The organism is Stenotrophomonas sp. (genome assembly GCF_032099025.1).
Lineage (GTDB): Bacteria > Pseudomonadota > Gammaproteobacteria > Xanthomonadales > Xanthomonadaceae > Stenotrophomonas.
Genome location: NZ_DAMCID010000010.1, coordinates 113,342 through 161,321 on the forward strand (window position 1 = coordinate 113,342; position 47,980 = coordinate 161,321).

Genomic DNA, 47,980 nt, shown 5'->3' on the forward strand with positions numbered 1-47,980 from the left:
TAGCCGTCGTTGGGCAGGATCCAGCCACCGGGCATGTCGTGGTCGCGGTACTGCTTCGCCACGCTGTTCACCACGTCCGGCGTGGTGCCGGTGGGGCCATCGCTCCAGCCTTCGGGCACGCTGCCGGGTTTCTTGATGTTGTCGCCGTCGTTGTAGCAGTCGGCATCACCGTACGAGAACGCCCAGCGCGGCAGCAGCGCGGCGCGCCCGGTCAATGCGGTGTAGCGGTCCAGCAGGGCGGGCAGGCCGGCGCCGACGAAGTAATAGGCGTCGAAGCGGTCTTCGCGGTGCAGCAGCGTGGCCTGGTCGGCCTGGCGCAGGTCATAGCTGCCATCGCTCCAGGTGTTGCGCAGCATGCCCCAGCCACGCGAGCTGAGCAGCATCGGTGCAGGGTTGGGGCGGTCGCCCTCTTCCCAGCCGCCGGAGTAGGACACCTCCAGCTCACGCCCCTTGAAGGCGAAGCGTCCGTTCTGCTGGCCACCGCCGACGAACTGCTCATCGGCCGTGCTGCTCAGCACCTGCACGCTCTGCGCGGTATCCAGGTCCAGCGGCTGCAGTTCGCGCCACAGGGCGGTGTCGCCATCGGCGTCGCGGCGATCCAATGCCAGCCGCAGCGGCTGGCGCTGGATGTGCAGCACCAGGGCACCGGTACGGATGCGCAGCTCAGCGGCATCTTCGTCCAGCTGGAAGGGCACTGCGGCGGGGGGTTGCGGCAGCACGATCGGGGCCGCCTTGTCGCCCGCCGGCAGCAGCGCGCCGGCACGCCCCGCCTGCACGCGCAGCAGGTCTTCGCGCAGCAGGTCCACACGCACGGTCATGCCGTTGTCGGTCGCCAGCGTCCACGCGGTTCCGGTGCCGTCGGGCAGCGCGCGGATGGACTGCAGGTTTCCCAGCGGCTCGGCCTGGACCGGCCTGGCCAGCAACAGCGGCGCCAGCAGCGAAAGGCAGAGTACGGTGCGTCGACAGCGGGTAACCACGTTGCCCCCAAAGCCCGCGTTCGGCGGGTGTCCGAAACCATTGCGGCGGACTATGGGGCAGTGTCTCGAAAGATGTCAACAAATTGAAAAGAAAAAAGAATAATAAATCGCGTTAAACGAAAGATGATGCAAAGCACCACTTTCTTTCTGCACGCTGAACGCGCCAAAATTCCCTTGCGCTGCGTGAAGATAGGCAAGCTCAATAGCGCAGGGCGCGACATTTCGATTGAAAACTGTGATCGAGCAAACTTATTTTAATCTTTCGATAATTGACATTTCGAAAGAAAACATTGAAGGTGCGGTCGCCCAACAGGAATTGCGAATGGACGTCACTCTGCTCCCCGACTTGACCGCCTGGCAGCGCCTTGGCGGCGCGCACACCGCTGAAGAAATCGCACAGCAACCCGCGCTGTGGTCGGCGCTGGCCGATGTGCTGGACGCGGCCCATGCGCGCATCGACGGGTTCCTGGCCGACGCGCTGCGCCAGCCGGGGCAGCGGGTGATCTTCACCGGCGCCGGCAGCTCCGGATTCATTGCCGAGATGGTGGCCGACCAGATCAACGCGCAGTGGCCTGCCGAGGTCCGCGCGCTCCACACCACCAGCCTGCTGACCCATCCCGAGCTGTACCTGCAGCGCGACCGGCCGACCCTGCTGGTGTCGTTCGGCCGCAGCGGCTCCAGCCCGGAAAGCGTGGCGGCCGTAGAGCTTGTGCGCGCGCAGGTGGATGACACGCGCTTCCTGGACATCACCTGCAATGCCGACGGCGCCCTGGCCCAGCGTGGCCACGGCCGCAGCGACACGCTGTCGCTGCTGATGCCGCCCGCGAGCTGTGACCGTGCCTTCGCCATGACCAGCAGCCTGAGCTGCATGCTGCTGGCCGCACTCAGCGTGTTCGACAGCGCGCCGTGGCCGCAGCGCATCGCACGCCTGCGCGCGCTGGCCGTGGGCGGCGAACAGGCCCTGCGCGAGTGGGATGCGCCGGTGGCGGCGCTGGCGCAGGCCAACGTCGCGCGGGTGATCTACCTGGGCAGTGGCCCGCTGGAAGCGGCGGCCCGCGAAGCCGCGCTGAAAGTGCTGGAGCTCACCGCCGGGCGCGTGCTGGCGCTGGCCAACACGCCGCTGGGTTTCCGCCACGGCCCCAAGTCCACGCTCAATGCCGACACCCTGGTGGTGATGTTGCGCAGTGCGCAGCCGCTGGCCCGGCGCTATGAGCAGGATCTGCTGGACGAGCTTCGCCGCGACGGCATTGCCGGGCGCGTCATTTCGGTCGGCCCGTCCGACCCGGATGCCGCCACGGGCGACTTCGTGCTGGATGCTCCGGCCCTGCCGGATGCGTGGCTGGCACCGCTGTGGCTGGTGATGGCGCAGTGCTACGCGCTGCAGCGTTCGGCCGCACTGCGCCTGACCCCGGACAACCCCTTCCCCGACGGCACGGTCAACCGTGTGGTGCAGGGTGTGACGATTCACGCCCATGGCTGAGCATCGCGCCCCCCTGCAGACCTGGTACGGCATCGACATTGGCGGCACCAAGGTTGAACTGGTGGCGTGCGACGCGGCATTGCAGGTGCACCACCGGCAGCGCGTGGCCACGCCTACCGACGACTACCCGGCGTTCGTGCAGGCGATCGGCCAGTTGGTGGATGCCGCCGACGCTGCATTGGGAACGCGTGCGCATGCGGTGGGCATCGGCCTGCCGGGCGTACGTGACCGCGAGAGTGGCCGCCAGCTCAGCGCCAACGTGCCCGCGCTGAGCGGGCGCACGGTCGGCCACGACCTGCAGACGCGGCTGCAACGCCCGCTGGCGCTGGGCAACGACCTGCACTGCTTCGCCTTGTCCGAAGCCCACGGCGGGGCCGCCGCCGGCTACCCGAGCATGTTCGGAGTGATTCTGGGCACCGGTGCCGGCGGCGGTTACTGCCTGGACGGCCAGCTGGTGGCTGGCAACAACGGCATCGCCGGCGAGTGGGGGCACTGGAGCCTGCCCGCTACCCTGCAGCTGCGCCATGACCTGCCGCTGCTGGAGTGCGGTTGCGGCCTGCGCGGTTGCCTGGAGCGCTATGTCTCCGGCAGCGGCCTGGCGATGATCCACGAACGCGGGGGCGGCCCCGCGCTGGATGCTTCCGCCGTCGTCGCACGGGCAAACGAGGGCGATGCAATCGCGCAGCAGGCGCTGGCGATCCATCGCGACCTGCTGGGCTACAGCTTCGCCGGTGTGATCCTCGCCCTGGACCCGCACGTGATCGTGCTGGGCGGCGGCCTCTCCAAGCTGGAGCAGCTGTACCGCGACCTGCCCGCCGCGATCGCGCCGTATCTGTTCAACGGTGCCCGGGTGCCGCCGATCCTGCCGCCGGCCTTCGGCGATGCCGGCGGCGCACGCGGCGCCGCGCTGCTGGCGCGCCAGCACCACCCCGCGTCCTGACGTCACTCTTTCCTTTCGCTGTTGCTGGAGCGCTGCCATGTCTGCCGTCCAATCGTTGATCGCCGCCCACCGCCAGGGCCAGCCCGTTGGCCTGTACAGCGTGTGCTGCAGCAACGAACAGGTGCTGCTGGCCGCCATGCAGGTCGCGCGGCGGTATGACACCGTGCTGCTGATCGAAGCCACCTCCAACCAGGTGGACCAGTTCGGCGGCTACACCGGCATGACCCCGCCGCAGTACCGCGACTACGTGCTGGACCTGGCGCGCAGCCAGGACTTCCCGGCAGATCGCCTCGTTCTGGGCGGCGACCACCTGGGTCCGAATGCATGGCAGAAGGGACCGGCCGAGATCGCAATGACCAACGCGCGCGACCTGATCGCCGCCTACGTGGCTGCCGGCTTCCACAAGATTCATCTCGATTGCAGCGTGTCCTGCGCCGACGACCCCACCCCGCTGCCGGACGCCACGGTGGCCGCGCGCTCGGCCGAGCTGGCGCGCATTGCCGAACGCACCGCCGCCGAGCACGGGTTGCCTCCGCCGGTGTACGTGATCGGCACCGAAGTGCCGGTGCCGGGCGGTGAGGCGTCGCTGGATGTCGGCCTGGCGGTGACCACGCCGACGGCGGCAGCCACCACGCTCGCGATCCACCGCGAAGCGTTTTCGACGCCGGACCTGCTGCCGGCCTGGGAACGGGTGATCGCCATGGTGGTACAGCCGGGCGTGGATTTCGACCACAGCAGCGTGCACCACTACGACCCGGCCGCCGCGCAGGCGCTGTCGGCCTTCGTGCAGACCCAGCCGCGCATCGTGTTCGAAGCGCACTCCACCGACTACCAGACCGAAGCCGGCCTGCACGCGCTGGTGCGCGACCACTTCGCCATCCTCAAGGTGGGCCCGGCGGCCACGTATGCGTTCCGCGAGGCAGTGTTCGCCTTGGCGATGATCGAGCGCGAGCTCCTGCCCGCCAGTGACTGCTCGCAGATCATCGACGTGCTCGACCGCTGCATGCTCGATAAGCCGGGCAGCTGGCGCAGCTACTACCAGGGCGACGCGCATGCGCTGCGCCTGCTGCGTGCCTACTCGCTGAGCGACCGCAGCCGCTATTACTGGGGCGAGCCGCCGGTGCAGGCGGCGCTGGCCCGGCTGGTGGACAACCTCACCCGCCACACGCCGCCGCTGATGCTGCTCAGCCAGTTCATGCCCGAACAGCTCAAGGCGGTGGAGGCCGGCGAGCTGCGCGCGGAGCCGCTCGCGCTCATCCAGCACAAGGTGGCCCTGCGCTTGGCCGAATACGCCCGCGCTTGCGCTCGTAACGCTTTTGGCCGGGATAACGAAACTTTTCCCGCCACGGAGGTTTCGGAACGGTAAGCTTTGGCTTTCCTTCTGAACGGACTCGCCTCCATGCGAAACACACGGCAGCGCCGCCAACAGATCCTGCAGTTGCTGGTGGAACACGGCAACGCACAGGTCAGCGACCTGGTGGAACGCTTCGGCGTTTCGGCCGTCACCATCCGGGCCGACCTGACCCACATCGAGTCGCAGGGCCTGGCCACGCGCACCCACGGTGGCGCGACGCTGGTGCGCAAGCCGCCGCTGGAGCAGGACATCCATGAAAAGGACACGCTGAACCTGCCGCTGAAGGACTGCATCGGCGCGCACGCCGCGCGGCTGGTGCGGTCGGGCGACAACATCATCATCGATTCCGGGTCCACCACCATGACCCTGGCGCGTCATCTGCGCGCGCACCGCGACGTCACGGTGATGACCAACGGCTTGAACATTGCCTGGGAACTGGCGAATGCGCCGGGCGTTGAACTGCTGTTGACCGGCGGACTGCTGCGCAAGCAGTCGCTGTCGCTGCAGGGCAGCCAGGCCGAGGCAAGCCTCAACACGTACAGCTTCGACACCCTGTTCCTGGGCGTGGACGGCCTGGACCTGCAGTTCGGGCTGACCACCCATCACGAGGCCGAAGCCAGCCTCAACCACCGCATGGTCGAGCGCGCGCGGCGCGTGGTGGTACTGACCGACGCCTCCAAGTTCGGCCACGTCAGCCTGCACCGCATCGCCCGCCTCGAGCAGGTCCATACCATCATCACCGACGCCAGCATCGACCCCGAATACCTGGAAGGGCTGCAGAAGCTGGGCATCGAAGTGATCATCGCCGAGTCGCCGCCTTGACCCCAACCCCGTTCCTGCATGGCCGCATCCTCACCCCTGGCGGTTGGGTCCGTGGCGACATCACGTTCGACCAGCGCATCGTCTCGATCAGCCGCACACCTGCCGATCCGCACGATGACAATGACGTTCCACTGATCCTGCCGGGCTTCATCGACCTGCATGTGCATGGCGGCGCCGGGGTGGACATCATGCAGGGCGGGGACACCGCCACGACCGTGGCGCGCGCGCATGCGCGGCATGGCACCACGGCGATGCTGGGCACCACCATGACCGCGCACGACGACGACATCGTGCGCGCGCTGCGTGGGCTGTCGCCGGCCATCGCACAGCGCACGCCGGGTACGGCGCGCGTGCTTGGTGTGCACCTGGAAGGGCCCTTCATCAGCGCTGAGCGCCTGGGCGCGCAACCGCCGCTGGTGGTGGAAGCGACGCTGGAGGATGTGCGCCGCCTGCACGCCATCGCCCCCATCAAGGTGCTGACCCTGGCGCCGGAGATCGGCCAGCACCTGGCCCTCATTCCTGCCCTGAGCGCACTCGGCATCCGCGTGCAGCTCGGCCACAGCGCCGGCACCTACGAGGAGGGTTTGGCCGCACTGGAGGCCGGCGCCGCCGGCTTCACCCACCTGTTCAACGGCATGACCGGCGTGGACCACTACCACCCCGGCATTGCCACGGCCGCGCTGGCCCACGCGCAGTACGCCGAGCTCATTCCCGACCTGCAGCATGTGCACCCCGGCGCGATCCGCACCGCGCTGCGCGCCATTCCGCGCCTGTACTGCGTGACCGACGCCACGGCCGCCACCGGCATGCCCGACGGCGAGTACGCGCTGGGTTCGCAGCGCGTGCACAAATGCCTGGGCTGTGTGCGCCTGGACAGCGGCTCGCTGGCCGGCAGCGCGCTGACCATGGACCAGGCGCTGCGCAATCTGGTTGCGCTGGGAGTGGCGCTGGATGACGCCTCTGACCGGGTTTCACGCTTCCCTGCCGATTATCTCGGCCTCGAGGATCGAGGCCGCCTGCAACCAGGCGCGTGGGCCGACCTGGTGGTGCTCGACCGCGACCTGCGTGTGCAGCAGGTGGTGGTGGAAGGCGAACGCATCGCGCTTGACTGAGTGATTCCGCGCCGCGTGTGGCGCGTTCCAACGTAGACAGGACCGCACCATGAACGACGTTTCCGCCGTTATGCCCGTGCCCGCTTCCGCCCCCGCGCCGCGCTGGCCGGTGCGCTATCTGTTGTTCATCGGCGGCATGGGCGGCCTGCTCTACGGCATCGACATCGGCATCATCGCCGGTGCGCTGCCCTATCTGGAAGCCACGGCCACCGCCAGCTGGCACCTCACCACCCAGCAACTGGGGTTCGTGGTGGCGGCGGTGCTTCTCGGCAGCGTGCTGTCCTCGCTGTTCGCCGGCGCCATCGCCGACCTGATCGGGCGGCGCGGCGCGATGGTGCTGGCGGGGCTGCTGTTCACCGCCAGCATTCCGGTGATGGCACTCTCCGAAGGCTATGGCCCGCTGTTGATGGGCCGCCTGCTGCAGGGCATCAGCGGCGGCCTGATCGGCGTGGTGGTGCCGCTGTACCTGGCCGAGGTACTCAGCCCTGAAAAGCGCGGGCGCGGCGCGGCGATGTTCCAGCTGCTGCTGACCATCGGGCTGGTGCTGGCGGCGGTGATCGGGCTGTATCACGCGCACAGCGTGGACGCGGCCACCGCGGCCGTCGCGCATCTTCCGGGCGAGGAGCAGCAGCGCCTGCTTTACACGGTGAAGGACCACGCGTGGCGCACCATCTTCTGGAGCTGCCTGCTGCCCGGACTGGTATTCACCGCTGGCGCGCTGCTCATCAGCGAGTCGCCGCGCTGGCTGGTGCGGCGCGGTCGCATTGCCAAGGCGCGGGTCGCCCTGCAGCGCACCGTGGCGCCGGCCGACGTGGAGGCCACGCTGGCGCGCATGCAAGCACCCGACGCACCGGCCAGCGATGGCACACCCGCCACGCGCGATCCCCTGCTCAGTCGCCGCTATGTATGGCCGTTCGTGCTGGCCTGCCTGGTGCTGGCGTTTACCCAGGCGACCGGCATCAACTCGGTGCTGGCCTATGCGGTGAACATCCTGCACCAGGCCGGGTTGCCCGGTGCGGTGGCCAACTGGGCCGACGTGTCGATCAAGCTCCTCAACGCGTTGATGACCGTGGTGGCGCTGGTGCTGGTGGACCGCAAAGGACGCAGGTTCCTGCTGATGCTGGGCACCGGCGGCATCACCATCGCCCTGCTCGGCGCGGCGCTGCTGTTCCTGCGCAGCGAGCATGGGCGGCTGGATGTCCAGTCCGCACTGCAGCAGCAGGTGACGGGGCATACGCTGTCGTTGCCGATGGATGCCGCGCAATGGCAGCGCCTGGATACCAACGCCGGCGCGCAGCCGCAGCAGCTAACCGTGTCCTACGCGTACGGCGGTTTCAGCAACGTGCGCTCGCTGCGCAGCGACAACCCGATCGACGCCACGCTGCAGATCCGCCGCGAAGATGCGGTATCGGCCGACAGCGTCATCGGCGCATTCTTCCGCCGCGTGCATCTCAACCCGTTCCCGGATCCCGCCGCAGCCGCACAGGCGCCGCTGGTGATCGAACGCGCCGTGATCGGCCCGGTGCCCTCGCCCACCCACGGCTGGCTGGTGGCCGGCTGCATCCTGCTGTTCGTGGCCTTCTTCGCGGTCGGCCCGGGCGTATGCGTGTGGCTGGCGCTGTCGGAGCTGATGCCCACCCGCATCCGCTCCAACGGCATGAGCATCGCGCTGCTGATCAACCAGTTCGTCTCCACCGTGATCGCCGCGATCTTCCTGCCCACCGTCGGCCACCACGGCTATGCCAGCATGTTCTTCTTCTGGGCAGGCTGCACGCTGCTGTACTTCCTGGTCGCCGCGTTCCTGCTGCCGGAGACCAAGGGCAGGACGCTGGAGGAGATCGAGGCCAAGTTCAGGTGACGTTGACCGGGCGGGCGTTCATGGCTCGCCCGTCATCCGCACGACAAGCGCTTTCGCCTCGTCGGGATCCACTCCCGCTGTCACCATGCTTTTCCCGAACGGTCCGCTGATCACTGCCTGGCTGATCGGCGCACCGTCGACGGTCATCACCACCGCGCGGCCGACCAGCGCGTCGGTGGCCTTCTGGATGCGCGTTTCGGAGGCCTCGGTGAAGGTGTAGTAGATGCTGGCCATTCCATCCTCACCCACTTCCTGGCGCACACTCGCAATCGCCGAGGTAGTGATGATGGGGGGACCCACGAGTTTGACCGGCGTGCCGTTCGGCAGTCGAGCGGTTACCCCCGATGCGTCGCGGGAGACCAGCCGCATCTCGATACGTGCGTCGCTGCGCGGCGGATTGCCGCTGGGAACTTCTGCGGGTTCGGCCGTGCTGTGCTTGTTGCAGGCAGCAAGCAGCAGCATGCCCGCTGCCAGCAGGCTCCGTCGCCATCCTTTGCGCATCGTGGTGCTCTCCGTTTGGTTCAGGCATTGTTATCCTGAAGCATGCCGGAAGGGAACGGGGAATATCCGATGGACAGCTGGGCCAAGGCGGTCATCAAGGCGCTTGCGATTCTGCTGTCCTGCATCTCCGCTTTCGGAATCGGCTTCGTTGCCGTGTTCTTCCTGCTGTGGTGGGTCTTCACCCCATCCGTTGGGTGCGAGGCGCCCTGCGACGGCGGTGGCTACCTGGCCATGGGCTACACGCTGCTGATCGGACCCGTTGTAGGCATCGCATTCTCCTGGGGAGCCCTGCGTGCCCTCAGGAAGATTCAGCGCAACTTCCGCAACCGGAAGGCCACCACGATCTGAAGCACCCCGTAGACCAGGCTGCCGATACCGATCCACAGCGTGGTCACCGCCACCCCGCCCAACGGGTTGGCCACCATCATCGCGCCCAGCACGATCGCCAGCAGCCCGCTGACGATCAGCAGCCATTCGCCTTCGATCTGTTTGCGCACCCGAATGGCGAACACGATGCGGTACACGCCGGCCATGATCAGCCAGATCGCCAGCAGCAGGACCAGCACCTTGGCGGTCACCAGGGGGTTGATCACCGCCAGTGCGCCGAAGCCGATCGAGGCCAGCGCGTACACCAGCGCCCAGCCACGTGGCGTGCCGCTGTTGCCGCTTAACACCGCGAACAGGCTGATCAGGCCCTCGACCAGCGCCATGATCCCGATCGCCCAGGCCAGCCCGGCCGCGGCGGACAGCGGCCGGGTGATGGCGATCAGGCCGAAGCCCACCGCCAGCAGGCCATACAGCAGCACCACCCACCAGCTGCGGCCGACCAGCGACAACAGCGGGGTGCTTCGCAGTTCCGGAGCCTGGCTCATGACGGTGGTCCTGGAAGGAGGGTCAACCGCGATGCTAGGCCCGGGCCCTGTGCACGCCGCGACAAGGGTTCAGGGCGCCCTGGCGCAGACCCACAGCGTGGCCTCGGCGAGGCCGGAGCGCCGCAGCGCGCGGACGGCGGCGTCCAGGGTCGCGCCGGTGGTCATCACGTCGTCTACCAGGGTCAGCCGCGGCGGCGGCGTGGCCTGCACGGCAAAGGCGCCCCGCAGGTTCTGGCGACGGGCATCGGCATCCAGCGTGGACTGCGCCACGGTGGCGCGGCTGCGGCATAGCCCGGACCACAGCGGCAGGCCCAGCTCGCGGGCGAGCGGACGGGCCAGCTCCCGCGCCTGGTCGTAGCCACGCTCACGTAGCCGGCGCCCATGCAGGGGCATAGGCAGCAACGGCACCGCTGCGAAGGGCGGCACCGCCTGCAACATCAGCTGTGACAGCAGCCGCCCGGCGGCCAGATCCTGGTGGAACTTGAAGCGCAGCACCAGCCGGTCGATCGGCGGCGCGTACACGAAGGTGGCTGCCGCCCCGACCTGCCGCGGCGGTTCGCGCAGACAGGCGCCACAGGCAGCGGCCGGCTCACCGGGCGGCAGCGGCAAGGCACACAGCGGGCAGGCGTGGTCGTTCCACGGCAGCTCGGCATGGCAGGCCGCACAGAGGTCCAGGCCGTCGTTGCCGGGATTGGAGCAGACCAGGCAGCGCAGGGGAAGAAATTGATGGCCGAGCCGAAGCAAGGCGTTGCGGAGGCTAACCATTGCCAGACAGCCCGATCCAATTTCACAAGAGACCAGACTGCCGCGCTGTCAGCCCAGCAACTATCAGCGGATGTCTGACGCTTTTGTAGCGCTTGCGGACAGGACGGGTGCCATTGGATCAGGTATCACCGTTTGGTGCGTGGCTGGCGGGTACCTGCGGGGCCCGCATCGATTGGAGGCGGCCTGCGCGTTGACCGTAGCGCATAGCGTTCTTGTTCGGGAACGACCGTGCTTGCACGGCTGTTGTCGCGCGGCTGTCCCTCTCCGCTTGTCGGTTGATGCGGGTCTACTTTTCGTGGAGAGGGGCGCCGTAGGCGGCTAGCCATTAGCTGCGCTCCCACGGTATCGACAGCAGCAAGGCCATCGATATCCCGGCCCAGTCCCAGTGCGGACAAGACGCGTAGAACTGTGGCCAAACCGTAAACTTATTGCAAATCAATTCAGTTGACAGCGGCCCACAACCTCACCAGACTGCCGCCCTTTCGTTGCCCAATCTGTCAGGACACTCCCATGGCCTCTGTTATCCGCCACGACTGGCACCACGAGGAGCTGCTGGCGCTGTTCGACCTGCCCTTCCCCGAGCTGCTGCACCGGGCGACAGAGGTGCACCGGGCGCACTTCGACCCGGCCGAGGTGCAGGTCTCGACCCTGCTCTCGGTCAAGACCGGTGGCTGCCCGGAGGACTGCGCGTACTGCCCGCAGGCCCAGCGCTACGACACCGGGGTAGCCGCCCAGAAGTTGATGGCCACCGAAGACGTGGTCGCCAAGGCCCGCCAGGCCAAGGCGGCCGGCGCCTCCCGGTTCTGCATGGGCGCGGCGTGGCGCTCGCCCAAGGACCGCGATATCCCGAAGGTGGCGGCGATGATCCGCGAGGTGAAGGCGCTGGGGCTGGAAACCTGCGCCACGCTGGGCATGCTCGATGGCGCGCAGGCCGTGGCGCTGCGCGAGGCCGGGCTGGATTACTACAACCACAACCTGGACACTGCGCCGGAGTACTACGACTCCATCATCCACACCCGCCGGTACCAGGACCGGCTGGATACGTTGGAACACGTGCGCGAGGCCGGGCTGAAGACCTGTTGCGGCGGCATCGTCGGCATGGGGGAGACGCGCGCGCACCGCGCCGGGCTGCTGCTGGCGCTGGCCAATCTGCCGGCGCACCCCGATTCGGTGCCGATCAACCGGCTGGTGCAGGTGGCCGGCACGCCGCTGCACGGCAGCGCCGCACTGGACCCGTTCGAGTTCGTGCGCATGATCGCGGTGGCGCGCATCGTGATGCCGCGGGCCATGGTGCGGCTGTCGGCCGGGCGCGAGGCGATGAGCGATGAGCTGCAGGCGCTGTGCTTCCTGGCCGGCGCCAACTCCATCTTTTATGGGGAAACGCTGCTGACCACGGGCAATCCGGACACCGAACGCGACCTGGCCCTGTTCAGCCGGCTCGGGCTGCGCCCGATGGCGGTGCAGGTGGATGCGGTGGAGCACGACCACCCGGGCACCGTGCATGCCGGCATTACCTGCGATGACCAACGGTCATCGCCTACCGGCGGACCAGCGGCCTGAGCCTTCCCCTGGGCGGTGCAGCGCTACGCCCGGCAAGCGAGTACGCTAGCTGCCCTGCCCGCCCATGACATTGACGACCATGGCCCGTCCTGACCTGCACGACCGCATCCAGTCCCAGCGCAAGCTTCGCGACGCGCAGGGCCGCATCCGTGTGAGACGCACCGTGACCCGGCGCGATGGCGTGCGCCTGGAGGTCAACGGCCAGTGGCTCACCGGCTTCTGCAGCAACGACTACCTGGGCCTGTCCCAGCAGTTCGGCGTGGTCAGTGCATTGCAGGACGCCGCCGCGCGCGAAGGTGCCGGTGCCACCGCGTCGCACCTGATCTGCGGCCACCACGCGCTGCATGAGGCGCTTGAGCAGGAAGTGGCCGATTGGCTGGGCTACCCGCGTGCACTGCTGTTCGGCAGCGGGTTTGCCGCCAACCTGGCGGTGCAGCAGGCGCTGCTCAGCGAAGAAGACGATGTGTGCGTGCAGGACCGGCTCAACCACGCCAGCCTGCTCGATGCCACGCGCCTGGCCGGCTGCCGCCTGCGCCGCTACCCGCACCTGGACACCGAAGGCGCGCTGCGCCAGCTCAAGCACGCGCCGGAGGGCGCGGCGATGCTGGTCACCGACGGCGTCTTCAGCATGGATGGCGACATCGCCCCGCTGCGCTCGCTGTCGCTGGTGGCGCGCATGCAGGAAGCACTGCTGTACGTGGACGACGCGCATGGCATCGGCGTGGTCGGTGAACACGGCCGCGGCTGCGTGGCCGATGCCGGCCTGGGCGTGGCCGATGTGCCGCTGCAGCTGGTCACGCTGGGCAAGGCACTGGGTTGCAGTGGTGCCGTGGTGGTTGGCGATGACGCGCTGATCCAGCACCTGGCTGAAACCGCACGTCCTTACATCTACACCACCGCCGTGCCACCGGCACAGGCGGCTGCCGCGCTGGCCGCGGTAAAGCTGGCGCGCCGCGATGACTGGCGCCGCGAGAAACTGGCCGAACTGGTCGGCGTCTTCCGCGCCGGTGCACGCCAGCACGGCCTGGAACTGATGCCGTCGGACACGCCGATCCAGCCGTTGCTGTGCAGTGCCGAGTCGACGGTGATGGCACTGTCGGCGGCGCTGGAAGCGGCCGGTTTCCTGGTCAGTGCGATCCGTCCGCCGACCGTACCGGAAGGCAAGGCGCGCCTGCGCGTGACCCTGTCCGCGCTGCACACCGTGCCGCAGGTACGCGCGCTGACCGACGCCATCGCGCATGCGCGTGACCAGGTGCTGCGCCAGCAGTCGCTGGATGCGCTGAGCGCGTGATGCACGGCGGTTGGCGGTGAGCATGCATATCGAGGTCGTCGGCACCGGTCCCGCGCTGGTACTGATCCACGGCTGGGCGCTGCATGGCGGCGTGTTCGCGCCGCTGGTCGAACGCCTTTCCGCGCAGTTCCAGCTGCACCTGGTCGACCTGCCCGGGCACGGTGCGAGCCGCGATGACCCCACGCCACTGCGCCTGCCCTTCGTGGTCAGTGCCATTGCCGCCGCCACGCCACCGGCCGTGTGGTGCGGGTGGTCGTTGGGCGGCCTGTTCGCACTGCACGCGGCGGCGACGCTGCCCAAGGTGCGCGGGCTGGCGATGATCGCGGCCGCGCCGCGTTTCGTGCGGGGCGACGACTGGCCGCACGCCGTGGAGCCTGCGGTCTTTGAGCAGTTCGGGCAGGACCTGGCCCAGGACTACCGCGGCACGCTGGAACGCTTCCTGGCGCTGGACGCCATGGGCTCCGAACACGCCCGACAGGAACTGCGCACGCTGCGGGCCGCACTGGTGGCGCGCGGTGAACCGGCTCCGCGCGCCCTGCAGGAAGGCCTGCACCTGCTCGAGAACACCGACCTGCGCGGTGCACTGCCCAGTCTGCGCCCCCCCAGCCTGTGGCTGGCCGGCCAGCGCGACCGGCTGGTGTCGGCACGGGCGATGCAGGCGGCGGCCGCACTGACGCCGCAGGCCACCGCCCATGTGGTGGCCCACGGTGGCCATGCGCCCTTCCTGGGCCATACCGACGAGGTGGCCGCGCACCTGCAACACTTCGTTGCCGCACTCGGCTGACCCATCCCGCACGTGCATCACCGATCATGTACGCCTGCCCTCGCTTACGGAACTGACGCATGGATCTTGGAATCGCCGGCCGCTGGGCCCTCGTCTGCGCTGCCAGTAAAGGCCTGGGACTGGGCTGTGCCCGGGCCCTGGTGCGTGAAGGCGTCAACGTGGTGATCGCCGCGCGCGGCGAGGACGCGCTGGTGCGCGCCGGGCTGGACCTGCAGGCATTGCCCGGTGCAGGCAAGGTGGTCACGGTGGTCGCCGATGTCACCACCGACGCCGGCCGCGCCGCCGCGCTGGCGGCCTGCCCGCAGGTGGACATCCTGATCAACAACGCGGGTGGCCCGCCGGCGGGTGATTTCCGCCAGTTCGACCGCGACGACTGGATCGCCGCGCTGGACGCGAACATGCTGGCGCCGATCGCACTCATCCGGGCCACCGTGGACGGCATGATCGAACGCGGCTTCGGTCGCGTGGTCAACATCACCTCGTCGTCGGTGAAGGCGCCCATCGACATCCTGGGGCTGTCCAACGGCGCGCGCTCGGGCCTGACCGGTTTCGTGGCCGGGCTGGCGCGCAGGACCGTGGCCCACAACGTCACCCTCAACAACCTGCTGCCGGGCCAGTTCGATACGGACCGCCTGCGGGGCAACTTCGCGTACATGGCCCAGCAGCAGGGCGTGGATGCGGGCCAGATCGCCGAGCGCAAGCGCACCCACATTCCCGCCGGGCGTTTCGGCACCGCCGACGAGTTCGGCGCGGCCTGCGCGTTCCTGTGCAGCGCACAGGCCGGCTACATCACCGGGCAGAACCTGCTGATCGACGGCGGGGCTTACCCGGGTACGTTCTGAGTACCGGCGCGCGGCCCACGGTCGTGCGCTACCTGCCGGGGGTTGCCCGGAATGATGTCCGTTTTCCGCAGTGAGCCTTCCATGACGTCCAGCTTCGATCCCCATCATGTCCGCCGCGCGTTCTCGCGTGCCGCCAGCAGTTATGACGCCGCCGCCGCCCTGCAGCGCGAAGTGGAAAAGCGCCTGCTGGAATCGCTGGAATACCTGGAAAGCCGGCAGCCGGACGTGGTGCTGGACGTGGGCAGCGGCACCGGGCACGCCAGCGCGGCGATGAAGAAGCGTTGGCCGAAGGCGCAGGTGATCGCGCTGGACCTGGCCGAGCCCATGCTGCGCGAGGCGAAGAAGCAGGCCGGCTGGTGGAAGCCGTTTTCCCGCGTCTGTGGCAACGCGCAGGCCCTGCCGGTGCTGGACCAGAGCGTGGACGTGATCTACAGCAACCTGTGCCTGCAGTGGGTGGAAGACCTGCCGGCGGTGTTTGCCGGGTTCCGTCGCGCGCTGAAGCCCGGTGGGCTGCTGCTGTGTTCCACGTTCGGCCCGGAAACACTGATCGAACTGCGCGATGCGTTTGCCAGCGCCGACACCACCCCGCACGTGAGCCGCTTCCCGCCCATCGCCCAGTTTGGCGACGCGCTGATGATGTCCGGGTTCCGCGACCCGGTGCTGGACCGCGACCTGTTCACGCTGACCTACAGCGACCTGGATGCGTTGATGCGTGAACTACGCGCGATCGGGGCGACGAACGCGCGCCAGGATCGCCGCCACACGCTGACCGGGCGCGGACGCTTCGCCGCGGCGCGGGCCGCCTACGAACCGTTGCGCCGCGAGGATGGCAAGCTGCCCAGCAGCTGGGAAGTGATCTATGCCCACGCATGGGCGCCGGACGCCGGTGCGCCGATCCGGGAACGCGGCCAGGATGTGGCCAGCGTGCCGGTGTCGGCGATACCGATCCGGCGCAAGACCCCGTAAGAAATCGCAGGGACACGCCATGCGTGTCCAGCGGGGTCAGGAACCGTTCGCCGCGGGGAACATGTCGCGGTGGAAGAAATAGATTTCCTGCGCCAGGAACTTCCAGCTGGTGTGGAAGCTGCGGAAGCGTGTGCTCGGCGTTGAAGACGCCAGCGCGTCGATGCCCAGTTCCTGGGCCAGGCGCAGCGCGCGGGCCATGTGCAGCGGGTCGCTGACGATGATCACCCGGTGCAGCGCGTGCTGGTCCATCAGCCGGCGCGCCTCCACCAGGTTCTGGCGGGTGGTGCGCGAGGCGGTTTCGATCAGGATCGCGTCTTCGGGCACGCCCTGCTTGAGCGCGTAACGGCGCGCCACCTGCGATTCGGAGAAGCGCGCGCCCGTACCGCCGTAGCCGCCGGTGAAGATCAGCAGCGGCGCGTAGCCCTGGTTGTACAGATCCAGGCCGTGGCGGATGCGCTCCTCGAACACCGGAGACGGCTTGGCGTCGTACGCGGCGGCGCCCAGCACGATGATGGCGTCGGCCTTCGCGGCCTGGTCGCGCTCGCCGACCCAGACGATCCATGCGGTCACGCACAGCAGCCAAGCGGCCAGCAGGATGCACAGCCGCCACAACCAGCCGATCAGGCCCACACGCGCACGCCGGGTCATGCGCCGGTCCAGGGCAGCGCGTCCAGATCGACGTTGCCGCCAGACAGCACCACGCCCACCCGCTGCCCGGCAAAGCGCGCCGGGTCGGACAGAATGGCCGCCAGCGCGATCGCCGAGGACGGCTCCACCACCTGCTTCAGGACCTGCCAGAGCAGGCGCATGGCGGCGAGGGTGTCCGCATCGTCCACGGTGATCACCTCGGCCGCGCCATGCAGCAGGGTGAAGTTGGGCGCACCGAGCGTGCCGCGCAGGCCGTCGCAGATCGTATCGGGGGTGAAGTCGACACGGCGCTCGCCCGCGGCCAGCGAGCGCGCGGTATCGGCAGCGCCGGCCGGCTCGGCCAGCACCAGCCGCGTGCCCGGCGCGGTTGCCTGCAACGCCAGGCGGGTGCCTGCCGCCAGCCCGCCGCCGCCCACCGGCACCACCACGATGTCGAACGGGCCGTGGCTGTGCAGCAGCTCCAACGCGGCGGTGCCCTGCCCGGCGATCACCTGGCGGTCGGTATAGGGGTGGACCAGGGTCGCGCCGGTTTCAGCTTCGACCCGGGCGCACAGTGCCTCGCGGGCGGCGATGCTGGGCGCGCACCGCCACAGCGTGGCGCCGTGGCGCACGATGTTGGCCAGCTTGGCCGCCACCGCGCCCTCGGGCACCACCACGTGGCAGGCGATGCCCCGCGTGCGGGCCGCCAGGGCCAGGGCGGCGCCGTGGTTGCCGGACGAATGGGTCACCACCCCGCGCGCGGCCACCGCATCGGACAAGGCCCACACCGCATTGCACGCGCCGCGGAACTTGAACGCGCCGCCGCGCTGCAGGTGCTCGCCTTTGAAGGCCAGGTGCGCCCCGCTGAGCGCGTCCAGGGTGCGCGACTGCAGCACCGGGGTCACGCTGGCGTGGGGCGCGATCCGCGCAGCGGCGGCCAACAGGTCATCGGCGCAGGGCAAGGATGAATCGGTCATGACACAAGATTAACGTAAGCCTTCGGTCCGTACCGACTGCCGCGTCCGTGCCACGATGGCAATCATTCATCCGGATCGCCCAGAGTTAAGGGCCGATTCAATGCAGCGGGCTGAAGCTGGGCCCATACCCTTGGGGGGACCCGATCATGAAGATGCGCCTGATGCTTGCCGGTGGCCTGTTGTTGGCCTTGTCCGGCTGCGCCACCTACGACTACGTCGGCGGCGGTGGCGGCAGTGGCTACTACCACGGTGCGCCGTCGGTGGAGTACCGCTACCCGGCGGGCTATCCGTACGGCTATGGCAACGGCTACGGCAGCGGCTACTACGGTGGCGGCGGTTACTACGGCTACGGCGGGTACGGTGGTTACAGCAACTACCCCATCTACCGGCCGTACCCGAACTATCGCCCGCCGCACAACCATCGCCCGCCACCGCGTCCCGGCAGTGGCAACGGAGGCCAGGTGCGCCCGCCGGATCGTCCGCGTCCGCCCAACTACAACGGTGGGTCGCCGTGGCGGAACATGGATTCGGTGGGGTCGCGCCCGCAGCGCCCGGATCGCCCGCAGCAGCAGCGACCGGTGAGTGCTCCGCAGAGCCGGCCGAGCCCGCCGCCGCGTCCTGCGCAGCAGCGGAGCAACGGTTCGCCTTGGCGGAACATGGATAGGGTGAACCAGCGCACACAAGAAAGATAAAGGCGCTTGATTTTCACGCCCTTGGCAGTTCAATCTAGCCAGGCAGTGACGGCCTCGGTCGAAAAGTGACAAAAGCGACCTGGTGCGTCACATTGAGCTCTATGTCGATATCCGACAGGAACATCTGGATCCCCCCTGTTCCGGCCCTGTCGGATGTCGGCACCCATAAAGCAGAAGGCCCCGCCAATGGCGGGGCCTTTTGTTTTCCGGGCACCCCGCCGGAACGCGCGGGGACCGAAACGCCTTGGCTACCGGGAGACACGACGGGCCGGGTAAAAAAAAACGGGGCCGACAGTCCCCCGACTGTCGGCCCCTCTGCTTCCCCTGGATGCGCATGGACCGGCCCCTGTTCCAATTCCGGTCCGTAGCGCCCGAAGGCACCTGCCATCCTGGGTGCTATTGGGTTATCTGCAGAAAACGTGCCAACTTGAGGGTCAATGTCGGTTTTTTTTTGGCGGCGACGCCCGGCGCCCCGGCGGGCCACGGTTCACGGACCCGGCGCGATCGGCGCTAAAATCATCAGCCGCGCCCTGCCCCAGGGCTGATCCGGGCCGTTCCGGCCCCGCTCCCGAGCTGCCCATGACCGATTCTTTCTACGGCTACGACGTCATCGTGATCGGCGGCGGCCACGCCGGCACCGAAGCCGCGCTGGCCGCCGCCCGCAGTGGCGTGCGTACGCTGCTGCTGACCCACAACGTCGAAACCATCGGCGCGATGAGCTGCAACCCGGCCATCGGCGGGATCGGCAAGGGTCATCTGGTCAAGGAGATCGACGCCCTGGGCGGCGCCATGGCGCATGCCGCCGACCGCGCCGGCATCCAGTGGCGCACGCTCAATGCCTCCAAGGGCCCGGCGGTGCGCGCCACGCGCTGCCAGGCCGACCGCAACCTGTACCGCATGGCGATCCGCGGCAGGGTCGAAGCCCAGCCCAACCTGACCGTGTTCCAGGCGGCCGTGGATGACCTGGTGATCGACGGCGACGCGGTGCGCGGGGTGATTACCCAGACCGGTCTGCAGTTCAATGCACCGGCGGTGGTGCTCACGGCCGGCACCTTCCTGGCCGGCAAGATCCACGTGGGCCAAACCCAGTACGCCGCCGGACGCATGGGCGACCCGCCGGCCACCACCCTGGCCGCGCGCCTGCGCGAGCGCCCGTTCGCGATCGACCGCCTGAAGACCGGCACGCCGCCGCGCATCGACGGCCGCTCGCTGGACTACAGCGTCATGGACGAGCAGCCCGGCGACACCCCGCGCCCGGTGATGTCGTTCCTGGGCAGCGTGGCCGAGCACCCGGCGCAGGTGAGCTGCTGGATCACCCACACCAGCGAGCAGACCCACGAGATCATCCGCGGCGCGCTGCACCGTTCGCCGCTGTACAGCGGCCAGATCGAGGGCATCGGCCCGCGCTACTGCCCGTCCATCGAAGACAAGGTGGTGCGCTTCGCCGAGAAGGCCAGCCACCAGATCTTCGTTGAGCCCGAAGGGCTGGACGTGGTGGAGATCTATCCCAACGGCATCTCCACCTCGCTGCCGTTCGATGTGCAGCTGGCGCTGGTGCGCAGCATCCGCGGCTTCGAGAACGCACACATCACGCGCCCGGGCTACGCCATCGAGTACGACTTCTTCGACCCGCGCGGGCTGAACAACACGCTGGAGACCAAGGCCGTGTCAGGCCTGTTCTTCGCCGGGCAGATCAACGGCACCACCGGGTACGAAGAGGCCGCCGCGCAGGGCCTGCTGGCCGGGCTCAATGCCGCGCGCCATGTGCGCGACGAGGCAGGCTGGTGTCCGCGCCGCGACGAGGCCTACCTCGGGGTGCTGGTCGACGACCTGATCACCCACGGCACCACCGAGCCGTACCGCATGTTCACCAGCCGGGCCGAGTACCGGCTGCAGCTGCGCGAAGACAACGCCGACGTGCGCCTGACCGGTATCGGACGCGAACTCGGCCTGGTCGATGAGCGTCGCTGGGCGGCGTTCCAGACCAAGCAGGACGCGGTGGCGCAGGAATCGGCGCGGCTGCGTGCAGTGTGGGCCACGCCGGCCAACGCACTGGGTCGCGAGGTGGAGGCCACGCTGGGCGTGGCGGTCAGCCGCGAGACCAACGTGCTGGACCTGATCAAGCGCCCGGAGCTGGACTACGCCAAGCTCATGCAGGTGCCCTCGCTGGGCCCGGGCGTGGACGATGCCAAGGTGGCCGAACAGGTCGAGATCGGGGTGAAGTACGCCGGCTACCTGGACCGCCAGCGTGACGAGATCGAGCGCCAGCAGCGCCACGAAAACACCGCCATCGATGCCGCGTTCGATTACGCCACGGTGCGCGGGTTGTCGGCCGAAGTGCAGCAGAAGCTGGAACGCGTGCGCCCGCAGACCATCGGCCAGGCCCAGCGCATTCCCGGCATGACCCCGGCGGCGATCTCGCTGCTGCTGGTGCACCTGGAACGCGCGCGCCGCAGCCGCGTGGCGTAAGGCGTCGACGACACCGTAGCGGTCATGGGGCGCGGCGTGGCTCTACAATCGGGTGGTCTTCCACCACCGCCAAGCATATGGATATCCACCCCATCGCGCCGGAGAAGCGCGCCGCCGTACTGAACGAACTGGACCGGATCGAGCGCGATCACGACGTTCGCATCCTCATGGCCTGCGAGTCGGGCAGTCGCGGCTGGGGATTCTCGTCGCCGGACAGTGACTACGATGCACGCTTCATCTACGTGCACCGCCAGCCGTGGTACCTCACCGTCAATGAGGTCACCGGCCCAGGGCAGGCCCAGCGCGATGTGATCGAGCTACCGATCGACGACGAGCTCGATGTCAGCGGTTGGGACCTGCGCAAGGCCCTGCGGCTGGTGTCCAAGTCGAACCCGACCCTGTCCGAGTGGCTGCGTTCGCCCATCGTGTATCGGCAGGATGATGCGGCGGTGGCGTCGTTGCTGGAAGCCGTGAACAGCTTTCACTCGCCCTTGGGGAGCTGGTGGCACTACTTCAACATGGCCAGCAGCAACTTCCGCGGCTACCTGCGCGGTGAACGCGTGCGGACCAAGAAGTACCTGTACGTACTGAGGCCACTTCTGGCGTGTCGCTGGATCGAATGCGAGCCCGGCCCACCACCAATGGCATTCGAGCTACTGCTCGATCGGTTGCTGCCGAAAGGCGAGCTGCGCGAGGCCATAGACCAGTTGCTGGTGGTCAAGCGGGCCAGTGCCGAGGTGACCGATGGTCCGCGCGTAGCGGCAATCAGCGAGTACATCGAGGCCGAACTGGCGGCAATGACCGCCCGCGCGCCGACGCTGCCGGTCGGAATTGGTGACGCGGCGGCGCTGGACCAGTTGTTCCGTCGGATGCTGGCGGAACACGCACCTCGGTGACTCCGCCAGCCACGCAGGGCGTGGCTCTACGCCGGTGGCAGACATGGCGAACCTTCCGTAGAGCCAGCCACGCAGGGCGTGGCTCTACACGCGGAAGCATCTCGCACACCGTAGAGCCACGCCCTGCGTGGCTGCGGGGCGCATCCGCAGGTCCGGGGACGCCCCGGCGGTATCATTCCCACCTGCCTTACGGAGCTCCCCCATGTCCCCTCTTCGTCCCTTCCTCGACACCTTCCCCGTCGTCGGCGAACGCGCCTACATCGATCCCGCCTGCACGATCATCGGTGACGTGGTGCTGGGCGAAGACGTCTCCGTGTGGCCCGGCACGGTGATCCGTGGCGACGTCAACCACGTGCGCATCGGCGCGCGCAGCAACATCCAGGACGGCACCATCATCCATGTCAGCCACCACAGCCCGTACAACAAGGGCGGCTACCCGACCCTGATCGGCGAAGGCGTCACGGTCGGCCACGGCACCATCATCCACGCCTGCACCATCGGCGATTACAGCCTGATCGGCATGGGCGCCTGCATCCTGGACGGTGCCACGGTCAGCCGGCACAGCTTCATCGGTGCCGGCGCGGTGGTCGGGCCCGGCAAAGTAGTGGGCGAAGGCGAACTGTGGGTGGGTAACCCGGCGCGGCCGGCGCGCACCCTCAGCGAGCAGGAGATCGAGTCGCTGCACTACTCGGCCGACCATTACGTACGGTTGAAAGACAAGTATCTGGGGATGTGACGCCTCGCAGCCATGCACGGCGTGGCTCTACCCGTTGTCCTCTGCACACGGTAAAGTCGGTGTCCGACCCAGGAAGCAGTCGAGAACCGCATGCCGTTGGCAGCCGACCGGAGGGGATTCCGGCGACCCACCTCCCGCGTGCGCGCATGAGCGCGCCGATGCTGGATACCTACCGTGAAGTGATCACGCCCGAAGGCGTGCCGCTGCACCTGCCGGCCGCCGGCCCGGTGCCGCGTGCGCTGGCCTGGGGGATCGACTTCGTCATCCGCGCGGCCGCCCTGATGCTGCTGAGCATTCCGCTGGCCGTCCTCGGTGAGTTCGGCCAGGGTCTCTACCTGGCCCTGATGTTCCTGCTGATGTGGGCCTACACCATCGTGCAGGAAGCCTGCTGGGGCCGCACCCTGGGCAAGCGCGCCCTGCACCTGCGCGTGGTCGCCCAGGACGGTGCGCCGATCGGCTGGATGGCCGCCATCACCCGCAACCTGCTGCGCACCGTGGACATGCTGCCGTTCGGCTATGCGCTGGGCCTGCTGTCGAGCCTGTTCGACCCGCACGGCCGCCGGCTCGGCGACCTCGTCGCCGGCACCGTCGTGGTCCACGACAGTACCCAGCCGCTGTCGGCCAGCGTGGCCATCGACACGGTGCTGGCACCGCCACAGCCGTTGCTGCCGGCCGAGCAGGCCGCAGTGGTCGCCTTCGCCGAGCGCGCGCCACGGCTGTCCGGTCCCCGCCAGCAGGAGCTGGCTGCGGTGGCCGAGCCGATCAGTGGCGGGCACGGTCAGGTGGGCGTGCTGCGTCTGTATGCGATGGCCAACTGGCTGCTGGGGCGTCGATGAGGCAGGAACAGTTCGTCGCCCGTTATCAGTCCGAATGGCAGGCCCTGGAGCGCTGGCTCAGCCTGCGTGGCGACAGTGCGCGGCGCGCGCGGCGCACGCCCGATGCGTCGTCGCTGAACGACGAAGACATTCCGCAGCACTACCGGCGGCTGTGCCAGCAGCTGGCATTGGCGCGCAAGCGTGGCTACAGCCCGCAGCTGGTGGCGCGCCTGCAGCAGCTGATGCAGCAGGGCCATGGCCTGCTCTACCGCACCCCGGCGCCGCGCTGGCGGCGCGCCGCGGAGTTCCTGTTCGCCGATTTCCCGCAACTGGTCCGCAGCCAGGCGCGCAGCATGTGGGTGGCCACCGCGTTGTTCATGCTGCCGCTGGTGGGCAGCTTCGCGCTGATCCAGTGGCACCCCGACATTGTCCACATGCTGATGGACAACAAGGACATCGCGGCGATGGAGCGCATGTACGACCCGGCCTCGCCGCACCTGGGCCGCGACAGCGGCACGGACTGGATGATGTTCGGCCACTACATCATGAACAACATCAGCATCGGCCTGCGCACCTTCGCCAGCGGGCTGCTTGCCGGCGTCGGCACGGTGCTGGTGCTGCTGTTCAACGGGCTCACCATCGGCGCGGTGGCCGGGCACCTGCAGCACATCGGCCACGGCGATCCCTTCTGGCGGTTCGTGGTGGGCCACGGCGCGTTCGAGCTGACCGCGATCGTGATCGCCGGTGGCGCGGGCCTGCAGCTGGGCATGAAGCTGCTGGCACCCGGCCGGCGCAGACGCGTCGATGCGCTGGTCGAAGGCGGCGTGATCGGGGCAAAGCTGTGCCTGGGCGTGGCGGCAATGCTGCTGGTGGCTGCCTTCATCGAAGCGTTCTGGTCGTCCATTGCCGAGGTCCCGGGATGGGGCAAGTACAGCGTGGCCGCCGTGCTGTGGACCCTGGTGTTCGTGTGGCTGTGGCGTGGCGGACGTGGAGACGGCCGTGCGCATTGACCAGCTCAACGTGAACCTGCGCGCCCGGTCGGAATGGGAGGCGATGGAGCTGGGCACCGCACTGGTGCGCCGCCACGCACGCGCGATCTGGCTGCCGCTGGTGTGCATCTCGCTGCCCCTGTTCGCGGTGATCAACGCGGTGGCGTGGTGGGCCGATGCATTCGGCTGGGCATGGCTCGCGGTATGGTGGCTCAAGCCGCTGTCGGACCGGACCGCGCTGTATGTGATCTCGCGCGGGGTGTTCGGCGACGAGCCGCGTCCCCTGCAGACGCTGCGTGCGCAGGGACGGTGGGGTTGGACCGGCTTCTGGGGCTACCTGGGTTGGCGTCGCTTCAGCCCGTTCCGCTCACTGCTGCTGCCGGTCAACCTGCTGGAGGGTAGTGATGCCCAGCAACGCAGCGTGCGCCGCCGCGCCGTGCTTGGCGGTGCATTCGGGCACGCACTGCTGCTGACGGTCACGTGCATGGCCTTCGAGGTGGTCATCGTCACCGGCTGCATCGCGGCGATCTTCCTGTTCGTGCCGTTCGAACTGCTCTCCGACTCCTGGCGCACGGCATGGGAGATGGTCAGCGAGAACATGCCGCTGTGGGCGCAGCTGGGGGTGAACCTCTGCTTCTGGTTGGCCGCTACATTGATCGGTCCCTTCTATGCAGGCGCCGGCTTCGCGCTGTACCTCAACCGCCGCACCGAGATGGAAGCGTGGGACGTGGAGATCGCGTTCCGCCGGCTGCGCGAACGCCTGCAGCAGGCCGCACCGTTGCTGGTGCTTGCGCTGGTGCTGTGCTGGCCGATGGGCGCGCTGCAGGCCGCCGAACCGGGGGCCGCGCCCAGCTGCAGCGCTCCGTCGGGTGTGTCCGGCGAGGATGGCGAGTCGTATGACGACGAGGACGAAGGCGAGGACGGGGACCAACCCGAGGTACCCGCGGACGACCCGTCCAACACGCCGGCGCTGATCTTCGGCGGCGCACCCGATACCGCCGGTTTCCGCCAGGCGGTCCAGCGCGCCTACGAAGATCCGTTGGTGAGCCCCAGCCGCGAGGTCAGCCGCTGGGAGCGCACGCTGACCGACGCGGAGAAGGACGCCGAAAAGAACGAACGGAAGCTGGACAAGGACGGCAAGGGCCGCAAGGGCCCACGCCTGCCGGCGCAGATTGCCGAATGGATCCTGTGGGGCTTCGTCGGGCTGCTGGTGCTGCTGCTGATCGCCACCGCGCCGCGCTGGATGCGGTGGCTGCGCGGCACCGGCGTGCGTCGCCGGAACGCCGCAGACCCGGTGGTCGAGGAGACGGTGGAACTTCCCGAGGTCATCCCGCCGGATCCCGCCGCGCGTGCGCGCGAGCTGTGGCAGCAGGGCCGCCCGCGCCAGGCGCTGGCCCTGTTGTACCGCGCCAGCGTGGAATCGATGAGCGAGCGCGCCGAGGTTGTGCTGCCGCCGGGTGCCACCGAGGCACAGTGCCTGCGCGCGTCGCGGCGCATGCCCCTGGAAGCCGACCGCACCCTGTTCGCGGAGATCGTCCGCATGTGGCAGTACGCCGCGTATGCGGGGCGCCTGCCGGAATACGAGGCGTTCGACAGCTTGGCGAGTACGCTGCAGAGCCAGTTCCGGTGGCGCGCATGAGTGCCCGTCTACGCTGGCTGGTGGTGTTGGCGGTGCTGGTGACGCTGGGCGTGCCGCTGGCGATCCTGTTCCTGCGCAGCCATGAGCGCGTGACCCATACCGAGCACCTGCCACCGCAGGGCGAGGCCAGCTACAACCCGCTGTATGTACTGGGGCAGGCGTTGCGCGCCGATGGCATCACCGCGCATTCCAGTCCCCGTCTCGATCTGCAGCGCATGCCGCTTCAGCCGGGTGACACCGTGGTGCTGCTGCAGGACAGCGCCGATGTTCCCCCGCCCATCGCGCAGTCGCTGCTGCAGTGGGTGGAACGCGGCGGTCATCTGCTGCTGCGCACCCCGCCGCTGGCCGGGGACGACGACACTGTGCAAGGACCGCTGCTGGATGCACTCGGCGTGGACACCGAGTACTACGACAGCGCATGCAAACCGTTCCACATTGCGGATGACCCGGGTCACTCCGAGTTCTGCAGCGGTCGCCGCTTTGGCGTGGATGCGCCCGACGGCATCCGCGTGGAGCGCGAATGGGGCGATGACGAGGGCCTGGTTTTCGCACGCCTGCGAAAGGGCGCCGGCACGGTAGACGTGCTGTCGGACATGGAGTTCCTCAAGGGCACGCCGCGACCGTTCGACGCCGACGATGCCAAGGACAGCCTGGCCGATGGCCTGCATGACACCGCCCACCGCGACCTGACCCGCTACGTGCTGGAACCGAACTATGCCAAGGGCACGATGTGGCTGATCTACGGCTCGCGGCCGCCGACGCTGTGGTCGCGCATCTTCTACCAGGGCTGGCCGGTCTGGGTGCCGCTGCTGCTCGCGCTGCTGGGCTGGCTGTGGCAGCGCGCGCAGCGCTTCGGCAGCCCCTTGCCCGCGCCGGCCAGCGAGCGTCGTTCGCTGCTGGAGCACGTGCGTGCCAGCGGCGAACACCTGCTGCGCTACGGCAAGGCACCGCTGCTGTACGACGCCGTGCGCCGCGCCTTCCTGGCGCGCCTGCGGCGGCGTGCGCCGACCGCCGCTGCCTTGACCGGCGAGGCCCAGGTGCACGCCATCGCCACCCTGCTGCAGTGGCCGCATTCCCGCGTCCAGACCGCCCTGCAGGCGCCGGCATCCCAGGATGTCGCCGGCCTGCGTGACCGCATCCGCCTGCTGATCCAGATGAGAAACCTGCTATGACCGAGCCGACCGTTCCGCCGCCGCTGTCCCCTCCCGCGCTGACCGGCCAGAGCCTGGTTGAACGCGTCGATGCCGTTCGCGACGCCGTGGGCCGCGCCTTCATCGGCCAGCCCGAGGTGCTCGACCAGATCCTGATCGCACTGCTGGCCGGTGGCCACGTGCTGATCGAAGGCGTGCCCGGGCTGGGCAAGACGCTGCTGGTACGCGCCCTGGCGCAGGCACTCGAACTGGACTACGGCCGCGTACAGTTCACGCCGGACCTGATGCCCAGCGACGTCAGCGGCCACGCCGTGTACGACCCGAAGTCGGAAAGCTTCAAGATCCGCCGCGGCCCGGTGTTCACCAACCTGTTGCTGGCCGACGAGATCAACCGGGCGCCGGCCAAGACCCAGTCGGCGCTGCTGGAAGTGATGCAGGAAGGCCAAGTCACCATCGAAGGCAAATCGTTTGCGTTGACCCCGCCGTTCCTGGCCCTGGCCACGCAGAACCCGGTGGAGCAGGAAGGCACCTACCCGCTGCCGGAAGCACAGCTGGATCGTTTCCTGCTCAAGGTGATCATCGATTACCCGGCGCTGGAAGACGAGAAGCGCATGGTCGATGCGATCACCACCGGGCGCAGCGCGGCCGACTTCGACCTGTCGCAGGTGCCGCGCGTACTCAACGCCGCCGAGGTGATTGCCCTGCAGCAGGCCACGGCGGCCATCACCGTGGACCCGGAAGTGGTGGACTATGCGGTACGCATCGTCGCGGCGACCCGCAGCTTCCCCGGCATCGCGCTGGGCGCCGGCCCGCGCGGCAGCATCGCGCTGGTACGTGCGGCACGCGCACAGGCCGTGCTGGCGGGGCGTGACTTCGTGACCCCCGATGACGTGCGCGAGATCGCCCGCCCGGCGCTGCGTCACCGCATCGCGCTGGCCCCGGAGCTGCAGATCGAAGGGCAGTCGGCCGACGATGCACTGACCGCCCTGCTGGCCAAGGTGGAAGCGCCGCGCAAATGAGGCCAGGGCCGCTGCTGCTGGTGCTGCTGGTCGGCTGGGCGCTGCTCGGGCTGCCGGTGGCGTTCGGCCTGCTGCCCGGCTGGGCCTGGCAGGCCACGGGTGCCGGGGTCGTGCTGCTGGCGCTGATCGACCTGCTGCGGCTGCGTGCCCAGCCTTCGCCGACGGTGCAGCGCGAATTGCCCGAGGCGTTGGCCCTGAATGTCGAGCGACGCACCACCCTGCGCATCGAGTCCAGCCGCCGCCAGCGCGTGGACGTGTTCGACCTGGTGCCCGGGGAGTGGTCGCTGCAGGGACTGCCGCGCACGCTGACGCTGAAGCCGTTGGTGGCCAGCAGTTTCGACTACACACTCACACCAACCGCGCGCGGCCGCTTCGTGTTCGACGGCGTGCACCTGCGCCTGCACGCGCCGTGGCGGATGTGGCGGCAGCTACGCCTGCTGCCGCCGGCGCTGACCGTGCGCGTGTACCCCAACTTCGCGCCGCTGACCCGGTTTGCGCTGTTCAGTGCCGAACAGGCATCACGCCTGGTCGGTGCGCACCTCAAGCGCCGCCGGGGTGAAGGCACCGATTTCCACCAGATGCGCGAGTACCGCATCGGCGACAGCCTGCGCCAGATCGACTGGAAGGCCACCTCGCGCGCACGCAAGCTGATTTCGCGCGAGTACCAGGACGAGAAGAACCAGCAGCTGGTGCTGATGATCGACACCGGCCGTCGCATGATGGCCAGCGAAGGCGGCCTGTCGCACTTCGACCACGTGCTCAATGCCGCGCTGGTGGTGTCCTACCTGGCGTTGCGCCAGGGCGACGGCGTGGGCCTGTTCGCCAGCGGCGGCGACAGCCGCTGGGTGGCGCCACAGCGTGGCATGGGCGCGATCGACGCGCTGTTGCGCGCCAGCTACGACCTGCAGGCCCAGCCGGTCGCCACCGACTACCTGGCGGCCGCCACCGAACTGAGCCTGCGCCAGCGCCGGCGTTCGCTGGTGATGCTGGTCACCAATGTGCGCGATGAGGACATCGAGGACCTGCTGGTGGCGGTGCGTTTGCTGCAGCGCCAGCATCTGGTGTGCGTGGCCAGCCTGCGCGAACGCGAGCTGGATGCCGCGCTCGGACAGGAGGTGGAGACCCTGCAGGACGCGGCGCAGGCGGGCGCGATCGCGCGCTACCTGCAGCAGCGCAACGACGCGCATGAAGCGCTGCGCAGCCACCGGGTGATGGTGCTGGATGTCACCGCCGATGCACTGCCGGGTGCGCTGGTGGAGCGGTACCTGGCGGTGAAGCGCGATGGCTTGCTGTAGGGCGTCTCTTTCCGTTTTCCATGGTCGATCAGAACAATCAACCGGTGGGTGACTGCGTCGGTGAACGGGCACACAGTGCAGCGCATCTTCTTCCTCCAGGATGAAGCACCGTCCCTGCTGTGGAGATTGTCATGCGTCGCCTGTTCCTTCCGCTGTTCCTGCTGCTCGGCGGCATTCACACCGCCTCAGCCCATGAGGTCGAAACCGAGGTCCTCGCGCAGGCCGATCGTGCCTGGGATGGATCGGCGTGGTGGGCGTACCCGCATGCCACCCCGCTGGTCAGCCTGCTGCGCCTGCGCATCCCGGCGGAGACCCTGCTGGACTGGCACACGCATCCCATGGTGAACATGGCCTATGTCGAGCGCGGCAGCATTACGGTGGAACGCCGCGACACGGGCCAGGAACGCATGTTCAGGGAAGGCGACGTGATCGCCGAGCTTGTTGACGTTGCGCACCGCGGCCGTACCGGTCCGGAAGAGGTGGCGTTGCTGGTGTTCTACGCGGGTGCAGACGGGATGCCGCTGTCGGTTCCGTCCCGCACCCAGCCGTGAGCCGAGGGCCGTCGGTAGAGCGGACCGGTAGAGCGGACTGTTAGTCCGCTGCTCTACGCCACGGCATCGCGACCCGCGGCCACCCCGTCAACGGCAGCGGACTAACAGTCCGCTCTACCCCGTCGATCTTCCCGGTCTGGAGGGTCAGACGAAGATGCGTGTCGGTGCCGCGTCGATGATCGCGTGCGGCACGAAGCGGGCGCTGTCGCGGGTGATGCGGCTGTTGTCTTCGCGGATACCCATGCCGCAGGCGTGGTCACCGACCACCCAGCTGCCGATGAGCGGGTAGCCGCCGTCGAACGCGGTCAGCGGGTGCGCGGCCTGGCGGATGGCGGGGCCGGTGTACGGGCCTTCGCTTTCCTGCCAGCTGCCATCGGCCAGGTGCATGGCCACGTTGGCGCCTTCGCGTGAGAACAGCGGTTTGCGCACCCAGCCGGCCGGCAGCGCGCTGCCGTCGTCGAACTCGGCCGCCAGCAGGTTGGGATGGCCGCGATGGCGCTGCCACAGCAGCGGCAGCACGCCCTTGTTGCTGAGGATCGCCTTCCACGCCGGCTCCAGCAGCTGCACGCCCGAGCTGGGCAGCGCCTGGCCGAACGATTCGGTCATCAGGTCTTCCAGCGGGTACAGCTTGAACAGGCTGCCGATCACCGTGTCGTCCAGGGCGGTGAAACGCCCGTCTTCAGACAGGCCGATGTCCTCGATGGCGATGGCCTCGCCGCGCAACCCGGCCTGGGCCGCGCAGTCGCGCAGGTAGGCCACGGTGCCCTGGTCTTCTTCGGAACTGCCCACCGCACTGAAGTACAACGGCGGCGGCAACTGCGCAGACAGCTGCGTAAAACGCTCGACCAGCGCCTCATGGATCGCGTTGAACTGGTCGGCGTGGGCCGGCAGGTGATTCTGGTTGCGCTGGTCTTCCAGCCATTGCCACTGGAAGAACGAGGCCTCGAACAGCGAGGTGGGCGTGTCGTAATTGAGCTCGTAAAGCTTGGCCGGGCCTGTACCGTCATAGGCGAAGTCCAACCGCCCGTACAGGTGCGGCTCGCGCCGGCGCCAGCTGTCGGCGATCCAGTCGCGGAACTGGGCCGGGATGGCCAGCTGGTCCATCAGCTGTTGGCTGCCCACCACTTCGTCGACCAGGTCCATGGCCATGGCGTGCAGCTCGGCGCTGGGGTCTTCGATGTCCTGTTCGATCTGGCGCAGGGTGAACGCGTAATACGCGGTTTCGTCCCAGTACGGCAGGCCGTCGATGGTGTGGAAGCGGAAGCCGGATTCCTCGGCCCGAGCGCGCCATTGGCTGCGCTCGGCGATACGCACGCGCTGCATCGGATCAGCCGCCGTAGCTGCTGCGGCTGCTGCTGGTGTTGCCAAAACCGCCACGGCTGGCCGTCACGGCGCGGTTCGGGGTGCTGGTCACCGGGGCCAGGCCCGCTTTCCCGGCGCCGATGCCGCTGGCCGTATTCAGCCCACCGCTGCCACCGGGGGCCGGGCGCGCCCAGCCCTTGGCCTTGTCCTGGTAGGCCGGGCTTGCAGCCGGGGCCTGCGCCAGGCCGGCGCCACGGTTGCTGAGCATCTGCGACATGAAGAAGCCCATCATCATCGGGCCGATGAACGAATGGCCGGTCGAGGTCTTCTGTTCCACGCACTGCTCGGCGTTGTACTCAGCTTCGCATTCGGCACGCGAGGCGTACTTGGGGGCGGCGTCGGCGGACTGCTTCTGCGCATCGGCAAAGGCGGTACGGCAGCTGGACGGGTTGCCCGTTGCTTCGGTACACGCCTGCACCGAGGTGTACAGCCCTTCCTGCACCTGCACCGCCTCATCCTTCTGGCAGGCAGTGAACAGCAGCGGCGCAGCGCTCATCAGCAGCAGTGCGGTAGTCCTGGAACGTTTCATGGCGTCATGCCCCCTTTGTACGGTTATCCCCTCAATCATGCCTGATCCCCGCCAACAACCAAAACCGGCAAAGTCGAAAAGATGAACGGCGTTTCAGGATCCGCCGTCTGGATCGTTGCAAACGCAACCGGAATTTTTCGGCAGAATCGAGTGGCAACGCGCCCCCACGGCCCGCCAGATCCTGCCAGCCCCATGCCTGAATACCGCTCCCGCACCTCCACCGCCGGCCGCAACATGGCCGGCGCACGCGCCTTGTGGCGCGCCACCGGCATGACCGATGCCGACTTCCACAAGCCGATCATCGCCATCGCCAACTCGTTCACCCAGTTCGTGCCCGGCCACGTGCACCTCAAGGATCTTGGCCAGCTGGTGGCGCGCGAGATTGAACAGGTCGGCGGCGTGGCCAAGGAGTTCAACACCATCGCCGTGGACGACGGCATCGCGATGGGCCACGACGGCATGCTGTATTCGCTGCCCAGCCGCGAGATCATCGCCGACTCGGTGGAGTACATGGTCAACGCACACTGCGCCGACGCGCTGGTGTGCATCTCCAATTGCGACAAGATCACTCCCGGCATGCTGATGGCCGCGCTGCGCCTGAACATCCCGGTGGTGTTCGTGTCCGGCGGGCCGATGGAAGCGGGCAAGACCCGCCTGTCCGAGCATAAGCTGGACCTGGTGGATGCGATGGTGATCGCTGCCGATGCCAGCGCAAGCGACGAAAAGGTTGCCGAGTACGAGCGCAGCGCCTGCCCGACGTGCGGGTCGTGTTCGGGCATGTTCACCGCCAACTCGATGAACTGCCTCACCGAGGCGTTGGGGCTGTCGCTGCCGGGCAACGGTTCTACCCTGGCTACCCACGCCGACCGCGAGCAGCTGTTCCGCCGCGCCGGCCGCCTCATCGTCGAACTGTGCCACCGCTGGTATGGCGGCGAGGATGCCAATGCGCTGCCGCGCACCATCGCCAGCGTGGCCGCATTCGAAAATGCGATGACCCTGGACATCGCCATGGGCGGCTCGACCAACACCATCCTGCACCTGCTGGCGGCGGCGCAGGAAGCGGAGGTGGACTTCGACCTGCATGCCATCGACGCGCTGTCGCGGCGCGTGCCGCAGCTGTGCAAGGTGGCGCCGAACACGCCGAAGTACCACATGGAAGACGTGCACCGCGCCGGTGGCGTGTTCGCCATCCTGGGTTCGCTGGCGCGCGGCGGCCTGCTGCACACCGACGTGCCGACCGTGCACAGCCGCACCCTCGCCGACGCGATTGCGCGCTGGGATGTGGCGGTGACCGACGACGCGGGCGTGCATGAGTTCTTCAGCGCCGGCCCGGCCGGCATTCCCACCCAGGTGGCTTTCAGCCAGGCCACGCGCTGGCCTTCGCTGGACCTGGACCGCGCCGAGGGCTGCATCCGCGACGTGGCCAATGCCTACTCGGCCGAAGGCGGGCTGGCGGTGCTGCGCGGCAACCTGGCCGAGGACGGCTGCGTGGTGAAGACCGCGGGCGTGGATGAATCCATCCACGTCTTCGAGGGCCGCGCACGCGTGTTTGAAAGCCAGGATGCCGCGGTGCAGGGCATCCTCGCCGATGAAGTGGTGGCCGGCGACGTGGTGGTCATCCGCTATGAGGGTCCGCGCGGCGGGCCAGGCATGCAGGAAATGCTGTACCCCACCAGTTACCTGAAATCCAAGGGGCTGGGCAAGCAGTGTGCGTTGCTGACCGATGGGCGTTTCTCCGGTGGTACGTCGGGGCTGTCGATCGGTCACGCCTCGCCCGAGGCCGCGGCCGGCGGGGCGATCGGGCTGGTGCGCGATGGCGACCCCATCCGCATCGACATTCCGGCCCGGCGGATTGATCTGCTGCTGGATGAGGCCACGCTGGCGGCGCGGCGCGTGGAGCAGGATGCGCTGGGGTGGACGCCGCGCGAGGTGCGCCCGCGCAAGGTCACCGGGGCGCTGAAGGCCTATGCGCTGCTGGCGACCAGTGCGGACAAGGGGGCGGTGCGGGATCTGAGCAAGCTTTAGGACCGCGCGGATACCGCTGGACAGCCGGGCAGAGCCCGGCTCTACTGGGGAACCGTTGATGCGCAGCCACGCAGGGCGTGGCTCTATCGCCCATGAAGCCACCCCCTCCATTGTCGATCGGTGCGCCCGTACGGGTACCTCGACAGCCGCTGATCGACGCCCTGCGCGGGTTCGCGCTGCTGGGCGTGTTCCTGGTCAACCTGCGCTTCTATTCGCTCGATGCCCTGCTCGACGATGCCACGCAACAGGCGCTGCCCAGCGCGGGCCTGGACCAGGTGCTGCGCACCGGTATGGGCTGGCTGGTCGACATGAAGGCGGTGACCATCTTCTCGCTGCTGTTCGGATTGGGATTCGCGATGCAGATGGAGGCGCGCCCCGGGCTGGGGCCGCATCTGCGCCGGATGGCCGCGCTGGCGCTGATCGGGCTGCTGCATGCCACCGTGCTGTGGTGGGGCGACATCCTGCTGACCTATGCCGTGGTGGGGTTGCTGCTGCCGCTGTTCCGGCACCTGGGCAACCGCGCGCTGGTGGTGGCCGGGCTGGTCTGCGCGCTGTTTCTGCCGCCGCTGCTGTCGCCGTGGATGCGCGAGTGGGTGATGACGCTGGCGCCGCGCGCGCAGATGTATGCCCACGCACTGGATGCCTTGTCCAACGGAACGCTGTGGCAGGCGTGGTGGCAGAACCTGGTGCTTGGCGGCTGGGTGCGGTTGACCAACTGGGCCTTGCTGTTTTTCGTGCTGGGCCGCTTCCTGCTGGGTTACTGGGCCGGTCGCCGGGGCCTGTTGCAGTACCCCGAACGGCACCTTCGGCTGCTGCGCTCGCTGTGCGTGGGCGGCGCGATCGTGGCCGCCGCGTTCCTGTGCGTGGAGACCTGGGCACCGGCGCTGAAGGCCCAGTGGCCGGTGCTGCGCGCGGGCGTGCCCGGCTACCTGCTGCGGGTGAGCTACCGTGTGGCGCCGTTGGCGCTGGGCATCGCCATCGCCTGCGGGTTCGCGCTGCTGTACCTGCGCCCATGGGCCGAGCGTGGGTTGCGCGTGCTGGTGCCGGCCGGGCGCATGACGTTGAGCAACTACCTGCTGCAGAGCCTGGTCTGCGTGCCGCTGTTCGCCGGGTTCGGGCTGGGCATCGGGTATTCCCACGGTCTGTGGCCGATGCTGCTGGTGGCGGCCATCGTGTTTCCGCTGCAGCTCTGGTTGAGTGCGTGGTGGCTGCGGCGGTTCTACTTCGGCCCGGCGGAGTGGCTGTGGCGCAGCCTCAGCGAGTGGCAGCGGTTGCCGATGCGGCGGCCGGCAACGGCAGCCACGCAGGGCGTGGCTCTACCGTAGACCCTGCGCACCGATGACTCGCAGAGCCACGCAGGGCGTGGCTCTACTGTAGACCCTGCGCACCGATGACTCGCAGAGCCACGCAGGGCGTGGCTCTACCGTAGACCCAGCGCACCGATGACGCGTAGAGCCACGCCCTGCGTGACGGTAGCACCCGTGCCAGGTCGGCACCGCGCGGACACGCACGGCGTGTCCCTACGTCAGCGGCAATGATGCACCGCGTAGAGCCACGCCCTGCGTGGCTGCGACGTACCGATCAGCCAATCACGCGCTTGAACGGCGGCAGCGCGTCGATGATGCGCTTGCCGTAGCGGCGGCTGATCAGGCGTGAATCGAGGATGATCACGCGGCCGGTGTCGGTGGAGGTGCGGATCAGGCGGCCGGCAAACTGGGTCAGGGTGCGCAGCGCATGCGGGACGGCGATCAGGTTGAACGCGTTCAACCCGCGGCTCTCGAACCATTCGCTGAGCGTGGAGGTCTGCGGGTCGGTCGGCACCGCGAACGGCACCTGGGTGATCACCACCGTGGTGCACGCCTCACCGGGCAGGTCCAGGCCCTCGCCGAACGAGTTCAGGCCGAACAATACCGACCCCTCGCCCGCCGAGGTGCGCCGCAGGTGTTCGTCGATCATCTTCTGCTTGGCCGTTTCGCCCTGCACCAGCACCTGTTTGCGCTGCGCGGCCGGCATCAGCTCGGCTACCTTCTCCATCTTCCAGCGCGAGGTGAACAGCACAATGCTGCCCTTGCTCCAGTCCAGTTGCTTGACCAGGTACTTGGCCACCTCCTTGGGATGACGATCGCGGTCGTCCGGGGTGACCGGGAAGTTCGGCACGATCAGCTCGGCCTGGTTGGGCAGGTCGAACGGCGAGGCCAGCGAGACCATCTCGGCCTCGGCGGGAATGCCGTTGTCGATCGCCAGCGCCTGGAAATCGCCGCCACCGGTGAGCGTGGCCGAGGTCATCACCACCGAATCCACTTCATCCCAGAGCAGCTTGCGCAGCACGTTGGCCGCCGACACCGGCGAGCCGTGCAGGATCAGGTCGCCGTCGCGCGAGAGGGTCACCCAGCGCGCGAACGGCGGCTGTCCCTCCTTGTCCTCGCGGCGCCAGGCCGTCCACAGGCTGTGCTGCTGCTCGATCATTTCCAGCGCCATGCCCAGCGTGCGCTGCAGGCGTTCGCGCGCGGCGTCTTCCGGCTTGCCTTTGGCCACCTGCGACTGCGCGGCGTGGGCCCAGTTGAACAGCGCGCGGGTGTCGTCGGCGAGTGCCTCGATGTCGGCCATCCAGATGTCCGGCAGCCGGCCGTTCGGCGCGCGCCACATCGGCTCCTGCGCGGTCGGGTCGGGCTGCCAGCTGCGGTCGATCACGTCGCGGAAGGCACGCAGCTGCTTGCTGACCCGCGCCGCCACGTCGATCGCCTCGTTCGGCAGCAGGTTGCCCAGCTTGTCCTTGTCCACCGCGCGGTATGCGGCGGCGATCAGGATCTGCAGGCGGCCGGTGCGCTTGGCCATTTCGTCCAGCGCCAGGCTGGCCGCGCCCTGGTCGATGGCCACGTTGCCGATGTGATGACCTTCGTCGAGCACCAGCAGCATATCCGACGGCGGGGCGATCAGCGGCTGGCCGTTGTCGCTCTCGCCAATGGACAGCGCCGACAGCAGCAGCGCGTGGTTGGTCACCACGATCTGCGCATCGCGCACGTTGTTGCGGGCGCGCAGCACCGCGCATTGTGCCGAGTACGCGCACTTGCGGCCTGCGCATCCCGAGGCCGGGGTGGTGATGCGCGAGCGCAGCGAGGCGCTGATGGTGTCCGGTGCGTTGTCCAGGTCGCCGTTCCAGCGGCCTTCGACGAAGTCCTTGCTGAGCTTCTGGGCCAGGTCCATCTCGATCGGTGCCAGTGGCCGGTCGAACAGCGGCTGCTCGTCTTCGAACATGCCTTCCTGCGCGCCGTCGCCATGCGCTTCGGCGGCGTTGCGCGTGCACAGGTAGCGGGTGCGGCCCTTGGCCAGCGCCACCGTGGCCTCCAGGCCGGTGGCCTTGAGGAAGTTGGGAATGTCGCGTTCGACCAGCTGCGACTGCAGCGCCACGGTGCCGGTGCTGATCACCAGCTTCTTCTTCGTGGCCAGGGCAATCGGCACGCCGGCGGTGAGATAGCCCAGCGACTTGCCCACGCCGGTGGGGGCCTCGACCACGCCCACGCCGCCGCTCTGGGACAACGCACGCGAGACCACGCCGATCATCTGGCTCTGCGAACGCCGCGTGCTGAAGCCGGGGGTATTGGCCTGCAGCTTGGCGTAGGCATCGCGGATGACGGCCTTGAGCTCGTCGTTCAGCGCGCGCGGGGCTTCAACTTTTTCGGTCACGCCGGGAAGGTCCTGCCTGGATCAGGCGGGTATTTTCTCATGCCCGGGGGCCGAGGCCGGCGCGGATTTCCGCGCCGGTTCAGATCCGTGACCGGCTCGAGCTGTCAGACCGGCGGCAGCGCACGGTCGCGCAGGGACCGGGTCAACGCCCAGACCACCAGCACCAGGGCCAGCGCCTCCACCAGGTTGAGCGCGAAGTGGATCCAGCCCATCAGCCTGCTGATACCGGTGAGGGACTCATACGCGCCCTGCGCCACCATCACCTGCGGCACCAGGTTCGCGAACAGGCCGAGCAGGGTCGTGGCGGCCATCAGGCTGAGTCCCAGCACGGCCACGCTGCGCACCTGGCTGCGCGGGGTACCGAGCACCCAGACGAACGAGACCGACACCGCGATCAGGATCGGCAGGCGAAACGCCGCCGAGGTAAGCACCGAGATCAGCAGGGCGGCGGGGTCGTTCATTCCTCACCCGCCAGCGGATGGCGCACGCGCAGTTCGGCGTACACCGGATCGGTTTCCGGGCGGACTTCGTGCCACTGCTGGAAACTGGTGGCGGCCTGTTCGACCAGCATGCCCAGGCCGTCCACCGTGTTGCGACACGACGCCGACCGCGCCCAGGCCAGGAAGGCGAAGGAGGCTTCGCCATAGTTCAGGTCCACGGCCGTGGTCAGGCTGTTGACCAGCGACAACGGCAGCTTGAACTCTTCGGCGCGATCCCGGCCGGCCGAGGTGGCGTTGACGATCAGTTCGAAGTCGCCCAGTTCGTGCAGGGTGTCCCAGTAGCGGGTGTGTGCACGGCCGGGTTCACCGATGGCGTCGACCAGCGCGTCGGCGCGCTCGGGCGTGCGATTGACCACCACCAGTTCGCGGATGCCGGCATCGAGCAGCGCCGGGGCGACGCTGCGCGCCGAACCGCCCGCGCCGAGCAGCAGCACGCGCCGGCCACGCAGGTCCATGCCGTGCCGGTCGGTCAGGTCGCGCACCAGGCCGACCCCGTCGGTGGTATCGCCGTGCCAGTAGCCGTCCTTGCGCAGCAGCGTGTTGACCGAGCCGGCCAGTTTGGCGCGCGAAGTGAACGTCCTGCACAGCCCGAAGGCGATTTCCTTGAGCGGAGCGGTGACATTGGCGCCCACGCCACCGTCGGCGGCGAACGCCTCCAGCGCCGTGGGAAACTCGGCCGGCGACGCTTCAATGGCGCGGTAATCCAGCGCGATGCCTTCCTGGCGGGCGAACGCGGCGTGGATGTGCGGCGACTGCGAGTGGGCGATGGGCTGGCCGAATACGGCGTAACGGGCGGTCATGGTGTCTTAAACTCCGGGCCTGGATTGGAACGCAAACCCCAATGGAAGCGACTATGCGCACTCCCTTGTCACTGCTCGCGCTGGGCGTGAGTTTACTCTCCGCACCGCACGCGATGGCACTTTCCGAGTTCGGCATCGAAGGCATGGGCGTGGTCTCGACCAAGGCCAACGAAGCCCAGGCGACGATCGCCCCGGACGGTCAACGCATCGTCTGGGCCTCCGACCGCGGCGGTGGCGCCGGCGGCTGGGACCTGTGGCAGGCGGTGCTGCGTGACGGACGCTGGCAGGACCCCACGCCGCTGGCGCTCAACTCCGCCAGCGACGAGGTCGATCCGTTCTTCAGCCATGACGGTGCCTGGCTGTACTTCGCCTCCAACCGCCCGAGCGGGCGCGGCGGGTTCGATCTTTACGGTCTGATGATCCGGCAGGACGGCAGCTTCGGGCCGGTGCTGGCCATGCCGGTGACGGTCAACACCGCCGCCGACGAGCGCCGCCCGGCCGTGCGCCCGGATGGCGAGGTGCTGCTGTTCGCCCGCAATGGCAAGGGCAGCCAGGGCGGGTTCGACCTGTACGTGGCGACCGCGCAAGGCAGGGGCTTCAACTCCGCGACGCCGCTGCCGGCGCCGCTCAACAGTGCGGCCGACGAACTGGGCGGCGACTGGCTGGGCAACGACGGGGCGCTGGCGATCACCCGCGTGGCGGATGGGCAGTCCCGGGTGTGGCTGGTGGGCTGCGATTACGCGAAGCCCGCGGAGCCGCTGGTGCTCTCGTTCAATACCGCCGAGGGGCAGACCGGGGCGCCGGTGGTGGATGCATCCAAGCCCAGCGAGATGGTGGTGGCTGGACAGGCACGGTCGCCGAAGGCGGGCGGGTTGGACCTGTATCGCTTGCGCACGCCTGCCGTGGCTGGCTGTCGGTGAGGGTGCAGCCACGCAGGGCGTGGCGCTACCGTTATAGGCCAGCGTAGCGCCACGCCCTGCGTGGCTGCACGATGTTCAGTGCGCGCGCAACAACGCCGCGCGCTGCTCTTCGTACTGCGCTTCGCTGATTTCGCCGTTGTCCTTGCGCTGGTTCAGCGCGGCCAGCGCGGCCTGGACCGCCGGCGGCAGGTTGGCCTCGCGGGCCAGGCGGGCAGCGGCGGACGGCTGTTCCGGTGCGCGCCGCGCGGCACGCACCACGCCGCGGATGACCAGGCCGATCACCACCGCAAAGGCCAGCACGCCGGTGCCCCAGGTCAACCACTGCACCCATCCCATCGTCTGCATCATCGTCATCCCGTTCGCGTGTTGACGCGTATTGTCAGCGCTCGCGCAGCCAACGCGCCACCTGCGGGGCGAAATAAGTCAGCACGCCATCGGCGCCGGCACGCTTGAAACCGATCAGCGACTCCAGCACGCAGGCGCGTTCGTCCAGCCAGCCGTTGGCGAACGCCGCCTTCATCATCGCGTACTCGCCACTGACCTGGTAGGCGAAGGTCGGCACGCCGAACTGCTGCTTCACCCGGCGCACCAGGTCCAGGTACGGCATGCCCGGCTTGACCATCACCATGTCGGCGCCCTCTTCCAGGTCCAGCGCGATCTCGCGCATGGCTTCGTCGCCGTTGGCCGGGTCCATCTGGTAGGTCTTCTTATCGGCCTTGCCCAGGCTGGCCGAGCTGCCCACCGCGTCGCGGAACGGGCCGTAGAACGCCGAGGCGTACTTGGCCGAGTAGGCCATGATGCGCACGTTGACGTGGTTGCCGGCGTCCAGCGCGCGGCGTATCGCGCCAATGCGGCCGTCCATCATGTCCGAGGGCGAGATGATGTCCACGCCCGCTTCCGCGTGCGACAGCGACTGCTTGACCAGCGCAGCCACGGTGATGTCGTTGAGCACGTAGCCGGTGTCGTCGATGATCCCGTCCTGGCCGTGGGTGGTGTACGGGTCCAGCGCCACGTCGGTCATGACGCCCAGTTCCGGGAAGCGCGACTTCAGCGCGCGGATGGCGCGCTGGGCCAGGCCGTTCTCGTCCCAGGCCGCCGCCGCATCCAGCGACTTGCCGGACGGGTCGATCACCGGGAACAGGTCGATCACCGGAATGCCCAGCTCCAGCGCCTCTTCGGCCACCTTGAGCAGTTCGTCGATCGACAGCCGCTCCACGCCCGGCATCGACGCGACCGGGGCGCGCCCGGCCAGGTCATGCACGAACACCGGGTAGATCAGGTCGTCGGTGGTCAGCGTGTTTTCGCGCATCAGGCGGCGCGAGAACTCGTCGTGGCGCATGCGGCGGGGGCGGTAGTCGGGGTGTGCCATGGGGGTGCTCCGGACGGTAGTCGGGTTACTGCAGCAGGTAGCGCTGCGGTTGCAGGGGGTCGGGCAGCGGGCGTACGCCCAGGCTGTCGAGCAGGTCGATCTCAATGGTGCGCACCATCGCATCCAGCGGCAGGTCGTTGGACTCCAGGCCGAACGGTTCTTCCATTTCTTCGCCCAGCTGGTCCAGGCCGAAGAAAGCATAGGCGAGCACCGCCGACACCACGGGCGTGGCCCAGCCCAGCGAGCTGGCCAGGCCGAACGGCAGCAGCACGCAGAACATCCACGCGCAGCGGTGCAGCAGCAGGGTGTAGGCGAACGGCAGCGGGGTGGTGAGGATGCGCTCGCAGCCGGCCTGGATGCTGGACATGGCGTGCAGGCGGGTCTCGAACTGGGCAAACAGGATCGGCTCCAGCTGCCCGGCGCGCATGGCCACGGCCAGTTCGGCGGCGATCATCGCCAGCAGCTGGTCGGGGGCATTGTCGCGCGCGGCGAAACGCGCCTGGTCGGCGGCGTCCACCCAAGGCAGTGCCGCCAGCGCCTGGTCGCGCCCGCGCAGCCGCGCGGCCAGTACGTGGGCGAAGCCGATGCCAAGCCGGCAGATGCGCGCTCGCCGCAGCGGTGGGTCGTCGAGCAGGGTGTTGCACAGCCGCGCGAGGCTGCGCGATTCGTAGACCAGCTGGCCCCACAGCTTGCGGCCTTCCCACCAGCGCTCGAAACAGGCGTTGTTGCGGAAGCTGAGGAAGATCGACAGGACCAGGCCCAGCAGGGTGAACGGTGCCACCGACACACGCTCGATGCCCGGCGGGTGCCACAGCTCGGTGAACGCGGCCACCGCGATGGACAGCAGCAGGATCGCCAGCACCTTGGGCGCCACCGCCGGAACGATGGAGCCACGCAGGATGTACAGCAGCTGCCAGCCGTGTGGACGAGGGCGAATGATCATGGGGTGGCCATTCTACGCCCTTGCCTTCGGCCGCTTCGCCGGTGCGACGCATCGTCGCAGGTGCCTGCCGGGCGGCCGCGTCAGCGGGGCAGCGCCCTGCTGTGCCGCGGGCGACGGATCAGATGATGCCGCCGCCCAGCGACAGGCGCACGATGCCCACCACCACCACCACTGCGTTGAGCAGCAGGCCGGTCCATGCCCTGCCCCGCTTGGTGGGGTGGGTGAACAGGATGCCCAGCGCGCCGATCACCGCGCCGACCGCGGCGAACGGAATCAGGAACCAGTTGCCCCAGCCAAAGAACGGGATCAGCGCCAGGATCATCCACACCAACGCCAGTACGCCCCACAACAGACTGATCAGCCCCATACCCCTGTTCCTTGCCGTTTTTTGCTGGGCGCAGCGTAGCGGCACCCGCGCCAGCAACGCGTGATGGCGGCGGCAAGACCCGCATGGCGACACGCTCACCCGGCCGGTGCTACCGTCACGGCATGGGGTTGGCACCGATTCAGTGGCCAACCCGGATGATCCAGGCGCAGGCCGACCCGGCCCACCAAGGGGTGAACCCATGAACGTTCGAACCATCTCACTGCTCGGCGCACTGCTGGCCGTGGCCGGCTGTGCCAGCACCTCACGGGTGATGCTGGGCCAGACCCGTCCGCCGACCGATCCGGCGCTGGTGCAGATCTATTCCACCCCGCCGCCGGGCTCGGTTGAAATCGCGCAGCTGGAGTCGTCCAGCGCGGTGGGCTTCGGCACCCAGGGCCAGACCGACGCGGCCGTCGCACGCCTGAAGAAGGAAGCGGCCGCGCTCGGCGCCAACGGCGTGATCCTGATGGGCGTGGCGTCCAGCAGCTCGGGCGGCGGCGTGTCGGTCGGTGGCGGCAGCTATGGCTCGCACAGCGGTGGCGGTGTGGGCATCGGTATTCCGACCACGCAGAAGCGCGCGGCCGGTGTGGCGATCTGGGTGCCCAATCCGCCGCCGGCGGATCGTCTGCCGGTGCAGACGATCACACCAGAACGCTGACACCCAAAAAGGGGACGGACCCTGTTAATCGTTTGGATTAACAGGGTCCGTCCCCTTTTTGTCGTGGTGCCGGCCAGCGGCCGGCAACCACGGCATTGTTGATTGCGCGGCGCAATCAACGGTGCTTTGGAATGAACACCTCGTTGACCGCCTTGGCCAGCTGGTCCGGCGGCAGCAGGCCCTGGTCGAGCAGGAAGTTGTTGAACGCCAGGCGGTCGAACTTTTTGCCCAACGCCAGTTCGGTCTGCATGCGCAGTTCCAGAATGCGGGTGTAGCCGTAGAAGTAGCTGCCCGCCTGGCCCGGCGAACGCACCATGTAGCGGTCCAGCTCCTGGGTGGCCATGGCCTGGGACAGACCGACCTCGTCGATCAGCACGCGTTCGGCGTTGGCGCGCTCGATCAGGCCCAGGTTGAGCATCGGGTCCAGCATCGCGCGGGCGGCGCGCAGCAGGCGGAACTGCAGCGCGATCAGCTGCCCGTCCAGCGGCTCGTACGGCACCATCTCGGCTTCGGCATACAGCGCCCAGCCTTCCACGTTGACCGAATTGAACGCGAACATCGTGCGCGCCAGCGACACGCCGCGCTCGACCATCGCGGTGAACTGCAGCTCATGGCCCGGGCGGCCTTCATGCGCGCTCAGCGTCCACGCGGCCGAACCGAAGTTGAAGTCGTCGTACTGCGCGGCCTTGTCGCCGGCGGCCGGGTTGCCCAGCGGCAGCACGAAGGTGCCCTGCTGGCCGGTGTTGCCCACCAGCGGTGCCGGCAGGAAGTGCGGTGCCGGCGAGGCGGCGCTTTCGGCGGCCGAGCCCAGGCGCATCTGCATCGGGCGCTGCGGCACGTCCACGATCTTCTGCGCGCGGATGATCGGGTCGATCGCATCGATCACGCCACGGTAGTGGTGTTCAAGCTGGTCGTTGGCGATCTTGTCGCCCTTCAGCGCGCGGATTACCGCCACCGGGTCGGTCGGGTCGGACACGGTCAGGCCCTTGGCCTTGACCACCAGCGGCGCCAGCTGGCGCATCGCCGAGCGGGTTTCCATGAATTCCAGCTGCGCCCGCTGCATCAGCAGCTGCGGGTCGATGTCGATGCCCACGCGCTTGAGCTGGTAGGCGTACAGCGGCGCGGGCAGGCGGGCGTCGGCACGTGCCTTGGGCAGCACTTCATTCTTCGTCCAGTCGCGGTACTCACGCAGCTGGGTGGCGATGGTCTTCAGCGCCTCGTCGGCACCGGCGACCTTGTACGTGCCGAACAGCTTTTCGATGCCGGTGATGTAGGTATCGACGTTGGCCAGCGACTGCTCGACTTCGATGCGGGTGGGCTGCAGCAGGCTCTTGTCGGCGAGGCGTTCTTCATAGCGCTGGCGCGACAGCGTGGTGATCGCGGTGGTGCCCGGGGCCAGTCCTGCATAGGCCTTGAGACGATCCAGCGCCTTGGCGCGGCGCTCGGCCGGCACCTGGTCGGAGAGCAGCAGGTTGATGCCGCTGAACACCGTCTGCGGCGTGTCGCTCCACGGCAACATGTACTTCTCGTTGAGTTCGCTGCCTTCGATGTTCTCGTTGGCCGCAGCGATCATGATCGCCAGGTCCTGGCGCACGTTCGGGTCGCGCTCGGTGGAGAGCTTGGCCGTCAGCGCGTCGCGGGCCTTGGCCATCGCGGCGCGGTAGCGCTTGCCGTTGTCGGGGCCGACGTCGGCCACTTTGTCGTCATACCCCGGCACGCCGAAGAAGCCGGTCTCTTCGGGCTGGAACGGGCCCTGCGCATCCAGCAGGATCTGCGCCAGTTCATTGCTGCGGCTCACCCAGGCCTGGGCCGCCGGCGCTTTGGTCGAGGCGGTGGGGGCGGCGGCGAAGGCCGGCGGCGCACTGAGCGCGGCGGGAACGGAAAGGGCCAACGCGACGGCAAGGGCAAGCGGCTTCATGCAGGACTCCTGTGAGCAGATGCCTGCGACCCTACGCACTCAGGCCGGCAGCGGCAATCGGCCGGAGGTCATGGCCAGCGCTCAGCCGCCCCAACGGCCGCCGGGGAGCGGGCAATGGCCCTGCTCGCGGCACTCCTGCAGCGCACACACCTGGGCCGCCTCGGCATCGTCCAGCGCGGTCAGGTCGACCGCCTCGTCCTGGCCGGTAATCGCATACAGCAGGGGGTAATCCCATTGGCCACCTTCGCGGTGGGCCTCCAGGAACAGCTCCGCCTCGCCGCGTGGCCCGGACAGCGACACCGCGAACTGGCTGTAGCCACCACCGCCGGCGGTGCGCTCCATGCTGCCACTGGGCAGGAACCCGTCCTGGATGGGTTCGCCCAGCACCGCCACCAGCTCGGTGCTGCAGCGTGCGCGACGCATGGCTTCCTGGTATGGCTCGCTGGCCCGGCTCCAGCGCGACCACTGCGCCAGCGCGAACCAGACCATGGCAGCGACCGCCAGCAGCACCGCCAGTACGGCGAGCGGCATGGCCCAGCGCCAATGGCGGTGCCACCAGCCGACGCGCGTGGCGCCGGAAGGCGGGAGTGGCAGGGGCATCGGCGTCCTCCTTGGCAGCCCGATCGGATCCGTTCGTTTACGGTTTCAGGCAGCGCGCCAGGAAGTCTTCGGCCAGACGGTAGCGGTGCAGCGCGTTGCTGCCCGACAAGCCGTGCTTGGCACCCGGGTAGGTCATCAGCTCGAACGGTTGGCCGCGCTTCTGCAGCGCACTCATCAACGCGGTGGAATTGGTGAACAGCACATTGTCGTCGGCCATGCCATGGATGAGCAGCAGGCGCGACCGCAGGCCGTCGATGTGCGCCAGCACGCGGGCGGCGTCATAGCCCTTGGCGTTGCGCGCCGGCAGGTCCATGTAGCGCTCGGTGTAATGGGTGTCATACAGGCCCCAGTCGGTCACCGGCGCGCCGGCCACGCCGCAGGCGTACTGCTCCGACGCCTTGGCCAGCAGCATCAGGGTCATGTAGCCGCCGTTGGACCAGCCCTGCACGCCGATGCGCGCCGGATCCACCCACGGCTGCTGCCTGAGCCATTCCACGCCCTTGAGCTGGTCGGCCACTTCCACCGTGCCCTGCACGCCGTACAGCGCGCCGCCGAAGTCACGGCCGCGGCGCGGCGTGCCGCGGTTGTCCAGCGAGAACACCACATAGCCGCGCTGCGCCAGGTACTGGTTGAACAGGTGGTCGCCACGGCCAGGCCAGCTGTCGGTGACGGTCTGGCTGGCCGGGCCGCCATACACATACACCGCCACCGGGTAGCGCTTGGACGGGTCGAAGCCGGCGGGTTTGATCAGGCTGTAATTCAGCGCGGTACGGCCGTCGGCGGCGGTGAGCGTGCCGAACTCCACGGGGCGCTGCGCATCCAGGTAGCGCGCATACGGATGCGTTGGATCGGCCAGGTTGTTTTCCACCAGCGTGGCGATCTTTTCGCCATTCGCGCGGTGCAGCGCGATCTGCGGCGGGGTGGTGGTGCTGGACCAGCTGTCCACATACACGCTGGCGTTGCGCGCGAAGCTGGCACTGTGCATGCCCGCCTCCTGCGATAGGCGCTGCAGCGGGCCGCCCTGCAACGGCACGGCGTAGATCTGGCTTTCGCGCGACGTGTCGACACCGGCGCGGAAGTAGACCTTGCCGGCGTCCTCGTCCACCGCCAGCAGTTCGTCCACCGGCCAGTTGCCGGCGGTCAGCGCGGTGACCGTCCTGCCGTCATCGGACACGCGGTACAGATGCTGGAAACCGGTGCGCTCGGACGACCACAGGAAGCCGCCCTGCTTGAGGAAGTGCAGGCTGTTGTGCAGCGGCACCCAGGTAGGCGAGGTTTCGGTCACCAGGGTGCGCTGCTTGCCGCTGTCCAGATCGGCCTGGATCAGTTCCAGGGTCTTCTGGTCGCGCGACTGGCGCTGGAAGGTCAGGTGCTTCGGGTCGCGCCAGTCGACGCGGGCCAGGTAGATGTCCTTGTTGCGGCCCAGGTCGACCCAGCGCGGTGCGGCGTCGGCACGCGGCGCGATCACGGCCAGGGTGATCGCCACATTGTGGTCGCCTGCCGCGGGGTAGCGCTGCTCGATCATCTCGGTGCGGTCGGCGTACATCTCATAGCGCTTCTGCACCGGCACCGGCGATTCGTCGATGCGGGCGAAGGCAATGGCCGAATCGTCCGGTGCCCACCAGTAGCCGGTGTGGCGGTCCATTTCCTCGTCGGCGACGAACTCGGCCACGCCATTGCCGATGGTGTCGCTGCCATCGCGGGTGAGCTGGATCTGGCGGCCGCTGGCCAGGTCGATCACCCACAGGTTGCGCTCGCGCACGAAGCTGACGAAGCCGCCCTTGGGCGACAGCTTGGCGTCGGTAGCGAAACCTTCACCGTGGGTGAGCTGGCGGACGGCGGCCTTGCCCTGCTTGTCCAGGTCGTACAGGTACAGCTCGCCGCCCAGCGGGAACAGCAGGGTGCGCGCGTCGGGCGACCACTGGTAATCGACGATGCCGGTCATGGCGGCAATGCGCTGGCGCTCGCGGCGCGCCTTCTCGGCATCGCTCAGGGTCTCTTCGCCGGGCAGCACCACCTTGGAGTCGACCAGCAGCCGGGTCTGGCCGCTGGCGATGTCGTAGGCCCACAGGTCCAGCTGGTTGCGGTCGGCCTCCTTGCCACGCAGGAAGCTGACCCGCGAACCGTCCGGGGCCACCTTGGGCTTCATCAGCGTCGGGCCGGACAGCGGCAGCGGGCCGGTGATGGCATCCAGGGTGAGTTTTTCAGCGTGGGCGAGGGTGGTCGAGGCGAGCATGAGGGCGAGCGAGGCAACAAGGTGGCGCATGGAATCTTCCGGCGGCGTCAGGGCGTTCCCGGTCCGGATGGCGACGGAGGGGAGGCAAC

Annotated in this window: 45 protein-coding genes (1 of these 45 only partly in view); 27 read left to right on the forward strand and 18 right to left on the reverse strand. The window is 68.5% G+C overall.

Annotated features, from left to right (window positions below; translation table 11 throughout):
* Nucleotides 1-977 carry the beginning of a TIM-barrel domain-containing protein gene (locus tag RT456_RS09285; RefSeq protein WP_313345506.1) on the reverse strand. 2,380 nt of this gene lie to the left of the window's left edge, so 977 of the gene's 3,357 nt are visible here — the first part of the coding sequence; it begins with the start codon at nt 975-977; its stop codon lies off the left edge, out of view.
* A 322-nt stretch (nt 978-1,299) separates the two neighbouring features.
* On the opposite strand from RT456_RS09285, the gene RT456_RS09290 reads away from it, so the two are divergent.
* Genes RT456_RS09290 through RT456_RS09315 form a run of 6 tightly spaced genes read left to right on the forward strand, consistent with a single transcriptional unit; the run spans nt 1,300 to nt 8,543 of the window.
* On the forward strand, nt 1,300-2,457 hold the full coding sequence (locus RT456_RS09290; protein ID WP_313345508.1) for an SIS domain-containing protein: 1,158 nt from the start codon (nt 1,300-1,302) through the stop codon (nt 2,455-2,457).
* Nucleotides 2,450-3,397 (forward strand): ROK family protein, encoded by a 948-nt coding sequence (locus RT456_RS09295; RefSeq protein ID WP_313345511.1) that lies wholly within the window; start codon nt 2,450-2,452, stop codon nt 3,395-3,397. Before RT456_RS09290 ends, RT456_RS09295 begins: the two co-directional genes overlap by 8 nt.
* A gap of 37 nt (nt 3,398-3,434) precedes the next feature.
* Entirely contained in the window at nt 3,435-4,763 is a 1,329-nt protein-coding gene (locus RT456_RS09300; RefSeq protein WP_313345514.1) for a D-tagatose-bisphosphate aldolase, class II, non-catalytic subunit, read from the forward strand.
* A gap of 33 nt (nt 4,764-4,796) precedes the next feature.
* Nucleotides 4,797-5,573: a DeoR family transcriptional regulator gene (locus RT456_RS09305; RefSeq protein WP_313345517.1), complete on the forward strand. Its 777-nt coding sequence runs from the start codon at nt 4,797-4,799 to the stop codon at nt 5,571-5,573.
* Complete coding sequence (gene nagA / locus RT456_RS09310) at nt 5,570-6,685, forward strand: N-acetylglucosamine-6-phosphate deacetylase (RefSeq protein WP_313345520.1); 1,116 nt, start codon at nt 5,570-5,572, stop codon at nt 6,683-6,685. Before RT456_RS09305 ends, nagA begins: the two co-directional genes overlap by 4 nt.
* A 49-nt stretch (nt 6,686-6,734) precedes the next feature.
* On the forward strand, nt 6,735-8,543 hold the full coding sequence (locus tag RT456_RS09315) for an MFS transporter (RefSeq protein WP_313345523.1): 1,809 nt from the start codon (nt 6,735-6,737) through the stop codon (nt 8,541-8,543).
* 18 nt (nt 8,544-8,561) lie between these two features.
* Here the strand turns inward: RT456_RS09315 and RT456_RS09320 are convergent, their stop codons facing one another.
* Entirely contained in the window at nt 8,562-9,005 is a 444-nt protein-coding gene (locus tag RT456_RS09320; RefSeq protein ID WP_313345524.1) for a hypothetical protein, read from the reverse strand.
* 108 nt (nt 9,006-9,113) lie between these two features.
* On the opposite strand from RT456_RS09320, the gene RT456_RS09325 reads away from it, so the two are divergent.
* Entirely contained in the window at nt 9,114-9,392 is a 279-nt protein-coding gene (locus RT456_RS09325; RefSeq protein ID WP_313345525.1) for a hypothetical protein, read from the forward strand.
* On the opposite strand, the gene RT456_RS09330 is transcribed toward RT456_RS09325, so the two are convergent.
* Together RT456_RS09330 and RT456_RS09335 are read right to left on the reverse strand one after the other, a co-directional pair.
* Complete coding sequence (locus RT456_RS09330) at nt 9,353-9,916, reverse strand: HdeD family acid-resistance protein (protein WP_313345527.1); 564 nt, start codon at nt 9,914-9,916, stop codon at nt 9,353-9,355. The two genes, RT456_RS09325 and RT456_RS09330, sit on opposite strands and share 40 nt — an antisense overlap.
* Before the next feature lie 69 nt (nt 9,917-9,985).
* Nucleotides 9,986-10,681 carry a ComF family protein gene (locus tag RT456_RS09335; RefSeq protein WP_313345530.1) on the reverse strand — a complete coding sequence of 232 codons (696 nt, stop codon included), beginning with the start codon at nt 10,679-10,681 and terminating at the stop codon, nt 9,986-9,988.
* Nucleotides 10,682-11,191: 510 nt separating this feature from the next.
* On the opposite strand from RT456_RS09335, the gene bioB reads away from it, so the two are divergent.
* From bioB to bioC, 5 genes are all read left to right on the forward strand, one after another.
* Nucleotides 11,192-12,241 carry a biotin synthase BioB gene (bioB, locus tag RT456_RS09340; protein ID WP_313345532.1) on the forward strand — a complete coding sequence of 350 codons (1,050 nt, stop codon included), beginning with the start codon at nt 11,192-11,194 and terminating at the stop codon, nt 12,239-12,241.
* A gap of 79 nt (nt 12,242-12,320) precedes the next feature.
* A complete protein-coding gene (gene bioF, locus RT456_RS09345) occupies nt 12,321-13,532 on the forward strand; it encodes an 8-amino-7-oxononanoate synthase (protein WP_313345534.1) in 1,212 nt (403 codons plus the stop codon).
* Nucleotides 13,533-13,554: 22 nt separating this feature from the next.
* Nucleotides 13,555-14,316, forward strand: coding sequence for a pimeloyl-ACP methyl ester esterase BioH (gene bioH, locus RT456_RS09350; protein ID WP_313345536.1), 762 nt, complete (start codon nt 13,555-13,557; stop codon nt 14,314-14,316).
* Nucleotides 14,317-14,375: 59 nt separating this feature from the next.
* Nucleotides 14,376-15,158: an SDR family oxidoreductase gene (locus RT456_RS09355; protein ID WP_313345539.1), complete on the forward strand. Its 783-nt coding sequence runs from the start codon at nt 14,376-14,378 to the stop codon at nt 15,156-15,158.
* A gap of 81 nt (nt 15,159-15,239) precedes the next feature.
* Complete coding sequence (bioC, locus tag RT456_RS09360) at nt 15,240-16,124, forward strand: malonyl-ACP O-methyltransferase BioC (RefSeq protein ID WP_313345542.1); 885 nt, start codon at nt 15,240-15,242, stop codon at nt 16,122-16,124.
* Between the two features lie 36 nt (nt 16,125-16,160).
* Here the strand turns inward: bioC and RT456_RS09365 are convergent, their stop codons facing one another.
* On the reverse strand, nt 16,161-16,784 hold the full coding sequence (locus RT456_RS09365; RefSeq protein WP_313345626.1) for a YdcF family protein: 624 nt from the start codon (nt 16,782-16,784) through the stop codon (nt 16,161-16,163).
* Nucleotides 16,769-17,728, reverse strand: coding sequence for a pyridoxal-phosphate dependent enzyme (locus tag RT456_RS09370; RefSeq protein ID WP_313345545.1), 960 nt, complete (start codon nt 17,726-17,728; stop codon nt 16,769-16,771). The genes RT456_RS09365 and RT456_RS09370 overlap by 16 nt, the downstream gene beginning before the upstream one ends.
* Before the next feature lie 146 nt (nt 17,729-17,874).
* Between RT456_RS09370 and RT456_RS09375 the strand changes: the two genes are divergently transcribed.
* The 11 genes from RT456_RS09375 (at nt 17,875) to RT456_RS09425 (ending at nt 29,980) form a co-directional block, all read left to right on the forward strand.
* A complete protein-coding gene (locus tag RT456_RS09375) occupies nt 17,875-18,420 on the forward strand; it encodes a hypothetical protein (protein WP_313345548.1) in 546 nt (181 codons plus the stop codon).
* 579 nt (nt 18,421-18,999) lie between these two features.
* On the forward strand, nt 19,000-20,889 hold the full coding sequence (mnmG, locus tag RT456_RS09380; protein ID WP_313345550.1) for a tRNA uridine-5-carboxymethylaminomethyl(34) synthesis enzyme MnmG: 1,890 nt from the start codon (nt 19,000-19,002) through the stop codon (nt 20,887-20,889).
* A 77-nt stretch (nt 20,890-20,966) separates the two neighbouring features.
* Nucleotides 20,967-21,785, forward strand: a complete 819-nt coding sequence (locus RT456_RS09385) for a nucleotidyltransferase domain-containing protein (protein ID WP_313345553.1) — start codon at nt 20,967-20,969, stop codon at nt 21,783-21,785.
* 202 nt (nt 21,786-21,987) lie between these two features.
* Nucleotides 21,988-22,521, forward strand: coding sequence for a gamma carbonic anhydrase family protein (locus RT456_RS09390; protein WP_313345556.1), 534 nt, complete (start codon nt 21,988-21,990; stop codon nt 22,519-22,521).
* 146 nt (nt 22,522-22,667) lie between these two features.
* Nucleotides 22,668-23,357 (forward strand): RDD family protein, encoded by a 690-nt coding sequence (locus RT456_RS09395; RefSeq protein ID WP_313345558.1) that lies wholly within the window; start codon nt 22,668-22,670, stop codon nt 23,355-23,357.
* Nucleotides 23,354-24,346 (forward strand): stage II sporulation protein M, encoded by a 993-nt coding sequence (locus tag RT456_RS09400; RefSeq protein WP_313345560.1) that lies wholly within the window; start codon nt 23,354-23,356, stop codon nt 24,344-24,346. The genes RT456_RS09395 and RT456_RS09400 overlap by 4 nt, the downstream gene beginning before the upstream one ends.
* Nucleotides 24,336-25,964, forward strand: a complete 1,629-nt coding sequence (locus tag RT456_RS09405; RefSeq protein WP_313345562.1) for a DUF4129 domain-containing protein — start codon at nt 24,336-24,338, stop codon at nt 25,962-25,964. Before RT456_RS09400 ends, RT456_RS09405 begins: the two co-directional genes overlap by 11 nt.
* Nucleotides 25,961-27,136 (forward strand): DUF4350 domain-containing protein, encoded by a 1,176-nt coding sequence (locus RT456_RS09410; protein WP_313345565.1) that lies wholly within the window; start codon nt 25,961-25,963, stop codon nt 27,134-27,136. Before RT456_RS09405 ends, RT456_RS09410 begins: the two co-directional genes overlap by 4 nt.
* The gene (locus RT456_RS09415; protein ID WP_313345568.1) at nt 27,133-28,134 is read left to right on the forward strand and encodes a MoxR family ATPase; all 1,002 of its coding nucleotides are present in this window, start codon (nt 27,133-27,135) and stop codon (nt 28,132-28,134) included. Before RT456_RS09410 ends, RT456_RS09415 begins: the two co-directional genes overlap by 4 nt.
* Nucleotides 28,131-29,429 carry a DUF58 domain-containing protein gene (locus RT456_RS09420; protein WP_313345571.1) on the forward strand — a complete coding sequence of 433 codons (1,299 nt, stop codon included), beginning with the start codon at nt 28,131-28,133 and terminating at the stop codon, nt 29,427-29,429. The genes RT456_RS09415 and RT456_RS09420 overlap by 4 nt, the downstream gene beginning before the upstream one ends.
* Nucleotides 29,430-29,560: 131 nt before the next feature.
* Entirely contained in the window at nt 29,561-29,980 is a 420-nt protein-coding gene (locus tag RT456_RS09425; protein ID WP_313345573.1) for a cupin domain-containing protein, read from the forward strand.
* 144 nt (nt 29,981-30,124) lie between these two features.
* Here RT456_RS09425 and RT456_RS09430 read toward each other — a convergent pair whose 3' ends face one another.
* Together RT456_RS09430 and RT456_RS09435 are read right to left on the reverse strand one after the other, a co-directional pair.
* Nucleotides 30,125-31,303, reverse strand: coding sequence for a glutathionylspermidine synthase family protein (locus RT456_RS09430; RefSeq protein WP_313345575.1), 1,179 nt, complete (start codon nt 31,301-31,303; stop codon nt 30,125-30,127).
* A gap of 4 nt (nt 31,304-31,307) precedes the next feature.
* On the reverse strand, nt 31,308-31,871 hold the full coding sequence (locus RT456_RS09435) for a DUF1190 domain-containing protein (protein ID WP_313345578.1): 564 nt from the start codon (nt 31,869-31,871) through the stop codon (nt 31,308-31,310).
* A 192-nt stretch (nt 31,872-32,063) separates the two neighbouring features.
* Here RT456_RS09435 and ilvD point away from each other — a divergent pair, with 192 nt between their 5' ends.
* On the forward strand, nt 32,064-33,896 hold the full coding sequence (gene ilvD / locus RT456_RS09440; protein ID WP_313345580.1) for a dihydroxy-acid dehydratase: 1,833 nt from the start codon (nt 32,064-32,066) through the stop codon (nt 33,894-33,896).
* Nucleotides 33,897-33,988: 92 nt separating this feature from the next.
* The gene (locus RT456_RS09445) at nt 33,989-35,221 is read left to right on the forward strand and encodes a DUF418 domain-containing protein (protein WP_313345582.1); all 1,233 of its coding nucleotides are present in this window, start codon (nt 33,989-33,991) and stop codon (nt 35,219-35,221) included.
* A 256-nt stretch (nt 35,222-35,477) separates the two neighbouring features.
* Here RT456_RS09445 and dinG read toward each other — a convergent pair whose 3' ends face one another.
* The 3 genes from dinG to aroE form a co-directional block, all read right to left on the reverse strand.
* A complete protein-coding gene (gene dinG, locus RT456_RS09450; RefSeq protein WP_313345585.1) occupies nt 35,478-37,580 on the reverse strand; it encodes an ATP-dependent DNA helicase DinG in 2,103 nt (700 codons plus the stop codon).
* 104 nt (nt 37,581-37,684) lie between these two features.
* The gene (locus RT456_RS09455; RefSeq protein ID WP_313345588.1) at nt 37,685-38,041 is read right to left on the reverse strand and encodes a hypothetical protein; all 357 of its coding nucleotides are present in this window, start codon (nt 38,039-38,041) and stop codon (nt 37,685-37,687) included.
* Nucleotides 38,038-38,880 carry a shikimate dehydrogenase gene (gene aroE / locus RT456_RS09460; protein WP_313345590.1) on the reverse strand — a complete coding sequence of 281 codons (843 nt, stop codon included), beginning with the start codon at nt 38,878-38,880 and terminating at the stop codon, nt 38,038-38,040. Before aroE ends, RT456_RS09455 begins: the two co-directional genes overlap by 4 nt.
* Nucleotides 38,881-38,933: 53 nt before the next feature.
* Between aroE and RT456_RS09465 the strand changes: the two genes are divergently transcribed.
* On the forward strand, nt 38,934-39,800 hold the full coding sequence (locus RT456_RS09465) for a TolB-like protein (RefSeq protein ID WP_313345593.1): 867 nt from the start codon (nt 38,934-38,936) through the stop codon (nt 39,798-39,800).
* A gap of 75 nt (nt 39,801-39,875) precedes the next feature.
* Here RT456_RS09465 and RT456_RS09470 read toward each other — a convergent pair whose 3' ends face one another.
* From RT456_RS09470 to RT456_RS09485, 4 genes are all read right to left on the reverse strand, one after another.
* Nucleotides 39,876-40,148, reverse strand: a complete 273-nt coding sequence (locus tag RT456_RS09470) for an SHOCT domain-containing protein (protein ID WP_313345628.1) — start codon at nt 40,146-40,148, stop codon at nt 39,876-39,878.
* A 31-nt stretch (nt 40,149-40,179) separates the two neighbouring features.
* Nucleotides 40,180-41,169: a porphobilinogen synthase gene (gene hemB / locus RT456_RS09475; RefSeq protein WP_313345595.1), complete on the reverse strand. Its 990-nt coding sequence runs from the start codon at nt 41,167-41,169 to the stop codon at nt 40,180-40,182.
* Between the two features lie 25 nt (nt 41,170-41,194).
* The gene (locus RT456_RS09480; RefSeq protein WP_313345598.1) at nt 41,195-42,112 is read right to left on the reverse strand and encodes a bestrophin family ion channel; all 918 of its coding nucleotides are present in this window, start codon (nt 42,110-42,112) and stop codon (nt 41,195-41,197) included.
* Between the two features lie 118 nt (nt 42,113-42,230).
* Nucleotides 42,231-42,479, reverse strand: coding sequence for a hypothetical protein (locus RT456_RS09485; RefSeq protein ID WP_313345600.1), 249 nt, complete (start codon nt 42,477-42,479; stop codon nt 42,231-42,233).
* 199 nt (nt 42,480-42,678) lie between these two features.
* On the opposite strand from RT456_RS09485, the gene RT456_RS09490 reads away from it, so the two are divergent.
* Nucleotides 42,679-43,137, forward strand: a complete 459-nt coding sequence (locus RT456_RS09490) for a hypothetical protein (protein ID WP_313345602.1) — start codon at nt 42,679-42,681, stop codon at nt 43,135-43,137.
* Nucleotides 43,138-43,252: 115 nt separating this feature from the next.
* Here the strand turns inward: RT456_RS09490 and RT456_RS09495 are convergent, their stop codons facing one another.
* The 3 genes from RT456_RS09495 to RT456_RS09505 form a co-directional block, all read right to left on the reverse strand.
* Nucleotides 43,253-45,055, reverse strand: a complete 1,803-nt coding sequence (locus tag RT456_RS09495; protein ID WP_313345604.1) for a DUF885 domain-containing protein — start codon at nt 45,053-45,055, stop codon at nt 43,253-43,255.
* An 81-nt stretch (nt 45,056-45,136) separates the two neighbouring features.
* Entirely contained in the window at nt 45,137-45,655 is a 519-nt protein-coding gene (locus RT456_RS09500; RefSeq protein ID WP_313345606.1) for a cytochrome c oxidase assembly factor Coa1 family protein, read from the reverse strand.
* A 37-nt stretch (nt 45,656-45,692) separates the two neighbouring features.
* Entirely contained in the window at nt 45,693-47,921 is a 2,229-nt protein-coding gene (locus RT456_RS09505) for a S9 family peptidase (protein WP_313345609.1), read from the reverse strand.
* Between the last annotated feature and the right edge of the window lie 59 nt (nt 47,922-47,980).

Bases quoted from the DNA above. Each gene is read 5' to 3' on its own strand.
- ilvD (WP_313345580.1), top strand. From the start codon at position 32,064: ATGCCTGAATACCGCTCCCGCACCTCCACCGCCGGCCGCAACATGGCC.
- RT456_RS09335 (WP_313345530.1), bottom strand. From the start codon at position 10,681: ATGGTTAGCCTCCGCAACGCCTTGCTTCGGCTCGGCCATCAATTTCTT.
- aroE (WP_313345590.1), bottom strand. From the start codon at position 38,880: ATGACCGCCCGTTACGCCGTATTCGGCCAGCCCATCGCCCACTCGCAG.
- RT456_RS09375 (WP_313345548.1), top strand. From the start codon at position 17,875: ATGAAGATGCGCCTGATGCTTGCCGGTGGCCTGTTGTTGGCCTTGTCC.
- RT456_RS09445 (WP_313345582.1), top strand. From the start codon at position 33,989: ATGAAGCCACCCCCTCCATTGTCGATCGGTGCGCCCGTACGGGTACCT.
- RT456_RS09400 (WP_313345560.1), top strand. From the start codon at position 23,354: ATGAGGCAGGAACAGTTCGTCGCCCGTTATCAGTCCGAATGGCAGGCC.
- RT456_RS09480 (WP_313345598.1), bottom strand. From the start codon at position 42,112: ATGATCATTCGCCCTCGTCCACACGGCTGGCAGCTGCTGTACATCCTG.
- RT456_RS09315 (WP_313345523.1), top strand. From the start codon at position 6,735: ATGAACGACGTTTCCGCCGTTATGCCCGTGCCCGCTTCCGCCCCCGCG.
- RT456_RS09435 (WP_313345578.1), bottom strand. From the start codon at position 31,871: ATGAAACGTTCCAGGACTACCGCACTGCTGCTGATGAGCGCTGCGCCG.
- RT456_RS09500 (WP_313345606.1), bottom strand. From the start codon at position 45,655: ATGCCCCTGCCACTCCCGCCTTCCGGCGCCACGCGCGTCGGCTGGTGG.
- RT456_RS09355 (WP_313345539.1), top strand. From the start codon at position 14,376: ATGGATCTTGGAATCGCCGGCCGCTGGGCCCTCGTCTGCGCTGCCAGT.
- RT456_RS09455 (WP_313345588.1), bottom strand. From the start codon at position 38,041: ATGAACGACCCCGCCGCCCTGCTGATCTCGGTGCTTACCTCGGCGGCG.
- RT456_RS09295 (WP_313345511.1), top strand. From the start codon at position 2,450: ATGGCTGAGCATCGCGCCCCCCTGCAGACCTGGTACGGCATCGACATT.
- RT456_RS09395 (WP_313345558.1), top strand. From the start codon at position 22,668: ATGAGCGCGCCGATGCTGGATACCTACCGTGAAGTGATCACGCCCGAA.
- RT456_RS09425 (WP_313345573.1), top strand. From the start codon at position 29,561: ATGCGTCGCCTGTTCCTTCCGCTGTTCCTGCTGCTCGGCGGCATTCAC.
- bioH (WP_313345536.1), top strand. From the start codon at position 13,555: ATGCATATCGAGGTCGTCGGCACCGGTCCCGCGCTGGTACTGATCCAC.
- bioF (WP_313345534.1), top strand. From the start codon at position 12,321: ATGGCCCGTCCTGACCTGCACGACCGCATCCAGTCCCAGCGCAAGCTT.
- RT456_RS09505 (WP_313345609.1), bottom strand. From the start codon at position 47,921: ATGCGCCACCTTGTTGCCTCGCTCGCCCTCATGCTCGCCTCGACCACC.
- RT456_RS09430 (WP_313345575.1), bottom strand. From the start codon at position 31,303: ATGCAGCGCGTGCGTATCGCCGAGCGCAGCCAATGGCGCGCTCGGGCC.
- RT456_RS09325 (WP_313345525.1), top strand. From the start codon at position 9,114: ATGGACAGCTGGGCCAAGGCGGTCATCAAGGCGCTTGCGATTCTGCTG.
- RT456_RS09300 (WP_313345514.1), top strand. From the start codon at position 3,435: ATGTCTGCCGTCCAATCGTTGATCGCCGCCCACCGCCAGGGCCAGCCC.
- RT456_RS09495 (WP_313345604.1), bottom strand. From the start codon at position 45,055: ATGAAGCCGCTTGCCCTTGCCGTCGCGTTGGCCCTTTCCGTTCCCGCC.
- RT456_RS09415 (WP_313345568.1), top strand. From the start codon at position 27,133: ATGACCGAGCCGACCGTTCCGCCGCCGCTGTCCCCTCCCGCGCTGACC.
- RT456_RS09420 (WP_313345571.1), top strand. From the start codon at position 28,131: ATGAGGCCAGGGCCGCTGCTGCTGGTGCTGCTGGTCGGCTGGGCGCTG.
- RT456_RS09465 (WP_313345593.1), top strand. From the start codon at position 38,934: ATGCGCACTCCCTTGTCACTGCTCGCGCTGGGCGTGAGTTTACTCTCC.
- bioC (WP_313345542.1), top strand. From the start codon at position 15,240: ATGACGTCCAGCTTCGATCCCCATCATGTCCGCCGCGCGTTCTCGCGT.
- RT456_RS09290 (WP_313345508.1), top strand. From the start codon at position 1,300: ATGGACGTCACTCTGCTCCCCGACTTGACCGCCTGGCAGCGCCTTGGC.
- RT456_RS09390 (WP_313345556.1), top strand. From the start codon at position 21,988: ATGTCCCCTCTTCGTCCCTTCCTCGACACCTTCCCCGTCGTCGGCGAA.
- mnmG (WP_313345550.1), top strand. From the start codon at position 19,000: ATGACCGATTCTTTCTACGGCTACGACGTCATCGTGATCGGCGGCGGC.
- RT456_RS09470 (WP_313345628.1), bottom strand. From the start codon at position 40,148: ATGATGCAGACGATGGGATGGGTGCAGTGGTTGACCTGGGGCACCGGC.
- RT456_RS09385 (WP_313345553.1), top strand. From the start codon at position 20,967: ATGGATATCCACCCCATCGCGCCGGAGAAGCGCGCCGCCGTACTGAAC.
- RT456_RS09485 (WP_313345600.1), bottom strand. From the start codon at position 42,479: ATGGGGCTGATCAGTCTGTTGTGGGGCGTACTGGCGTTGGTGTGGATG.
- RT456_RS09320 (WP_313345524.1), bottom strand. From the start codon at position 9,005: ATGCTGCTGCTTGCTGCCTGCAACAAGCACAGCACGGCCGAACCCGCA.
- hemB (WP_313345595.1), bottom strand. From the start codon at position 41,169: ATGGCACACCCCGACTACCGCCCCCGCCGCATGCGCCACGACGAGTTC.
- RT456_RS09305 (WP_313345517.1), top strand. From the start codon at position 4,797: ATGCGAAACACACGGCAGCGCCGCCAACAGATCCTGCAGTTGCTGGTG.
- bioB (WP_313345532.1), top strand. From the start codon at position 11,192: ATGGCCTCTGTTATCCGCCACGACTGGCACCACGAGGAGCTGCTGGCG.
- RT456_RS09330 (WP_313345527.1), bottom strand. From the start codon at position 9,916: ATGAGCCAGGCTCCGGAACTGCGAAGCACCCCGCTGTTGTCGCTGGTC.
- RT456_RS09490 (WP_313345602.1), top strand. From the start codon at position 42,679: ATGAACGTTCGAACCATCTCACTGCTCGGCGCACTGCTGGCCGTGGCC.
- RT456_RS09410 (WP_313345565.1), top strand. From the start codon at position 25,961: ATGAGTGCCCGTCTACGCTGGCTGGTGGTGTTGGCGGTGCTGGTGACG.
- RT456_RS09370 (WP_313345545.1), bottom strand. From the start codon at position 17,728: ATGACCGATTCATCCTTGCCCTGCGCCGATGACCTGTTGGCCGCCGCT.